Raw genomic sequence first — 55,529 nt, 5'->3', positions numbered from 1 at the left:
ACGCGGCGGGCTTTGGTCAGACCGCCGAGGTTGGAGAGTTTCAGGCAACAGACTTCGGCCCCTCGATCTGCGACGATGCGTTGGGCTACGTGCATGCCGGTCAGGCATTCATCAAGTTTCATCGGCTGAGTGGCAACCCGGCGAACCTGCTGACATTCCTCGTAAGTGCGGCACGGCTGCTCAAGAATGTAATCCAAATCACACGTTGCTCGGGCCACCCTTATGGCATTGTCCACGCGCCAACCCTGATTGGCGTCGGCCATGGCCTTTTCGCCCGGTTTCAAAAGCGGCACAGTGGCGCGGATGCGTTCGATATCGGTGGCCCAGTCAGATCCGACTTTGATCTGGAACTGGCGATAGCCATTGGCCCGGTGGCGGTCGAGTTCGGCGATGGTTTCCTCGCGCGACCTCTGGGGCGCCACCCGGTACATTGGAGCTCCCTCCGTGAGCTTGCCTCCGAGCAGCATCCAGACAGGTTGGGTACTCGCCTTGCCGAGAATGTCCCAACAGGCGGCATCGAAGGGCGCTTTGGCATAGCCGTGGCCTTGCACGGTGTTGTCCAGAATTTGCTCGATCTGCCCCAGTTGCCGCGGGTCCGCACCCAGCAGCTTTGGAGCGACCAGTTTAGCAAGCGCCTCAACCCCTTCTGAGTGGGCCACCATGTAGTTTTCGCCACAAGGCGTGAACTCGCCGCATCCCTGAAGACCTGCGTTGGTATCGATCACAACCACTGAGGCGATTGCTGTTTCGATGGCATTTCCGGCACCCCAACCATAGCTTCCGTCAACGTAGGGCAAGGGTGTTTTGTAAATTCGGATACGGGTGATTTTCATACGCGCACCTCGTTCGGCGCGGTCTGGAGGAGACCCTTACCTTTAGAAAAAAGTCGATTTGTGCTAAGTTCTGCTTGGTTTCGCGCCGTTTCCGCACGTTGGTGCGAGGCCTTATTTTTATAGTTTTTTTGTTTGGAGAGTATTATGAAACGAGCGAATTCCATTTCTGTTGAAGAACTTACCGCCGTCGCCGAAAAGGCGGCGCATGAAGTGCTGGGCAGTCGCATGAAGGAACTCGGCGCCGGTGTCGACATCGGCATTTTCCCCGACATCGGGACTGTGGGCCTAATTTGGCGCGATCCCGTATTTGACCGGTTTGATGCGGTACAGATGTTGGATGCGTCCAAGAAAATTGCGTCGATGATGGGGCCTGTCGCCGAGGGTGCCAGACCGAGCGTGCGCGTTTTTGATGGCGGCGTTACAGCCGGATTTTTCCCGGTGGAGCCGATCATTATGCGAGAGTTGTTTTGACGGATGACACTCTGACCTGTCCATCGTCCCAACCGGACATGGACGGGGCGCAGGTGCTTGGTGTCGTTGAACGCGATGGTGACAGCGCGGAGTTGAGGTACCTCAATGCCACGCTTGCGGTCAGCGATGCGGTGCTGGACGCGACCGGTAATGTTCCTCCCACATTGGTTTACCGGTTCGCGGCCCCCTGCGTGAGCAGCAAATGCACCCATTTTTCCGACGGGGCGTGCCAATTGGCCACCCGCATTGCGCGGTCTTTGGAACCGACGGTCGACGGCCTGCCGCCTTGCGCGGTCCGCAAGACCTGCCGATGGTATCGGCAGGAAGGTGCGCCGGCATGCCATCGGTGCCCGCAGGTTGTGACGCAGGTCAACGATGCACAGGATCCTCTCTATGCCGTCGCGCTTCCTGAACCGGAAGTGGCGCAGGGGTAGGCCCTTGTCGGACAAGTCAGGGAAGCGGGCGGCGCAGGTCATGTTTCGCCCGCTTTTGCTTTTTTCCGATAGGTCAGCGCACTGGCGATCAGAACCGAAAGCGCGTCCTTGCTGATCTCCCGATCCAGCGGGATGTGGAGCGCGCGGCTTCCGTCGTAGGAAAACTCGGGAAAGAGTGCGCGCCAGTCACTGACCAGTGTTGTCTGGCAATGCACAAGCAGGTCGATGCGGTCCGGCGTTTTCTGAGACCAGTTCAGCCGGATTGGCGTGCCGATCCGCTTGGGGGGCGCAAAGCTGGGCTGTCCCCATTTGAGAGCTTCCTCAACTGCGACTCCGGTTTCTGTTGCTGTTGCGTGAATGAGTGCACGCAGGTTGAGCATCGCGCTGCGGGGCTGTTCCGGCAGGGCTGTGATGAGGTCGGAAACATCTGTGGATTCAGTCATGTCGTCTCCGTCGGAGTGAGAACAGGCGGGCTGTCAAAGCCGTTGCGCCACAGGACCAGAGCCAACAATGGGCGACTGTGCGTGTCGGTCGCATGCGGTTGGTTGGCGGCGTGAAAAACCGTGTCACCCGGCGCACAGGTGCGAGCAGGTTTTCCGTGTGCGTGAAAGGTCGCCGATCCGGCGATCACAAGATAGATTTCCTCGCCGGGGTGCTCGTGGAATGGGTAAGGCAATTCGGCAGGCATGTAGACCATCCAAGCCCACATTTGCCGACTGGAGAAGGCGCCGCCGTCACCGATAATGCAGTAGCATCCAAAGCGGGACATAAAATCGTCCCCAATGTCCGTGTCCTTGTAGGTTTCCCGCCACCGTGCATGCGGAGATGCCAATCGCAAGGCGTTCCAAAGTGCAGGTTGCTTCGCGTCTGCCAAGTCGTTTTCTGATGTGAATAGGTCCGCTGCCGGAATGTGGAATGGCGCCACGTCTTGCGGGATAATGTCGGTGGGGAACGCGCAGAAAGACCGCAGGTCCACATGCGCTTCATGTGTCTTTCTGACTTCCTGAAGAAGCGTATCCCACACCTGCCGTGTCACGGTACGACCACGATGTTGCCGGTGTGTTTTTTCTCGATGAAGGCAGCCTGCGCGTCACGCAGCTCTTCCAACGGATAGGTGGCGGCAAGTGCGGGTTTGATATCGCCGGCCTCAATGTAGCGGATCAGGTTTGGAGTGACCTCGAGATCAATGATAGTGGATCCTGTGAAAGTCAGATCGCGCAGATAGAGCGTGCGCAAATCCAGATCGACCATCGGACCGGCGATGGCACCGGAGGTGGTCAAGCGCCCCCCTCTTTCAAGAACATCCACTAGCGTCGGCCAGTTAGGCCCACCAACGACGTCGGCGAGCACTGTGATTTTCTCGTCTCCCAGCGCTTTGCGGATATTGTCCGGCGCGCGCGGCAGGACGATGTCGGCTCCGAGTGCGGCCACGTCGCCGTGTTTGGCTTCGGACGCCAGCGCGACAACGCGGGCGCCACGGCGTTTTGCCAGTTGCACAAGTGCGCCACCCACGCCCCCTGATGCACCCGGAATGAGGACGGTGTCGGCGGCCGTGACCTTGGCCCGTTCAAGCATGCCTTCGGCGGTTGAATAGGAGCAGGAAAAGGTTGCCAGTTCCGCGTCAGAGAGTGCTGATTTGACGGACAGAGCGTTGCGTGCAGGCAGGACGGTGTATTCCGCGTAGCCACCATCCATTTCCGACCCGAAGTAGCCGGTTTTGTTCATGTTCAGCAGATCGTCAGGATCGCGCAGCCAGTTGTCGGTGATGATGCGTTCGCCAATGCGATCTGGACTGATGTCAGCGCCGACAGCAACGATTTCGCCGCAAACGTCTGCGCCTTGGATCCTCGGAAAGGTGATCGGTGCGCCGCCCCATGTGGGGTCATCTTCGTCCGGAGTAGCATCGGTGGCAGCGTCCGTTGCCCCCGAGATGGCTTTGGAGTACCAGCCCACGCGCGTATTCACATCGGTATTGTTGAGACCGCAGGCGCCAACACGCACCAGAACCTGATCTGAAGCCGGAGTCGGGACAGGCCAGTCAGTGCGCCATTCGTACATTTCCAGGTCCCCGTGCCCGGTGAGTATCATGGCGTTCATGGTGGTCGGTATGGTCATCTTGGTCGGTCCTATGTTGGGATCGAAATGGAGGGGCGGTCTTTGTCGCACCTAGTGTGACACCTCCAATCTGTTTTTTGCAAAAGAAGTTGGACGTCGTCTCCTTATTCGGCCGCGCGTGGCTGCGCGTCGGTGCGCGGCAATGTGGACATGGGATCATAGATCGGCTCGGCCAAAACGCGGGCGGTCCGCGTCAGGCCCGCTATCAGGACCGACAGGTTTGTGCCGGGCTGTGCTGCCGCGGGTTTGAGATAGGCGAATGCGAGGATTTTGCCGACGGTATGGCCGTAAGCAACCGACGCGGTCGAGCCAACGACCGTGTCGTCGAGCAAAACGGCTTCGCCACCGTGGCCGTCATGTGCGCCATCTGGCTCGATTTCCAGATAGGCGCAGACCCAAGGCATGGCGTCGCTGTTCAGAGTTTTTTCCTTGCCGAGATAGTCTTTGTCGGTGCGGGCAAACCGCAAAACATCGGCTTCGGCCAGTGTGACTTCATTGGTCAGTTCGCCTGCGCCTTTGAAACCTTTCTCCATGCGCAGGGCGTTCATGGTGAAACTGCCGTAGTCCGTAAGACCATGGGCATCGCCAGCGGCGGAAAGGGCTTCGTAGACCGGGAGCGTTGCCGCGCGTTCCATGTGCAGTTCCCATCCCAGTTCGCCGGCATAGGACATCCGGAAAGCCCACACCGGATGTCCGGCAAGGGTAATTTTTTGGGCGGACAGCCATCGGAAGCTTGCGTTGTCGAGCGGGGCGTCAGTACAGGCGGCCATGATGTCCCGGCTGCGGGGGCCATTCAGGGAAAGGGCGCACCAGTCGTTGGAGCGGTTGATGGTGGTGATGTTGTGGCTGTGTTGATGGGCCGCGATGTGATCGAGCAAGCGTTGTTCGAAGAACGCGGCGCAGACGAGGTAGTACCGCGCGTCCGCAAGTTTCACGACAGTGCATTCCAGTTCGATCCGACCCGCGCGGTTGAGCATATGTGTCAGGGCGATGCCGCCTGTCTTTTGCGGCAGGCGATTGGCACACAGGTAATCGAGAAGCTTCTCGGCATCGGGGCCGGTGACTTCGACCTTGGTGAAAGCCGAGATGTCCATGATGCCGGCGGCCTCGCGCACAGCCTTGCATTCCAAAGCGACCATATCGTGCACCGGTGTACGCCCGAAACCGTAGTGGTCTTCTTGTGCGACGCCGTTGCGCGCGAACCAGCGGGGGCGTTCGTGGCCATAGACTTCTTCGTGCACCGCGCCTTTGGAGTTCAAAGTCTCATAGAGCGGGGAAGGTTTGACCGGTCTGCCTGCAAGCCGGTTGAAATGCGGGAAAGGGATTTCGTGACGGAGGCAGTAGTCTTCCCGTGCCTTGATCACCTGCCAGTCTTTGGTGGCGTAGTCGCCGAAGCGGCGAGGGTCATAGTCGCGCATGGAGATGTCAGCCGAACCGTGCACCATCCAGCGGGCGAGTTCTCGTGTCAGACCGGGGCCCCAGCCGATGCCGATTTGAGTGCCGCAGCAGCACCAGTAATTACGCACACCCGGGGCAGGGCCAACCAGCGGATTGCCGTCCGGCGGGTGGCTGATGGCGCCGTGGACTTCGCGCGTGATTCCGAGTTCGGCGAAAATCGGCATCCGGTTGAGGCTTTCCTCAAGCCACGGCATGACACGGTCATAGTCTGCATCAAACAGCCAGTTTTCGTATTCCCAAGGGCACTCGTCGTGCCAGACCGAATTGGGGTTTTCCTTTTCGTAGATCCCGATAAGGCCGCGTTGTTGTTCCATGCGGATGTAGCCGGACACTTTCTTGTCATCGCGAATGACAGGCAGTTCACGGTCGAGATTGGCAAATTCGGGAACCGGTTCTGTCACAAAGTAGTGGTGCGTCATTGAGGTCATGGGCAGTTGAAGGCCGGACCACTCGCCCATTTGACGCGCATAGGTGCCGCCCGCGTTGACCACATGTTCACAGGTGATGGTGCCGCGCTCGGTTTCCACGATCCATTCACCATTGTGCGCTTGAGTTATTTTGGTGGCTCGGGTGTGGCGGAAGATTTGTACACCCTTTGCACGGGCGCCGGCGGCCATCGACATCGTCACGTTTGTCGGGTCAACGTGACCGTCATCCGGAGTATATAGAGCTCCTTTTACCCCCTCGAGATTATAGAAAGGGTGCTTGGTTGCGACGAAAGCCGGATCGACCAATTCAATGTTGAAGCCAAGGCTGCGGCCCACGGCCAGTGTGTGTCGTAACCAATCCATTTCGTCGTCTGTGTACGCGAGGCGGAACGACCCGCAGCCGTGCCATGTCACGGGTTGGCCCGTTTCCCGCTCCAGCGCACCGGAGTAGAGATCGATGTTGTAATCGACGCATTTGCCAAGCGAGAAGGACGATGTCGAGTGCGTAATCTGACCTGCGGCATGCCAGGTCGATCCGGACGTTAGTTCAGCCTTTTCCAGAAGGACCGTGTCCGCGCCCCAGCCTTCGTGACCCAGATGATAGGCCAGTCCGACACCCATGACGCCGCCGCCAACGATCACAACACGGGCGTGAGAGGGGAGATCTTTTTGTGCCATTTTACGACTCGCTCGGTACAGATGTTTGCTCTTGGCAAGCTATGCAATCATCTGTACCGTCGTCAATCATGAATGACACAGATGTATCAAATACCGTTTTGGAGCGCCTGAGCGGGGAGTGGGACAACCTCACGCCCGAGGCGCAAAAAGCTGCGCGCTATGTGCTTGAAAACCCTAATTCTGTTGGGGTTTCGACCGTGCGCGAAATCGCGGAATTCGCGGAGGTGAAACCCAATACCTTTGTGCGCATGGCGCGGCAGGTTGGCTTTGAGGGGTACGAGGATTTTCGCGAGCCGTTCAAGGAGGCGATTCGCGAGGGGCACGTCGGATTTCCGGATCGGGCGCGCTGGTTGCAGGAAGTGCGTCAGTCCGGAGGGCTGGGCGGGCTTTATGCCGATATGGTCGGCGCGGCGATCCGCAACATAGAAGAAACCTTTGCGGGTGTTTCTGAAGATGCGCTGCGCGAGGCGGCGGAGGCGATCTGGAATTCGCGCACCGTCTACACCCTTGGCGTGGGCGTGAACAATTCCAACGCGCGAAACTTTACCTATTTGGCCTCCACAGGGATGACGCAGTTCAATGCGATCCCGCGCCCGGGCTCTACGGCGGTCGACGATCTGGCCTGGGCGGACAGCCGCGATGTGCTGATTGCCATTACCTGTAAGCCCTATCGGACCGAGGTCGTCGAGGCAGTACAGATTGCCAAAGAACAAGGCATGACCGTGGTGGGGATCTCCGACAGCCTTGCCAGTCCGATCATTCGCGGGGCGGACCACGGGTTTGTGGTCGCAGCAGATACCCCTCAGTTTTTCCCGAGTTCGGTCAGCACCATCGCACTGCTTGAAACCCTGCTCAGTTTTGTGATCGCGGTCGCGACACCGGAGATCGTTGAGCGGGTGGAAAAATTCCACGCCCGCCGGCACCAGCTTGGCATCTACAAGGACGAGGCGACATGACAGAGGCACTGACACGCTCGCTGGAGGCGCGGTATTACACGGCGCCAGAGGTTTACGAGGCAGAGAAGCAAGGCTTGCTGTCCCGAACGTGGCAATTTGCCGGGCATGTCAGCCAAATCCCCGAGGTTGGGGCCTATTTCGCTTTCGAGATTGCCGGGGAGAGCCTTTTTGCCATTCGCGGACGCGATATGGTCGTGCGCGTTTTCTACAATGTGTGCCAGCATCGGGCGCATCAGTTGGTCGAGGGCACCGGCAGCACCCGCGTGGTCGTCTGCCCCTATCACCAGTGGACCTACGAGCTTACCGGCGGGTTGCGGGCTGGCCCGAATATCAAATCCGTACCGGGGTTTGATCGGGCCAAGGTGTGTCTGACCGAAGTACGCTGCGAGGATTTTCTTGGGTTCCTGTTTGTAAACCTCGACAAAGATGCTGCTCCGATGGACGAGTGGTATCCGGGTGTTCGGGCTGAGATTGCGGAATATGTGCCCCATGTGCGCGAACTTGCGCCCGTGGAGTGGGTTGAATGCCCCGAAAACTGCAACTGGAAGGTCTCTGTTGAAAACTATTCGGAGTGTTACCACTGCCCGACCAACCACCCGACTTTTGCCGAAGGGGTGGTTAAGCCGGAAACCTACGATATTCAGCCAGACGCCGGTGGAGGGTACGTCCTGCGTCATGTGACCGAGTGCCAGAGCCTTGAGAAAATGACTTACCCCATCGATATGTCCGTGCCGCATGCAGGGGACTATCAGAGCTGGTTTCTTTGGCCGATGTTTTCGTTCCAGTGTTATCCGGGCAACGTGCTGAATACCTATCACTGGCGGGCTGAGGCGGTGGACCAATGCACGGTCTGGCGCGGTTGGTACACCGTTGAAGGTGAAGAAAGTGACGTCATTCGCAAGTTGGCGGTGCAGGATCGGGAAACCACCGTTGCCGAGGACATCGAATTGGTTGAGTCCGTTCAGCGCGGATTGCAATCACGCGGATATGTTCCCGGTCCGCTGGTGCTGGATCCTGCATGCGGCGTGATGAGCGAACATTCCATCCGGCGGTTGCAGCAATGGATGCGCGAGGCAGTGGATGGGTGAGCGGGACATGATGATGCCGGAAAACTGGCGCGAGGAGCACAAACTGTTCCAGCATCAGGTGACGTTCACCTGTCCTCCGTTTGACTATGATGCTGCGCCAAGTGATTTCCTGCGGATGGCGCCCGACAGTGTCGGGGTGCACGGCTGGATGCTGCATGTGCCGGACTATGTGCACGGGCTGGATCAGCGCAAAGCCAACTTCTCGATGATGGAGGATTTCTGCCACTTGAGTGCGCGAAATGGCGCAGATGTGGCGGCGCAAGTCGGGTCGAATTGGGTGCATGCCAGCGGCCTCGGTGTGGAAGGGGTTCGTGCACATTGCGAAGCCTTGTCAGAACGCTTCGACCTTCATTTTCACATGGCGGGATATGCGATGGTGGAGGCCCTGCGGGCTCTCAATGTCGAGAAAGTTGCGCTGAATGCCGCCTATCATTGGCCAGCTTGGTGGCAGGGTACAGTCCGGTTTCTTGAAGAAGCGGGGTTTGACGTTCTCTGGGCCGGTAATTTTCATGACCAAGGTTGGTTTGACAGCCAAGAAGATGTGAACGACTGCCGTTGGGTGTTTGAAGGCAATCTTGCCGCGAAATCCTTTGATTATGTGGCCGAACAGGCGCCTGAAGCAGATGCTTACCTGATAAACGGCATGTGTAATTTTCGCAGTGGTGCCAATGGATTGCCAGAGCGTCCTCTGCATTTGACAAGGATGCTGGAAGCGCGACTTGGCAAGCCGGTCGTGGGGCATGACACCGCGCTTTATTGGCGCGTTTTCAAGAGCCTCGGGCTGGCGCCGACAATAGCGCGCGGGACTTTGCTGGAGAGCCTAAATGCATAAAATCGTTGCTTTATGGGCTGTGCCCAGATCGACCTCTACCGCGTTTGAGTGGATGATGCGCCAGAGGGGCGATCTGGAGTGTCTGCACGAGCCGTTTGGAGAGGCTTGGTATCAAGGCGAAGAACCACTTTGGCACAGGTACAAGGAAGGCGAGGTTGTGACACCTGGCCTCACGCTTGAAAGTGTCTGGGCTGACATTCAGGCGTTGGCCCAAAATGGCCCCGTCTTTCTCAAGGACTTTCCGCACTACATCAGCCACATGTGGGACTTCGAGTTTCTTGGCCATTTTACCCATGCTTTTCTGATCCGTGATCCGGCAAAGACCATCACTTCGATGGCCGACAAATGGCCGGATTTTCACGAAGGCGAGGTTGGGTTTCCCGAGCAGCGGGCCCTGTTCGATTTGTTGTGGGCGCTCAATGGATCGCCGCCGCCTGTGATCGACAGTGACGATTTGCTTGAAAATCCCGAGGGTATGACCGAGGCGTTCTGTGCAGCCGTCGGGCTCCCATTTAAGCCCGAAGCACTAAGCTGGGAAGCTGGCGGGGATCCTTCTGCACACAGTTGGTGGGATGGTGGGTCTTTCCACTCGAATTTGGCGAAGTCCACCGGACTTGTTGCGCAGCCGCGACGCTATGTGTCGCTCGCGGACCTGCCGGAGCGAGTGCACGCGGTGCACCGTCGCATGAAACCACACTATGACCGAATGTTTGCGCATCGGCTGAGACCTGAGGAAAAGGCATGAAAAGCTACTGGCAGAATTTTATCGACGGTGCGTGGGTCGACGGCGGTGCAGGCCGGATCGCGGTGCAAGATCCCGCCACTTCGGAGCAGATAGCTGAACATGCACTGGCGGATGCTGGGGATGTCGACAAAGCTGTCCAAGCTGCGAGGCGGGTGCATCGGTCTGGCGCCTTGCGCGACTTGCGCCCTGTCGAGCGCGGGCGCATGGTGCAGGCGATGGGGCGGTATCTGCTGGAGAATCTCGACGAGATCGCACCGGTCCTTACGGCGGAGCAGGGCAAGCCGCTCTGGGAAAGCCGGATCGAAATTGAAGGCGCTGCGCGGTACTTCGAATACTATGGAAATCAGGCTGAAACGGTGGAAGGCCGGTCAATTCCGCTGGGCGCCGGCTATTTTGATTTCACCACTTACGAGCCGATGGGCGTTTCGGCACAGATCATTCCCTGGAACTATCCGGTGGAGATGACCGCACGTTCGTTGTCAGCAGCGCTCGCGACGGGAAACGCTTGCGTCATCAAGTCGCCCGAACTGACACCTTTGACGAATGCATGGTTTGCGAAAGCGGCCGAGCATGTCGGACTTCCGAACGGCGCGGTGAACGTGCTTTGCGGCCTAGGGCGCGATGCAGGGGCCGCTTTGGCAGGGCATCCGGACGTGAACCAGATCGTGTTCACCGGCTCTGTTCAGACCGGCATTGCCATTGCCACGGCTGCGGCCGCCAACGTCGTGCCCTGCGTGCTTGAACTTGGCGGCAAGTCAGCGGCGATCGTGCATGAAGACGCGGATCTGGAGGCATTCGAAACCGACATTCGCTGGGGGATTTTCTTCAATGCGGGGCAGGTTTGCTCTGCCATGTCCAGAGTGATCGTGCACGAGAGCCGCCATGATGAACTGGTCGAACGCGCCGCAAAAATCGCGAGCGGCCTGATCGTGCGGCCCGGGGAGGAGAGCCCGGAATTCGGCGCAAATATGGGTGCGATGGTGAGCGAAGGCCAGAGAGACCGCGCCGTGCACATGGTCAGCCGTGCTCAGGAGCAAGGCGCACGCGTGGTGACCGGCGGAAGGGCGCTCAATCGCGCCGGCGCCTTCATGGAGCCTACTGTTTTGAGTGGGGTCACGGGGGACATGGAAATCGCACAGCAAGAGGTGTTTGGTCCGGTTCTTTCGGTCTTGCCGTTTGCCAGCGAAGCCGAAGCCGTCGAGATCGCGAATGGCACCGACTATGGCCTTGTTGGCGGTGTTTTCACGCGCGACACCGATAGGGCGATGCGTGCGGCACGGGATGTTCGCGCGGGGCAGGTGTTTGTGAACGAATGGTACGCCGGCGGAGTCGAGACGCCGTTCGGCGGATATGGAAAATCCGGCTATGGCCGCGAAAAGGGGCGCGAGGCGCTCTGGAATTATGTGCAGACCAAAAATGTGGCGATCAAGCTGGGAGGCGGGGCATGAGTTTTGATGAGGATCTTTTCCTGATTGGGTTGGAACAGCGCAAAGCAACTTTGGGCGCGGAGTACGTGGAGAAAAACCTCGCAGCAGCGGATGATTTTACGCGGCCGTTTCAGGAAGCGATGACCGCCTGGTGCTGGGGCTTTGGCTGGGGCGATGACGTGATCGATGCAAAGACACGGTCGATGATGAACCTCAGTATGATTGGCGCTCTGGGAAAAATGGCGGAGTGGGAGACCCACCTCAAAGGCGCGCTGAACAATGGCGTCTCTGTTGAAGAGGTGCGGGCCATCATTCATGTGGTGGCGATTTATTGCGGTGTGCCGCAAGGCTTGGAGTGTTTCCGCGTGGCGCGTCGCGTGTTCGAGGAACGCGATCTCATTTGATCCGGCTTTGCGGCAGGTCTGTTGCGCATCCACGGTACGTGCTGAACTTGGCGGCGCCTCTGTGATGGGGTACTCCGGAAGAAAGCTCTCTTCTGCGGACCTTATCCATGCATAGCCCACACCCACTGACGCGCGATCTTGTTCTTGTCGGCGGCGGACATGCGCATGCGCTGGTGCTGCGCATGTGGGGCATGAAACCACTTGCTGGCGCGCGTCTTACCCTGATTAATCCCGGGCCGACGGCGCCATACTCCGGCATGCTTCCGGGACACATCGCGGGTCACTACTCGCGCGAAGACCTTGAGATCGATCTGGTCAAGCTTGCCCGTTTCGCAGGAGCGCGGTTGATCATGGCGCCCGCGACCTCCATTGACCCTGTCGCCAAAACCGTCACCGTCATGGGGCGGGGCGAGATCGGGTATGATGTGGCGTCCCTTGACGTTGGTATCCACGGTGATTTGCCGTTTATCGACGGGTTTGCCGAGTATGGTATCGGGGCAAAGCCCCTTGATCGATATGCCAGGAAATGGGCGGCGTTTCTGGAGGCTGTGGAAAACGACCTCGCGCCGGAAGTGGCTGTGATCGGGGGCGGAATAGCCGGCGTGGAGCTGGCATTGGCCATGGGGCATGCGCTCAAAGTGAAAGGCGCGGTGCCGAAGATCACCCTGATTGAGGCGTCGGAAAAGATTACGCCGCAAACGCCGGGCGCGGAGGAACCTTTGCAAAAAGCCATGGCACGAATGGGTGTCAAAGTGCTCACAGATGCAAGCGTTGTCGGTGTCACTCGGGACCGCGTCCTGCTTGCGGATGGGCGACAGGTTGCCAGCCGGTTTTCGGTTGGCGCCGCAGGCGGGTTTGCCCATCCCTGGCTGGCGAATTCGACGCTGCCTCTTACGGACGGCGGCTTTGTACGGGTGTCTCAGACGTTGCAGGCCGAAGGATATGACGATCTGTTTGCCGTTGGTGATTGCGCCGAACTGACGGATACACCGCGCCCCAAGGCTGGTGTCTTTGCCGTGCGTGCTGCGCCGGTGTTGAAGCACAACCTCAAAGCGGCGTTGACCGGGCGGAGGATGCGCTCTTTCAAACCGCAAGAAGACTATCTCAAATTGGTGTCCTTGGGCGGCAAACGTGCTCTGGCAGCCAAGTACGGCAAGACATTTTCTGGGACTGGTCTCAAAGCGCCATTGTGGCGGTGGAAAAACCATATCGACCGGAAGTTCATGCGCAAGTTTGATCGCTTGCCGTCAATGCCCCAACCAAAGGTGCCGCGAGAGATCGCAGACGGACAGCTCGACAAACAGCCTATGTGTGGAGGTTGTGGTTCCAAGGTGGGCGCAGGCACCCTTGCAAAGGCGTTGCAGGGGATGCCGTCGCTGGGGCGCGCGGATGTGCTGTCCGGTCCGGGGGATGACGCGGCGGTGCTGTCCATCGGCGAAAAAGAGCAGGTCATGACGACGGATCACCTGCGCGGATTTAACGAAGACCCGGGCCTGATGGCCCGGATTGTGGCAGTACACGCACTGGGCGATATCTGGGCTATGGGTGCCACTCCGCAGGCCGCACTTTTGTCAATCATCCTGCCGCGCATGGCGGAACCACTTCAAGCTCGAACGATGGCAGAGATTCTGCGGGAAGCCGGCGATGTGCTGAAAGGGGCGGGTGCCGAGATCGTCGGCGGGCATTCGACGATGGGCGCCGAGATGACCATCGGCTTGACCTTGACGGGGCTTCTGGACCGCTCAGCGATCACAATTGCGGGCGCGCAGGTAGGGGACGCCTTGATACTGACGCGGCCTATCGGGTCGGGCACTGTGCTGGCTGCGGAAATGCAAGGCAAGGCGCGTGGGCGTGATGTCGCCGAGATGCTGGCGCGTATGGCCGTACCGCAAAGCGATGCTGCCGGTGTCTTGCAAGATGCGCACGCCATGACCGACGTTACCGGCTTCGGTCTGGCGGGTCACCTGATGGCAATCTGCCGCGCCTCCGGAGTTGCCGCCGAACTCGATTTGGCGTCCGTTCCGACCTATGCAGGTGCCGAGGCGCTCGCGGCTGCCGGTCATCGTAGCACGATCTATCAAAGCAATCTGGATGCGGCGCCGGTTTTCGGGCCAGACAGCGCGAAGGCGGTTTTGCTTCATGATCCACAAACGGCGGGTGGGTTGCTTGCCGCTGTGAATGCCACAGATGCAACAGATCTGGTCACCGAATTGCGGGCGTTGGGACACGATGCAGCTGTGATTGGACGGCTGGTCGCGGGGGACGCCACTATTGTTCTGACGCAATGATGGTGGCTGCCGTGGTGGCCAGCGTTTCTTCGGACAGATCAGGCAAGTCGATCGGCTGCGCTTCAGGCGCCTGCGCGCGCGAAATGCGGGTATAGCGCGGGTCGTAGTGAGTTTCTATGAGTTGGGTTGCCAACGCATGATAATTGCCCTCTGCGGCCAGTGTGCGCCAGTCGGCAACCAGCCCGTGCCCGTGATAGCGCGTCATCTGTTCAAGAACAGCATCCAGCTTGTCGCCGTTTTCTAGCATATCCGGATAGGCGGTCAGAGTGTGTGCGGCGCGGTCTTTCAGGGGGGCTGTGATGCGCAGGTTCGGGGCCTGGATCATGGCTTGCCATAGCGTGGGGGGAATGATCAGGCGGCCGATCTTGGAACTTTCTGCCTCCACATAGACCGGACGCTCGGGGGTGAGTTTGGCCATGCCCATTGCAAGGCGACTTTCAAAGGCTTTCTGGCTTGGTTGCGTATCACCCAAAGGTCCAAAGAGTGACCCGCGATGCTCCGCCATGGCTTCGAGGTCAAGGGTTTGGCCGCCCTGATCTGCGATGTGATGCAGCAGTCTGGTTTTGGCCGTTCCGGTACCGCCGTCAATAACCACAATGGGGCAGGGCATGTCTGAATCATAGAGCGCCTTGGCCACCATGCGGCGATAGCTCTGGTAGCCACCATCAACCGTGTCGGCGCGCCAACCGATTTGCTTGAGAATGATCGCTACGGACCCCGAACGCTGACCTCCGCGCCAGCAATAGACCAACGGTTTCCAGCCACCTTCACGGTCCGCAAGCGATCCTTCGAGATGTGTCGCGACATTGCGGGACACAAGCGCGGCGCCGATCTTGCGAGCTTTGAAAGGATCGTCCTGAACGTAGATGGTGCCAACACGGGCCCGTTCTTCGTTTGAGAGCGCTGGCAAAGAGATTGCGCCCGGGATTTGATCTTCGGCGTACTCGGCTGGAGAGCGGACGTCGATGATCTCGTCGAAGGGCAATGCGGCGAGGTCAGAGAGTTTGGTCAGCGTTACAGGCATGGCGAGCGTCCGGTTGTCAGAGTGGCTCTTGAGTAACGGCAAAAACGCGCGAAAACCAGTAAGATGACCGTGGGGTCATCCCTGCGAGAGAGCAGGTGAGGCCCGGGGCCTGACAGTGAGTCCCGGGCTGTGGACTTTAGAAGGCGTTCATCGTTAGCAGTTCATATTCCGCGACTTGCTCATCGTCCTGATTGGTCAGGGTGACGTGCCAGCGGACCTCGCCGTATTCGTCGTTGCGCTTGGTCTTTTTCTTGACGGTCAGCCGGACTTTGATCGCGTCGCCGGCTGAAACCGGCTTCATGAAGCGCAGACCATCAAGACCGGTGTTGGCCAGAACGGGGCCTTCGTTGGGTTCAACAAACAAACCGGCGGCAAAGGACAGAAGAAGATAGCCGTGCGCCACGCGCCCCGGGAAGAACGGGTTCCGTTTTGCAGCGGCGTCATCCATGTGCGCGTAGAAAGTGTCGCCCGTGAAGTTGGCGAAGTGTTCAATGTCTTCCAGCGTTACCGTGCGCGAGGCGGTGTGCATCGTTTCACCAACAGCGAGTTCGCCAAAACGACGTGTGAACGGGTGCGCTCCCGCATCTGTTTCAGTGCTGCCGGGCACCCATTGACCGGTGACGCCGGTCAGGATGTCGGGGCTGCCCTGAATGGCCGTGCGCTGCATGAAGTGTTTCACGGCGCGAATGCCGCCAAGCTCTTCGCCACCGCCTGCACGACCGGGCCCGCCGTGCACCATGTGCGGCAGGGGCGAGCCGTGGCCGGTGCTTTCTTTCATACTGTCACGGTTGTTAAAATACAGACGTCCGTGGAACGCGCCAGCGCCCATGGCGACTTCGCGGGCAACCTCGGCGTCATGCGTGATGACGGAAGCCACGAGAGACCCTTTGCCGCGGTTGGCCAGCGCAATAGCGTGTTCCAGATCTCGATAGCCCATGACGGTGCTGACAGGGCCGAAAGCCTCGCTGTCATGAACATGTTGAGCGGCGTCGGGATCGCCGCAATGAAACAGCATCGGCGGAACAAAGGCGCCTTTGTCAGCGTCGGCACCCTCGACTGTCAAAGTGTCGGGATCACCAAAGACACGTTCGGCCTCGGACGCCAGAAGCGCGGCTTTTTCCAATACGTCAGCCTTTTGACCACCAGACACCAATGCCCCCATGCGGGTGGTTTCCAGCCTCGGGTCTCCAATGACGGTTTTGGCAAGGCGCGTCGAGAGCGCCTCGATCACGGCTTCGGTTGTGGCCTCGGGCGTGATGATGCGACGGATGGCAGTGCATTTCTGGCCCGCCTTTGTGGTCATCTCGCGGCTGACTTCCTTTATGAATAGGTCAAACTCCGGTGTGCCGGGAACAGCGTCGGGTCCGAGAATGGACGCATTGAGGCTGTCGGCTTCGGCGGTGAAGCGCACCGAGTTGCCGAGGATTTCAGGATTGGAGCGCAGTTTCAGAGCAGTGTCCGCTGAGCCGGTGAATGCAACCGCGTCCTGACATGTGAGATGATCCAGCATGTCTCCCAGACCGCCGGTCACCAGTTGCAGGGCGCCATCCGGCAGGATGTTGCTTTCAACCATGACTTTAACGGCAAGTTCGGTGACATAGCAGGAAGATGTTGCCGGTTTCACGATGGCTGGCACACCAGCCAGAAGGGTCGGAGCGAGTTTTTCAAGCATCCCCCAGACCGGGAAGTTGAATGCGTTGATATGTACCGCGACGCCCTGAAGTGGCGTACAGATATGCTGACCCAGAAAAGTGCCATTGCGCGACAGGTGCTCGATCTCGCCATCCACATAGACCTGACTGTCTGGCATTTCCTTGCGGCCTTTGGATGCAAAAACCAGCATCGTGCCAATGCCGCCGTCGATGTCGATCAGGTGATCGGCCTGTGTCGCGCCGGTATTGAAGGAGAGACTGTACATCGCGTCGCGGTGCTCGCGGAGGTGCAATGCCAGTGCTTTAAGCATTCGGGCGCGATCATGAAACGTCATCTTGCGCAAGGCCGGACCACCAATTTCGCGCGCGTAGTCAAGCATGCCTTGCACGTCGAGGGCGTCGTTGCCTGCTGTGGCGATCACTTCGCCGGTAATCGCAGAAGCGATGGTGCGCGCTCCTTCTGCCGGCGCCACCCAAGCGCCTTTGGCAAAGCTGGAAACGTTTTGAATGGTCATGTCGTGCTCTCCCCTTGACGACTCAGCCGAGTTGCGCATTTATTGACCAACCGGTCGGTCAATGCAAGTGCGCCAAACCGGTGTCGGGAGGATAGCATGGCGACAATGACAGCGCAGGAGCGGGCGGAGCGATCTGCTAAGGCGATGTGGGGACCTGATCGGGCAAGCCAGTTTCTCGGCATGGAAATTGTCGAGGTCGGTGAAGGCCAAGCAACCCTACGGATGACTGTGAAACCTGACTTCTGTAATGGGCATGGCATTTGTCATGGTGGAATGACGTTCACGCTGGCAGACAGCGCCTTTGCTTTTGCCTGCAATAGCCGCAACCAGGCCACGGTCGCCCAGCACAACCAGATCAGTTACCTCGCGCCGGCGCGGGAAGGGGATGAGCTGACGGCGCATGCGCGCGAGATCAACCTGAACGGACGGAGCGGATTGTATGATGTGACGGTGACCAATCAGGATGCCGTCGTGATCGCGGAATTTCGTGGCGCAAGCCGCGCGATCCGTGGTCAGTTGTTTGAGGAATGAAGTCGCAAACTTGGGGAGGATTGCGCCAATGAAAGACCTGTCACCACGGCGCGAGGAACTTGAACCAATCGAGATCGCCTCGGTGGATGAAATCCGCGGATTGCAGTTGGAGCGGCTGAAATGGTCCCTGCGCCACGCCTATGACAATGTGCCAATGTACAAGGAGCGCTTTGACGCCGCAGGCGTTCATCCAGACGATCTTAAAACCCTCGCTGATCTGTCCAAGTTTCCTTTCACCTACAAAGATGATCTGCGCGCGAACTACCCGTTTGGCCTTTTGGCTGTGCCACGCGAAGAGATTATCCGATTGCATGCCAGCTCCGGTACCACCGGCAAGCCCACGGTTGTGGGGTACACTGCAAAAGACATCGACAATTGGTCTGACCTAATGGCGCGCAGCTTGCGGGCGTCGGGGTTGCGCAGGGGCGATTTGATCCACAACGCCTACGGTTATGGACTTTTCACCGGTGGTCTCGGTGCGCACTACGGGATTGAGCGTCTTGGTGCGACGGTCGTTCCGATGTCTGGCGGTCAAACAGAGAAGCAGGTCGGCCTGATCACCGATTTCAAACCCGACGGTATTATGGTGACGCCGTCATATATGCTCAACATTCTGGAAGCGTTCCACAAAGCCGGTCTTGATCCGCGCGACAGTTCCCTTTCAGTCGGAGTGTTCGGTGCGGAACCGTGGACTGACAGCATGCGCAAGGAAGTCGAGAGCGCGTTCGATATGCATGCGGTGGACATCTACGGACTGAGCGAAATCATGGGGCCAGGAGTGGCCAATGAATGTGTGGAAACCAAGGACGGTCCGGTTATTTGGGAAGACCATTTCTATCCCGAGATCATCGACCCGCAGACCGGTGAGGTGCTGGAGGACGGGCAGGAAGGAGAACTGGTCTTTACCACGCTGACCAAAGAAGGCCTGCCGATGATCCGCTATCGTACCCGCGACCTGACCAAGCTGTTGCCGGGCACGGCGCGATCGATGCGCCGGATGGCCAAGATCACCGGTCGCAGCGACGACATGATCATTTTGCGGGGCGTGAACGTTTTCCCAAGTCAGATCGAGGAGCAGGTTTTGGCCACCGGAGGCCTCGCTCCCTACTACCAGATCGAACTTTTTAAGGCGGGGCACATGGACGGTATGAGAATTCACGTCGAGTCTTTGCCAGAAGCTGCCAATAACCTTTCCAAGTCCGCGATAGCTCGCATGTTAAGTAAACGCATTAAAGATATTGTAGGCATTTCCACCGAAATCATCGTGGGAGATTCAGGCGACGTCGAGCGCAGCCAAGGAAAGGCGCGGCGAGTCGTCGACAACCGTGACGTTCAAAGTCGAGACAAGGAGTGAGCTGTGGCGCGTACCATTGCTAAAGATCACGATCAGAAGCGCAGCCATATTCTGGACACTGCGGCCAAGATGTTCGCCTCCGAAGGATACGACCGCGTTTCCATGGCCAAGCTGGCTGAGGCGTGCGGGATTTCCAAGGCCAATATCTATCACTATTACGACAGCAAGGAAGCGATCCTGTTTGACGCGCTGGCGACCTATCTGACAGGTTTGCGTGATCAGGTTTGCGGGCTGGAGTTGCATGATATGGCGCCGGAAGAGGCGCTGTACCGTGTCATCCGCGAAATCCTGATGGCCTATGAAGGGTCGGATGAAATTCACCGGGTCCAATCCAACAACATCACCAACCTGCCGCCCGAGCAGCAGGGTGAGCTGAAGAAGATTCAGCGCGAGTTGGTCGCGTTTGTAAGCGATGTGGTCGAGCGCAACGGACAGGAAGTATTTGTCTTCGATCTCGTAAAGCTGCGCGGCACGACGATGTCGATCTTCGGGATGCTCAACACCTACTACATGTGGCAGCGCGGGGCGTCCCGCGATGACCGCGAGGCGTATGCGCTTTTGGTGACCGACATTGTTCTTGGCGGTGTGCGCGGCCTCTAAGTCGCTAAAACAGAAATGTTTTTCGGGTCAGGCTGAAGGGAAACCTTCGGCCTTTTCTGTTTTTTCCCGCATGTGAGGTGGGGGAAAGACCACGTCGTAGGTCCAGTTGAAAATATAGGCATAGATCACGAAGAAGAGCGACAAGCCGACATCCAGCACGAAGGCATGCCAAAGCGACAGTTCCAGCCACCACATCGCAAACACCGTTCCGGCAATCAGCAGGCCAGCCTCAAACAGAACGGCGTGTGCCGCACGCAGCAGCGGCGTACGCGGCGCAAAATTGCGGACGCGGCGATCCCACAAATCAAAAACCCAGTTGAAGATCAGGTTCCAGAACATCGCCAAAGCACTCATCATCAGACCAAATGCGCCAAACATCTTCAGGTCGAACGTGGAGAAAAACGCCGCGCCGATGACAAGCAGCGTCAAGGCGATGCCTTCGAACAGGATCATGTGGCGAATTCGGTCTGCAAGTGTGCGCATTTAAGGGCTTTCAGATTGTGCCCGCCTTTGTTCGCGACACTTTGACGAAATGGCAAGAGGCGGGTCTGCCAACGACTTGGGATTATCGGGCAATATCCGCCAAAGCAGATTTTCTTTGCTCCATGCTCCAAAATCCTTATTTTGCAGGCATTACAGTAAGTATTGGTGACAAGATGATTAGTAGAACTGTAGCGGCCTTTGCGGTCGCGTCGCTTGGCGTTTTGCCAACAGCATCAAAAGCAGACACAGCGTTCGGATTTGGAATCAGCTTCATTTTTGGAGGCGATGTGGCTGTTGGTGTGAGGGTCTTTTCCGACGACGAAGCCGAAAGGGGCGCGTTTGCCATCGGGCTGGATTATAAGTTGCGAAGCAACAGCTGGCGTCCGAACGCTGGCGTCGCTTACCTTGATGAAGATTTTTACATAGACCTGAGTGTTGGATATGACTTCAACGCGGGAGAAGTGGACTTCGGTGCCGGTCTCGGTCTGACAAACAATGTCAAAAAGACTGCTCCTGTCACGCCAGCGGCGACCCCGACAGTGACGACAACTTCTGATCCGACGCCTGTTACAACGCCGACGCCCACCCCGTCACCTACACCAACTCCTACACCTGATCCAGGGCCGGCTCCGGATGAACCCGGACCGGCGCCTGACGAGCCGGTTTTGTAAGGATGATTACTGGTCGTAGTCCACTACGACCCGATCCGTGACCGGGTAAGACTGGCAACTCAGGATGTAGCCTTTTTCGACTTCGTAGTCTTCGAGCGCGTGGTTGGTTTCCATCTCCACTTCGCCCTCGATCACGCGGCACCGGCAGGTCGAGCAAACGCCCGCTTTGCAGGCGAAGGGCGCGTCCAAGTTTTGTCCTATCGCGGCATCAAGTATCGTGGTGTTGCGGTCGAGTTCCACGGACTGTGTCGCGCCGTCAAGCGTGATGCGGGCCGTGACTGCCTTTGCGGAGGTACCCGAAGATGCCGCTTTGCGTTTGGCCCGTCCAGGCTGGGACGAGGCGAAGAGTTCGAATTTGATTTGCTCGTCTGAAAGGCCGTGGTCCTTCAATGCCTGGGCGATGCCGAGCATCATGGGCTCGGGGCCACAAATAAAAGCGGTGTCAATTGCCGTGATGTCGATCCAGCCAGTGGCAAACAGTTGCGCGCATTTCTCCGCGGTCACCAAGCCGGTAAAAAGGTCGATTTCCTGTGCATCGCTTTCCAGCACATGGATCACGTTGAATCGCCCCATGTGCAGATTCTTGAGATCTTCCAGTTCGTCGCGGAACATAATCGTGTGCACGCCTTTGTTGGCGTAGATCAAGGTGAACGAACTCTGGGGTTCGCGGGCCAGCGTCGTTTTGATCAGGGACAGAACCGGTGTGATGCCGGAGCCGCCGGCAAAGCCGAGATAGTGCTTTTCCGCGGCGGAATTCAGTTCCGTGTAAAAGCCCCCCATGGGTGGCATGGCCTGCACGGTGTCACCGACCTTGAGGTCTTCGTTTGCCCATGTCGAAAAGGCGCCGCCATCCACACGCTTTATGCCGACTTGCAGAACACCGTCATCCTTTCCGGCACAGATCGAATAGGAGCGGCGAAGTTCCTCGCCGTCGAAGTCGCGTTTGAATGTCAGGTACTGGCCTTGGATGAAGTCGAAATGCTCCGCTGCACCATTAACCGGCGCCAGCGTGACCACCACGGCGTCGCGGATGGTTTTGCGGATATCGGTGACTTCGAGGTCGTGAAAGCGCGCCATGTGGGGTCTCTCCTCAGATGCACTTGAAATAGTCAAAGGGTTCAAGGCAGGCGGTACAGCGCCATTGTGCCTTACAGGGGGTGGAGCCGAACTGGCTCAGTTTCTCAACGTGTTGGCTGCCGCAACGCGGGCACTTTTCCGGACCGCCGGCAGGCTGTGGTGGAGCGATGCCGTATTTTTCGAGCTTGGCGCGGCCTTCGGTGGTCATCCAGTCGGTGGTCCACGCAGGGCTGAGTTGGCGACGCAGTTCGAGATGCTCAATGCCGTGGCCGCGCAGGGCGGTTTCGATGTCGAGATTGATGATGCTGGTTGCCGGACACCCCGAGTAGGTCGGCGTGACAGTAACGATCAAGGTGTCGCCCTCGTAGGCTACGTCCCGGATGATGCCGAGGTCGGTGAGGGAAATAACCGGGATCTCGGGATCAGGCACGGTGTTGAGCCAGTTCCAGACAGTTTCGGTGGAGGGCAGGGTCATCATAACTCTCCCGCACGGCGGCACGCCGGGCAGCGCCCAACCGCCCCACCGGGCGGGCGCTTCGCTTCCGCCCGCGGTCGGGCGCCGCCCTTCGTGATTGATCGCGACGACAGCATCGAGTTACCAGCTGGCCCCAGGATAGGCGCGTTGCAGCCATTGCATCTGCGTCAGCAGGTGGCCGAGGTGTTCGGTGTGGGTCTTGCCGGTGCGGCCGCCAAGATGGGCGAAATCGCCTTCGGGGATTTTCAGCGTGGCCTCTGCAAAAACTTTGCCGATCAGCGCGTCATACTCGGCCCGCAGTGTGGCGGGATCGGGCGCAATGCCTGCTGTCGCCATTGCCGCGTCGACGGCGTCGGTGGCAAACATCTCGCCGACGTAGGGCCAGAGCTTGTCGAGGGCGGTCTGCATACGGGCGTGGCTTTCCTCGGTGCCATCTCCAAGGCCAACCACCGTGTCAGCGGAGCGCTCGACGTGGTAGGCGGCTTCCTTGCTGGCTTTTTCGGCGATCTCCGCGACTTGCAGGTCGCTGGATTTGGCGAGACGCGGCAGCAAGATCGATTGGTAGGCGTCAAACAGGAACTGGCGCATGAGCGTCTGGCCAAAATCGCCGTTGGGCAGCTCCACCAGCAGAATGTTGCGGAAGTCCCAGACGTCGCGCAAAAAGGCCAGATCGTCGGCGGTCTTGTCGCCCATTACCTCGGCGGCATAGCCAAGCCAGAGCTGTGTCTGGCCAATTAGGTCTAGGGCGGTGTTTGCCAGCGCGATGTCTTCTTCCAGCACCGGCGCGTGGCCGCACCATTCGGAGACGCGGTGCCCGAGAATAAGGCTGTTGTCGCCCATGCGCAGCAGGAACTGCACAAGCATTTCCTTGTCCACGTTTGCCATCACATGTGCCCCACTTCGTCCGGGATGTCGAAAAAGGTCGGATGGCGGTAGATCTTGGACTCCGAGGGCTCGTAGAGCGGGCCTTTTTCGCTTGGCGAGGACGCGGAAATGTTGTTGGCCTCGACCACCCAGATCGACACGCCTTCGTTGCGGCGGGTGTAGACGTCGCGGGCGTTTTTGATCGCCATTTCAGCATCCGGCGCGTGCAAACTACCGACGTGACGGTGGCTCAGGCCGTGCTGGCCGCGAATGAATATTTCCCAGAGGGGCCATTCTTTGGACATGTTGGGCTTCCTTACAAAATAACGGTGAGCAAAGCTTGGCCGTTATCGACGGCTTCTTTTGTGAACTCACGAAGCTGTTGGTACGTCTCAACAACGAAGTGTTTGTCATCAGGGTCTTTTCGGTCCCAAATCGGCGGATAGACGTCGTTTTGGGCCAAGTCGTCGAAGCTGAAATTCTGAGCGAATTCGTCCTTCGAAATGGCTTGGACTTGCTCCAGAAAGGCTTTCGCTTCATTCGAATTTATCGCCAATGCGGGGCCATAGCCCCAGTCGTCGCCGATTGGGATGCCGCTTCTAAGCGCTGAATACGCGCTTTTGCCAAAGTTTGGCAGCATGTGGTCAAGAGCGGCCCACTCTTTCTCCAATTCCAGAGCATTCTCGCCGTAAAGGTTTTTTCGCAGAAAACTGTTCACCTGCTCCGCAGACAGCTGGTCTTCAGGCACCGCAAAGATTTGCATTGTCATGCTCATTGTAGCGTCCTTATTCCGCAGCTGTCTTGGCGGCGCGTTTTTTTTCTGCGTGGGCCAGCAGGCCATCGCGCACCCATTTGCCGTCGTCCCACGCCTTGTTGCGGGCTTCCATGCGGTCGGTGTTGCAGGGGCCGTTGCCTTTGAGCACGTTGAAGAATTCGGTCCAGTCCGGATCAGAGTAGTCGTAGCCGCCCTTTTCTTCGTTCCACGTCAGGTTCTCGTCAGGGATGGTCAGCCCGAGATACTCTGCCTGTGGCACGGTCTGGTCGACGAACTTCTGGCGCAGCTCGTCATTGGTGTTCATCTTGATTTTCCACGCCATGTTCTGGGTGGAGTGCACGGACTCGGCATCAGAGGGACCGAACATCATCAGAGACGGATACCAGAGGCGGTTGAGCGCATCCTGCGCCATTTTCTTTTGCGCCTCAGTGCCTTGCGCCATCTTCATCATGATGTCGTAGCCCTGACGCTGGTGAAAGCTCTCTTCCTTGCAGATGCGGATCATGGCGCGCGAGTAGGGGCCGTAGGATGTGCGCTGAAGCGGCACTTGGTTCATGATCGCCGCGCCGTCGACCAGCCAGCCGACGGCGCCGATGTCGGCCCAGTTCAGCGTCGGGTAGTTGAAGATGGAGGAGTATTTCATCCGGCCATCCAAAAGCATCTCGGTCAGCTCGTCGCGGCTGACGCCCAGCGTTTCGGCGGCGGCATAGAGGTAGAGACCATGGCCGGCCTCATCCTGGACCTTGGCGAGAAGGATCATCTTGCGCTCCAGCGTGGGCGCGCGGGTGATCCAGTTGCCTTCTGGCAGCTGGCCCACGATTTCGGAATGCGCGTGCTGGCCGATCTGACGGATCAGGGTTTTGCGGTAGCCTTCAGGCATCCAGTCGCACGGCTCGACCTTGATGTCCGCGTCGATTTTCTTCTGAAACTCGGCGAGTTTCTCGGGGTCATCCTTGGACGCCTCGGACTTGATCATCTGTGCATACATTTGGGTCTCCTCCTACTGGGGGACGGGTTTACACCCGCTCCAAAATCAGGGCTGCGCCTTGGCCGACACCGACACACATGGTGCAGAGCGCGTAGCGGCCGCCGGTGCGCTTGAGCTGATAAGCGGCCGTCATCACAAGGCGCGCGCCGGACATTCCGAGCGGGTGGCCAAGAGCGATGGCGCCGCCGTTGGGGTTTACGTGTGCCGCGTCATCTGCCACCCCGAGTTCTCTCAGGGATGCCAGTCCCTGAGCGGCGAAAGCTTCGTTCAATTCTATCACATCCATCTGTTCGATGGTGAGGCCGGCACGATCCAGTGCTTTACGGGTCGCGGGCACCGGGCCAATGCCCATAATCCGCGGTTCGACGCCAGCAGAGGCCATACCGACGATGCGGGCCATCGGAGCGAGCCCGTTCTTTGAGGCGGCGTTTTCGCTGGCGATCAGAAGCGCGGCTGCGCCGTCGTTTACGCCGGAAGCATTGCCCGCCGTGACCGTCAGGTCCGGACCATTCACACCGCGGAGTTTGGCCAACTTGTCGATGCCAGTGCCGGGGCGGGGATGTTCATCGGTTGTGACAACAATGTCATCGCCTTTGCGCTGCGGGATGGTCACAGGGGTGATTTCATCTGCGAGCAGGCCTGCTTCCTGCGCAGCGGCCCAGCGGGCCTGGCTGCGAGCAGCAAAAGCATCTTGGTCTTCGCGGTTGATGTTGTAGTCAGCGGCAACGTTGTCGGCGGTTTGCGGCATGCTGTCCACGCCATACTGGGCCTTCATCTTCTTATTGATGAAGCGCCAGCCGATGGTGGTATCAAAGACTTCCGCCGCGCGGGAGAAAGCGGTGGTGGCTTTGCCCATAACAAAGGGCGCCCGGCTCATGCTTTCCACCCCGCCAGCGATGAGCATGTCCTGATCGCCTGCGCGGATTGCCCGAGACGCCATGCCGACCGCATCCAGTCCCGAGGCACATAGGCGGTTGATGGTGGCACCCGGAACATCGGTGGGCAAGCCTGCGAGCAGAGCCGCCATACGCGCCACATTGCGATTGTCCTCTCCGGCCTGATTTGCCGATCCGTAAATCACATCATCCAAGCTGGACCAGTCGACCTGTGGATTGCGCGTCATGAGCGCGGCAATCGGCAGCGCAGCGAGATCATCCGTTCTCACGGAAGAGAGCGCACCGCCATAGCGACCGATCGGTGTCCGGGTCGCGTCACAGATGAAAGCTTGGGTCATATTTCCTCCTCAGGGTCGATCTGCGGTCCTGTTCGCGTAACTGACCGTGATTCGGAGGTAGTCGCGCACCTGATTCGATGCAAGAATTAAGTTACGTAACACCGGAAATTTTTGGATCGCTCGTAACGTAATATTCTGCATGTGCATAATCGGACCAAGAAATCAGGTCGTTAGCATCGGGTAGAATGGCACGGTGCGACAGGCCTAGAGCTATGTGATTTTGGCTTGTACGCAGAAAGCTGGTTCAGGTTTTTTTGTTTGCTGTCGCAGCAAGATGCCAAGATTCAGGTCGCGGATTTGAGATCACTTTTTGCGCTCAGGCAAAAAAGCGTTTCGCGAAATCAAAAACTTGGTTCATGATCTGGATCAAGAATTAGGGCCAAATCTTACGTTACGAACTAGTCTTAACATCGGACTAAAAATTTTATGCAAGGTCTAAGAGACGTGAGGGCAGCAAGTCCGCATTCGCCGGCACGGCGGTCGTTCCTAAAGGGACAGTTTGAGCACACCGACGTGATGCGTCCGCCGGGCGCGATAGATGTGTCTGCCTTTACCGAGACCTGTACGCACTGCGGAGACTGCGCCGCCGCGTGCCCTCAAGCGATTATCACTGGCGACGAGGACGGCTTCCCAATTGTGGATTTGTCCAGCCGTGAATGTACTTTCTGCGGGACCTGTGCCGACGTCTGTGACGCCGGTGCGATTTTGCCCGCAACCGGGTGGGACTGGCGCGCCACGGTGGGCGATAGCTGCCTTTCTATGCAAGCAATCGCCTGCCGGGCCTGCGAAGACCACTGCGACGAGCGCGCGATCCGGTTCCAGTTGAAAACCGGAGGTCGCTCGGAACCTCTTATCAACATTGAAAGCTGCACAGGCTGCGGGGCCTGTGCTTCATCGTGCCCTGCCGGGGCAATCAGCTTTGAGCAACCCTTGCAGGTAGATCAGGGCAATCATGATCTCCCCGCCGCCAGCAACCATCAGCCAGCGAGTATCGAGAATGAACATATGCGGATGCCTGGTTCACGCGTCACCGGATAAGGTCGACGCGGTGAAAGCCGCCATAGAAGCCACAGAAGGTGGCGAAGTCCATGCCGTCGAAGACGGGCGCATGGTTGTGACCATTGAAGATGTCGAGGGCAAGCTGGCCTCCGAACAGATCATGGACATGCACAATATTCCCGGCGTGATCTCCGTCACGCTCACCTATCACCATTTCGAACCCAGCGGCGCGGATGCGACCGCATCGCAACCGCTCTAAAGGAGGACTAGCTTATGACTCTGCCAACGTCTCGTCGTACTTTTCTGAAGGCCACCGCCGCCGCCGCGACGGCTTCGGCCGCCGGCATCACGATGCCACAGGACGCCAAAGCGCAGGCCGGCACGCCCGACATCCGCTGGGACAAAGCGCCTTGCCGCTTCTGCGGTACGGGCTGTTCGGTTCTGGTGGGCACCAAGGAAGGACGTGTTGTCGCAACGCAAGGCGACCCCAAAGCGCCGGTGAACCGTGGCCTCAACTGCATCAAAGGCTACTTCCTGTCCAAGATCATGTACGGCGAAGATCGCCTGACCGCGCCAATGCTGCGCAAGTCGAACGGCGTCTATGACAAGAACGGCGAATTCACCCCGGTGAGCTGGGACGAGGCTTTCGACGTGATGGCGTTGAAATTCAAGGAAGCACTCAAGGAAAAAGGCCCGACCGGCATCGGCATGTTCGGCTCCGGCCAATGGACGGTCTGGGAAGGCTACGCCGCTGCCAAGCTGATGAAAGCGGGCTTCCTGTCCAACAACATCGACCCCAACGCGCGTCACTGTATGGCGTCGGCCGTGGTCGGTTTCATGCGCGCCTTCGGCATCGACGAACCGATGGGGTGCTATGACGATCTGGAGCATGCGGATACCTTTGTGCTGTGGGGCTCCAACATGGCCGAGATGCACCCCATCCTGTGGTCGCGCCTCACCGACACGCGCCTGACCAAGCCGGGTGCACAGGTGCACGTTCTTTCGACCTTTGAGCACCGTTCGTTCGAACTGGCCGACAACGGCATGATCTTTACGCCGCAAACTGACCTCGCGATCCTGAACTTCATCGCGAACTACATCATCCAGACTGATGCGGTGAACTGGGACTTCGTGAACAAACATGTGAACTTCACCAAAGCCACGACCGATATCGGTTATGGCCTGCGTGACGAGCACCCGCTTCAGCAGGCTGCGGCCAACCCGAACAACGGCAAATTGGAAAGCATCGATTTCGAAGCTTTCAAAGAGCATGTGAGCGAGTACACCGTCGAGAAGGTCAGTGAGCTTTCCGGTGTTCCTGAAAGCCAGCTTTTGCGCCTTGCGCAGCAATATGCCGATCCGAACCGCAAGGTGATGTCGCTTTGGACGATGGGTTTCAACCAGCACACACGTGGGTCCTGGGTGAACGGCCTGATGTACAACGTCCACCTGCTGGTCGGCAAAATCTCCGAGCCGGGTAACTCGCCGTTCTCGTTGACCGGTCAGCCTTCGGCATGTGGTACGGCCCGCGAGGTTGGTACCTTTGCGCACCGGCTGCCGGCCGACATGGTGGTTGGCAATGATGAGCACCGCGCCATTTCCGAAAAGAAATGGAAAATTCCGTCGGGTATCCTGAATGCCAAAGTCGGTTCGCACGCGGTCCAGCAGAACCGCGATCTGAAGGACAGCAAAATCAACGCCTACTGGGTGCAGTGCAACAACAACATGCAGGCCGCCCCGAATATCAACGAAGAAGGTTACCCGGGTTACCGTAACCCCGACAACTTCATTGTTGTTTCGGATCCCTATCCGACTGTCACTGCTCTGGCTGCCGACCTGATCCTTCCGACCGCGATGTGGGTGGAAAAAGAGGGTGCGTATGGCAACGCGGAGCGCCGGACCCAATTCTGGCGCCAGCAGGTCGATGCACCGGGTCAGGCAAAATCGGATTTGTGGCAGCTGATGGAATTCTCCAAACGCTTCACCACCGACGAAGTGTGGCCGGCGGAAATTCTGGATGCCAATCCGGAATTCAAAGGCAAGTCGCTGTTTGAAGTGCTCTACGCCAACGGTCAGGTGGACAAGTTCCCGCTCAGCGAAACGGCGGAAGGCTTTGCCAACGACGAATCCGAGCATTTCGGTTTCTATGTCCAGAAAGGTCTCTTTGAAGAATACGCTACCTTCGGTCGCGGCAAGGCGCACGATCTGGCGGACTTTGATGTCTATCACAACGCCCGTGGCTTGCGGTGGCCGGTCGTGGACGGTCAGGAGACTCTCTACCGTTTCCGCGAGGGTTATGACCCCTATGTTCCGGAAGGCGAAGGTGTCCGCTTCTATGGTAACAAGGACGGCAAGGCGAAGATCATCTTCGCGCCTTACGAGCCGCCTGCAGAAAGCCCGGATGAGGAATATCCTCTGTGGCTGGTCACTGGTCGTGTGCTTGAGCATTGGCACTCCGGTTCGATGACACGCCGCGTGCCCGAGTTGCACCGGTCCTTCCCATATGCAGTGGTGTTCATGCACCCGGATGATGCGAAGGAAAAAGGCTTGCGCCGTGGTCAGGAGATCGTGATTTCCACCCGTCGGGGCGAGATGCACAGTCGTGTGGAAACCCGCGGCCGCAACAAGATGCCACGCGGTGTCGTGTTTGTGCCGTGGTTCGACGAAGGCCAGCTGATCAACAAGCTGACACTCGATGCGACTTGCCCGCTCTCCAAAGAGACGGACTTCAAGAAATGTGCCTGCACGGTTGAGCGCGCGTAACGCGCTCGGCCTTTAGGCTCAGCCAGAAAGCCAAGCCAATGTCCGCCAAACCGGCACAGAAAATGGACCCGGCCCGCCGTCGCTTCCTTCAGGATGCGGCGCGCGGGACTGCGGGCTGTGCTGTGGCGGGCATGGGGTTGATGTGGATGGTTCAGGATGCGCGCGCGCTGCCTGACCGTGCCATTCGGCCACCGGGTGCTTTGCCCGAAAATGACTTCCTCGCGTCCTGCATCCGGTGCGGATTGTGCGTGCGAGATTGCCCCTATGATACGCTGGTTCTTGCCGAGCTTGGTGTAGATGGCGCTGCGACTGGCACGCCGTTTTTCACTGCGCGCGACATACCTTGCGAGATGTGTGATGACATTCCGTGTGTCGCGGCCTGTCCGACAGGCGCTCTGGACAAAGGCCTGACCGACATTGATGACGCCCGCATGGGGCTTGCGGTTTTGATCGATCAGGAAACCTGCCTCAATGCGCTGGGGTTGCGCTGCGACGTCTGCTATCGTGTCTGCCCTTTGATTGATGAGGCGATCACTCTGGAGCGACGCCACAACGAGCGGTCGGGCCACCACGCGATTTTCATGCCCACCGTGCATTCTGACAAATGTACGGGCTGCGGCAAATGCGAGAAATCCTGTGTCCTTCCGGATGAGGCGGCGATCAAGGTGCTGCCGATCCGTGTCGCCCGTGCGCCAAGCGCCGAGCACTACAAACTGGGGTGGGAGGAGAACAACCCGCTGGTAGACGAAATTATCGATCTGCCGGACCGTTTGCCGGGAAGCGGCACCGACAACCTTGCTGCTCCGGGCGGGTTTGAAGCTGAAGGAGCGTTTCAGCCCACGTTCAAACTGCCGACCGCAGAGGGGGCAGGGCAATGAGCGTGAAAACCCATCTGCCGGTCGGGCACGAAGCGATCCGTGACAAGGGGCTGATCCGCGCGCACAAATACCTGATCCTGCGCCGCCTGTCGCAAACCTTCTTTTTATCGCTGTTCTTGCTTGGGCCGTGGTTTGGCATCTGGTGGGTCAAAGGAAATTTGAGCGGCTCTCTGACCTTTGAGGTTCTGCCCCTGACAGATCCCTTTATCCTTTTGCAGGGCATGGTTGCGGGACACTGGCCGGAAATGACCGCGCTGATTGGTGCGCTAATTGTTGCGGCTGTTTATGCGCTGATCGGCGGCCGGATGTATTGTAGCTGGGTATGTCCGATAAATGCTGTGACCGACACGGCCGCCTGGGCGCATCGCCGCCTCGACCTGCCCAAGGGTTGGCAGCCTAAGAAAAACACCCGCTATTTCGTGATGGCCATGGTTTTGGTGGTGTCCGCGCTGTCCGGCGCCGTGGCCTGGGAACTGGTGAACCCGATTTCCATGCTCCATCGCGGCCTGATTTTCGGCGTGGGTTTCGCGTGGACTTTCGTGGTGGCGGTTTTCCTCTTTGACCTTTTTGTCGCCCGCCGTGGATGGTGCAGTCACATCTGTCCGGTCGGTGCTTTCTATGGGTTGCTGGGCAACAGGTCGCTGTTGCGGGTCAGCGCCGAGAAACGCGCGGCCTGTGACGATTGTATGGATTGTTTCGCGGTGTGTCCGGAGATCCATGTGATCACTCCGGCCCTGCGCGGGAAAGACGAAGACACCCCGCTAATCCTGTCACCGGATTGCACCAATTGCGGCCGATGCATCGATGTGTGCTCGGTCGATGTGTTCCATTTTACCAACCGTTTCGACGACACGCCCGCGCCGGGGCGTGTGCGGGCGAGACCCAAACAAACAAGAAAGATCGGCGAAGCCGCCTAAGCCAGAATCGGAGAGAGAGTCATGAAAAAACAGAACATTATCAGCCTGCTGGCTGCCTTTGTTGTCGTGATCAGCGGCACATTTGTGGTTGCCCAACAGTCGGGCGGTGTTTCCGCATTGCGGCCCGGTGAAATCGATGAGGTGAACTATATCGACGAAGTCCAGAAGCAGGATACGTCGGGCCGGTTCAGCCGCAACTATCGTCAGCAGCCGCCGCTCATCCCGCATTCCATCGCGCAGTATCAGATCGATTTGAATGCAAACCAATGCCTACAGTGTCACGACTGGACAAACGCGGGCGACCGTGGGGCGCCGACATTGTCGATGACCCATTACCTTGACCGTGAAGGCAATCAGCTTGACGCGGTCGCCGGCACCCGCTGGTTCTGTAACCAGTGCCACGTGCCTCAGGCAAATTCGCCTGCGCTGGTCGACAACGACTTCACTCCGTCTTCCAACTGACGGTCCAAAGGAGGATTTGACTAATGTCTGATCAAGACAACAACACCGGCAAAAAGCCGGGTTTCATCCGGAGGGTCTGGACCGCCCTTTGGTCGCCGACGTCGGCCTGGTCTCTTGGTACCCTGCTGGTGGGTGGCTTCGTGGCGGGCATCCTGTTCTGGGGTAGCTTCCACTGGGCTTTGGAGCTTACCAACACCGAGAAGTTCTGTATCTCGTGCCATTCGATGGAGCGGAACTTCGTCGAGTATCAGGACACGGTGCACTACAATAACCACTCGGGTGTGCGTGCGACTTGTCCGGACTGCCACGTTCCCAAAGAATGGCAGCACAAGATCAAGGCCAAGATCATGGCGTCAAAAGACGTCTATCACCATCTTGTCGGTACCATTAATACCGAGGAGAAATACCAAGCGCATCGCTTGCACATGGCCAGCCTGAGTTGGGCCAAGATGAAGCAGAGCGATAGTCGTGAATGCCGCAACTGCCACAAATTCGAATATATGGACTTCACCATTCAGGAGAACCGCGCGGCGGCGTCGCACCAGACAGCAATCGACGAAGGCAAGACCTGCATTGATTGTCACCAGGGCATCGCGCACAAACTGCCGGAAAATTATCTGGACAAGTACCGCGAGGTCGTGGACGAACTGGCTGCAAATGGCGACATCCCGCTGCCTGAAGGCAAGGACGTGGCCACAGCCAAGTCGGAGTTGCGTGATCATCTGAGCACCAACTGACGCAGGCTCTCATTTCTGGCGAAAGGCGTTCCGGTCAATCCGGAGCGCCTTTTTTCGTGCGGTTCGGCTTTTTACTTCAAGCTTGAAATTTCATGCTTGAAGGAATTGTGCTTGGCGGCTACCCATTGTCGCGAGGAGAGAGACATGGATTCGTCGCAGGACGCCGCCTTGCACCCAGATGCCGCGCTGTCGCGCACGCGTCTCGTGCTCTGGCAAAAATTGCAAAAATCAGCGTCAGTGATCGAAGATGAACTGCGTCGGCGGTTGCGTCGTGACTGCGACAGTACCCTCCCAAGGTTTGATGTGATGGCCGAACTGTCGGCCGCACCTGAGGGACTGCGGATGAGCGAAATCTCAGACCGCTTGCGGGTTTCAGCGGGAAACGTCACCGGCATCGTCGACAAACTGGCGGAGGAGGGTCTGGCGGAACGAGTGGCAGTGCCTGACGACCGGAGGGCGTCGCGGGTTGTGTTGACGGAGAAAGGGCAGGGAGCCTTTGCCGTCCTGGCGCGGATCTATGAAAGCTGGATCAACGAAATGCTGGGTAATCTGAATCTGGATGACGTCGAAGGCATGATCTTGCGCCTGGACAGGCTGATTGATGCACTCGACACAGATGAGTTCGGCGCTTTGGCGCAACGGGGGGAATGAAAAATGGCTGCTTATGATCCGGCTTCGGACGGCGCGAAAATGTCTTACGCTGATGCCATGTCGTATGGCGACTACCTGCGCCTAGATGGCATTCTGAGCCAGCAACATCCGCAAAGCACGGCGCATGACGAAATGCTGTTTATCATTCAGCATCAGACCAGTGAGTTGTGGATGAAGCTCGCCCTGCACGAACTGAGCGCTGCGCGGGAGGCTCTTATCGCCGGAGATCTCACGCATATGTTCAAGATGCTGGCCCGCGTTAGCAGAATTTTCGAACAGTTGAATTCTGCCTGGGATGTGCTGCGGACGATGACGCCCGCCGACTATACGACATTTCGCGAGGCGCTCGGCCCGTCCTCGGGTTTCCAGAGCCATCAATACAGGCTGATCGAATACGTTCTGGGAAACCGAAATCCGAACATGCTCAAACCTCATGCGCATCGACCGGATATGGTTGCAGCATTGGAGGCGGAACTGGCACGCCCGAGCTTTTACGACGAAGTGATCCGATTTCTGTTCGTGTCTCTCGACGGCGATGACAGCGCGCTTCCACCTCCCCAATTGATGAGCCCGCATTCGGCTGTTCCCGCAGTGCAGTCCCGCTGGAAGAAGGTATACGAGGATGTAGACACCCATTGGCGTCTGTACGAGCTGGGCGAGAAACTCGTGGACCTAGAAGACTATTTCCGCCGATGGCGGTTTAACCACGTCACCACGGTTGAACGGGTGATCGGCTTCAAACGGGGCACCGGCGGAACGTCGGGCGTCCAGTACCTGCGCAGGATGCTGGATGTGGAACTCTTCCCCGAACTTTGGCACCTGCGCGGAGACTTGTGAGCATGGGCGTTTCCCTTCCCCGTAAAGAGCTTTTTGATGTGCCGGAGGGTGTGATCTATCTGGACGGAAATTCACTTGGCGTATTGCCAAAAGGCGCTGTTGAACGTGCACAAAAAACCATTGCCGAGGAATGGGGCACACAACTGATCAAAGCCTGGAATACTGCTGGCTGGATGGCCCTGCCGCAAGTTGTCGGTGACACTTTGGCAGGCTTGCTGGGGGCTCCGGCAGGATCCGTTGCGACGGGCGACACTTTGTCGATCAAGGTCTACCAGGCCTTGGCGGCGGCTTTGAAGATGCGTCCCGACCGCAAGGTGATCCTGAGCGACAACGGCAATTTCCCATCCGACCTCTATATGGCGGAAGGGCTGATCAAAACGCTGGATCAGGGATATGAGTTGCGCACGCCCGCGCCTGAGGACGTGGCCGAAGCCATAACCGAAGATGTTGCTGTGGTGATGCTGACGCAAGTCGACTACCGTACCGGTCGGATGCACGATATGTCTGCGATCACCAAACGCGCCCATGATATGGGCGCCGTCATGATCTGGGATCTCGCGCATTCGGCTGGGGCTGTGCCGGTCGACCTTGCCGCCAGCGGCGCCGAGTTTGCGGTGGGCTGTACCTACAAATACCTGAACGGCGGCCCGGGCGCGCCAGCCTTTATTTACGTGCGCCCCGATATTGTCGAAGCCATCGAACCTGCGCTGTCGGGGTGGTTGGGACACGATGCTCCTTTTGCCATGGAACTCAACTACCGCCCCGCTTCTGCAACAGAAAGGATGCGGGTCGGTACGCCGCCGATTTTGCAGCTATCGGTTTTGCAAGAAGCTTTGAAAGCATGGGACGGGGTGGACATGGTCGATTTGCGCGCGGCCTCCCAGCGTTTGTCCGAGTTGTTCATTGCCGAAGTCGAAGCGCGCTGCCCCCAGTTGACGCTCGCAAGCCCCCGTGATCCTGCCGAACGGGGTTCGCAAGTGAGTTTCGCTTTTGAGCATGGCTACGCGGCAATGCAGGCAGTGATTGACCGGGGCGTGATTGGCGATTTCAGGGCGCCAGACATAATGCGGTTTGGTTTCACTCCGCTGTACCTTGATGATGCGGACGTGGTCGCAGCTGCGGAAATTATCGAAAATGTGATGCGTGACGAACTTTGGCGGGACCCGAAATATCAGGTCAAAAGCCGCGTTACATAACGCGCATTTCACGCGGAGCGAAGTACTTCAGCGGTGTTAGCGCGTTTCCGAGGGGCGGCCACCATAACCATGTGCCGCCCAAAGGATGCAACGTAGCGCCTGCGCCAAGTTTGAAACGGGCAAGCCCCGGGGCTTTGTCTGTATCGATGTGCCCGAGATCGAGCGATGAGACGCCTTTTGTCGTCAGCCATTGCATCGCTTCCCACAGCAACAGGTTGTGCGCGCTTGCGGCACGCCCGGCTTCGGTCGTGTGGCTGATGTGATAGGTGGCGCTTTCGCCGTGACGCAAGATCAGCATCGCTGCCACAGGCTCCCTGCCATCAAACGCTGTGAAGAGTTTTGCATCGCCACGATTTGCTTGGGCGTAGGCCAGTGTCAGCGCCTCTGGCCAGGCCGCGTATCCGCGTGTCTGTTGTTGTTTTCTGTCCATCTCCAACAGCCATTGATCCGGTTTTTCCGGAAGGTTTTGGCGGGTGACACGCAGATTCTGTTGTTCTGCATTCACAAGGCGATTGCGCCACTTCTGGTGCATCGTCGCGCGCAGGTCGCCCGTCAGATCAAGTTTCGCGATGTAAATTGGGGTCATGAAAGGGACGGCCCCGAGTTCAGACAACCATGGTGATGGATGGTCTGGTGTAATGACAAGCAGTTGGCGGTGCAGGTCGGCGGTTCTGACCAAGCCCTTCAGGGTTTCGCGGTGAACCTTCGCGCGGGGCAGCATCGCGACCGGCAGGCCGCGAAATTTTCGGCGCAAGACAAGCGTGCCATCGGCGAGGCGACCGGTGTGGGCTCCGACAAGAGCGAGTGCGTTGCCGTACTCGGCACTTTGGTTGAGAGGCGTACAAACGCGGATAGGGGACACATCAAACATGACGTGTATTAACGCATCGGAAACCTAAATCATGGTTAATGGAATCATGAAAAATTCTGAGCAATCTTCCGTATACGGTCTCACGGCCAAAGGGCCTAAAGTCACGCTCGCCGCCGCTGTTCTGGTGGCCGCGATCGTGTCAGTGCCGGTGTTTCTTATTTTGTCTGTCTTCGAATGGATCTGGCTCTAAGCGGTCAGCAAGATCTCAGAGCCAGAAGAACCTTTCAGATTTCGCGCTCTGCCCACTTGACCTCCCCGAACGGCTGAAATACATCAACCGGACCGTGAGCGGGTATGGTGAAATGGTATCATAAGAGCCTTCCAAGCTTAAGGTGCGGGTTCGATTCCCGCTACCCGCTCCATGGTTTCCCTAAAAGCATGAAGATCATCCGCTAAAGGCGTTATTTTGCGCGTGATTTGGATAGGTTGTCCTCGGCTGCTTTGCACTGATTGCTTGACCCTGAACGATAGCGTTGCCACTAACAGGATAACGAAATTCAGGGGGCTTTTAATGGCCGATCAACCGCAGCCGACGCACAGCGAGCAGGAACGCGAGAAAAGCAAAAATATGGGTGCCCTGCGAGGTTTGGCTCCGTTTATGCGGCCTTATCGCCTGCAGATCGTGCTGGCACTTCTGGCTTTGACGCTGACGGCGACAGTCTCTCTGGCGTTGCCGATGGCTGTTCGGCGCGTGGTAGACAACTTTGGCACCGAATCTGATGCGCTGCTGGACAAGTATTTCCTCGCCGCTCTCGGGTTTGCTGCGTTGCTCGCTGTGGGCACTGCGCTGCGCTATCTGCTGGTAACACGCTTGGGTGAACTTGTTGTCGCCGACATCCGAAAGGCGGTGTTTAACCGAATGATCGGAATGAGCCCCACGTTCTTTGAAGGGGTTATGACTGGCGAGGTTCTCAGCCGGATCACGACGGACACCACGGTCATTCAATCTGTGATCGGCTCGTCGGTTTCAATCGCCCTTCGCAATATGCTGCTTTTCCTGGGTGGTTTGGTTTTGATGCTACTGACCTCAACCAAGCTTACGATGATGGTTCTACTGGTGGTGCCTTTGGTTATTGTGCCGATCGCGGTGCTAGGTCGCAGACTGCGGGTCCTGAGCCGGGAAAATCAGGATTGGATCGCGGAAAGCTCCGGCAATGCGTCAGAGGCTTTGCTGTCGGTGCAGACCGTGCAAGCCTTCACGCATGAGGCGCAGTCCAAAAGCGCTTTTGGTCGTGTGACGGACCTGAGCCTTCGGGCGGCAATGCGACGCATCAATACCCGTGCGCTGCTGACCATGATCGTGATCTTTCTGATTTTCACCGGCGTTGTTGTTGTGCTCTGGATGGGCGCCCGCGATGTGCGCGCGGGGGGCATGAGCGTGGGTGTGCTGGTGCAATTCGTGATCTATTCGGTGATGGTGGCGGGAGCTGTTGGCGCACTCAGCGAAATCTGGAGCGAGTTGCAACGAGCCGCTGGCGCAACCGAACGACTGGTCGAATTGCTCAATGCAGTAGACCGCGTGACTGACCCTGTCTCCGTTGCTCAATTGCCCTCGCCGGTGAAGGGCGAGATTACTTTTGACAGTGTTTCGTTCCACTATCCCTCGCGCCCCAACCAATCGGCGCTGGATGCCGTGGACCTGACAATACAGCCCGGTGAAACCGTTGCTCTGGTCGGTCCGTCCGGCGCAGGGAAAACAACTGTAATCCAGATGATTCAGCGGTTTTACGACCCGATTTCGGGTTCTGTGAAACTGGATGGCGTGGCTCTGGAAACCATGCGACGGGAAGACTTCCGCAAACACTTGGCTCTTGTCCCGCAAGATCCTGTTATCTTTGCCAACAGTGCGCGTGAAAACATCCGTTTTGGCCGTCCTGAGGCCTCTGACGCGGAGGTCGAGGCCGCGGCAAAGGCAGCTGCAGCGCATGAATTTATCGAGAAGCTGCCTGAAGGCTACAACAGTCCCCTGGGAGAGCGTGGCGTTATGCTGTCGGGTGGACAGAAGCAACGCATCGCAATCGCACGCGCCATTTTGCGCGACGCCCCGGTGCTATTGCTGGATGAAGCGACCTCGGCGCTGGACGCAGAAAGCGAACGGTTGGTGCAGGCTGCCGTGGATGAGTTGGCGCAGGATCGCACGACGATCATTGTTGCGCACCGTTTGGCTACCGTCAAAAAAGCCGACCGCATTATCGTCATGGAAGAAGGCCGCATTGTCGCGCAGGGCAAGCATGACGCATTGGTGGCGGAGGGTGGATTGTACGCGAAACTTGCGAAACTACAGTTCACCGCCGGAGCGGATTGAACGAAAACGCAAAATACGAAAAACTTGACCCGTCCGCGTGGTCCTTCCCCTTTATTTGACGTAACGTTTGGGTCAAGTTGACCTTAGGTTTTGTCTGGCCAAAGGCAGGCAGCATTGTGTTGTTTGCCCCGAACCCGCAAGAAACATGGGGCGCGGGCACACCAACGATCAGATGGGGGGAGAGACATCCATGACTTTTGAAACGGCAGCCGACCTAAAGGCGATCGAGGCACAGATGCCTTATGCAGACCGCGATCTGCCCAAAACGGTTTTCGAAATGCTGTCGCAGACCGCAGCCAAATTCCCGGAGCGTCCGGCAGCCAGCTATCAGCTGCTGTCCGGTCCCAAGGACAAGGCGGAAACCCTGAGCTGGAAAGAACTGCTGGAACAGTCCGTTCAGGCGGCCAATCTGTTCCGCGATCTTGGCGTGAACGAGGGCGACACAATCGCCTATGTTCTTCCCAACGCATCGGAAACGCTGACAACCCTGCTTGGTGGTATGATCGCGGGGATCGCAAACCCGATCAACCCGCTGCTGGAACCTGAGCAGATCGGCGCGATCCTGCGCGAAACCGACGCTAAGGTGGTTGTGACTCTCAAGCCGTTCCCCAAGACCGACATTGCCCAGAAAGTGGCAGAGGCCGTGCGCCACGCCCCGCATGTGCATACGGTTCTCGAGGTGGATCTGAACCGGTACCTCACGCCGCCAAAATCCTGGATTGTGCCCCTGATCCGTCCCAAGGTCGAAGGTCCCTTGCATGCGGACTATCTGGACTACACAAAAGAGACCCGCAAACAGAACAAGACTCTGGACTTTGCGGACAGCGGTAAGGACCGTGTCGCCGCCTATTTCCACACTGGTGGTACGACTGGTATGCCGAAAGTGGCTCAACACCTTTATTCCGGCATGATCTACAATGGCTGGCTGGGGCATGAACTGCTCTTCTCGGAGCAGGACAACATCATGTGTCCGCTGCCACTTTTCCACGTATTTGCTGTTCACGTCATTATGCAGGCTGCCATCAAGTCCGGCGCGCATGTTGTGTTCCCGACCCCGCAGGGGTACCGCGGGGACGGTGTGTTCGACAATTTCTGGAAACTGATCGAACGCTGGAAGATTTCCTTCATTATCACTGTGCCGACGGCTGTTTCCGCGCTGATGCAGCGTCCTGTGGATGCCGATATCTCCACCGTGAAAACGGCTTTCTCCGGTTCCGCGCCGATGCCGCTCGAACTGTTCAAACGCTTCGAAAGCACCTGTGGTGTGGACATTGTCGAAGGCTACGGCCTGACGGAGGCGACCTGCCTTGTGTCGTGTAACCCGCCGACAGGTAACAAGAAAGTCGGATCTGTCGGGATTCCGTTCCCCTACACTGACGTGCGTATCTTCAACAATACGCCAGACGGCCCCGTCGAATGCGCCACAGATGAAGTGGGCGAAATCTGCATTTCCAACCCGGGCGTCTATGCCGGCAACACCTACACCGAGGCCGACAAGAATGTGGACCTCTATCACCATGAAAAGTACCTTCGTACGGGTGACCTTGGTCGCATCGACGACGAAGGCTATCTCTGGATCACTGGTCGTGCCAAGGACCTGATCATCCGTGGTGGTCACAACATCGACCCTGCTGAAATCGAAGAGGCGTTGTTGGCGCACCACGACGTCGCCTTCGCAGGCGCCATTGGTCAGCCCGATGCCCACGCAGGCGAAGTGCCTTGTGCCTATGTCGAGCTGGTTGAGGGGGCGTCTGTCACTCAGGCAGAGCTGATGAACCACGCCAAGGTGCACGTACACGAGCGCGCGGCACATCCGAAATTCATCGAGATCATGCCAGAACTGCCGAAAACGGCCGTTGGCAAAATCTTCAAGCCGGACCTTCGTAAATCCGCGATTACCCGCATCTACAACGCGGCTCTGGAAAAAGAAGGCGTGCCGGTGCGTGTGACATCGGTACTGGACGACAAGAAACGGGGTCTGGTGGCGCAGCTGACCAACAACGGCGACGCAACCGACGAAGAAGTCTCCAAGGTTCTGGGGAGCTTCGTTCGTCCGTGGGAATGGGCCGATCAGGCCGCGAAGGAAAACGCATAAATCTTCGCTGCGACCAAAATCGCACATAACCGAAAATAATCGAAGGGCGCGGCAGCTGGCTGCGCCCTTCTTTGTTGTTCTCCGAAAAAGCGACGCCTACTGTGCAATCCAAGCAGAATTGACGTTTCGTAGGGAGGACACCGTGACCTATATTCTCGCGATTGATCAGGGCACCACATCGAGCCGGGCCATTGTATTTGATGGCGATATACGCCCTGTGGCGAGTGCGCAGCTTGAGTTTGAACAACATTTCCCACAGTCCGGATGGGTCGAGCATGATCCGGCCGATATCTGGGTGACGACAGTTGAAACTTGCTCCGGTGCGCTTGCGCGCGCCAAACTGGCTGCACGGGATATCGCGGCGATCGGCATAACGAACCAACGCGAAACCACGTTGGTTTGGGATAAGGTCACCGGTGAGCCTGTCTACAAAGCCATCGTCTGGCAGGACCGCCGGACCGCGGAAACTTGCGAAAACCTCAAAGCGGACGGGCATGCTGATCTGGTGCAGGCCAAAACCGGGCTTTTACTCGATCCCTATTTCTCCGGTACCAAGATCAAATGGATTCTAGACAACGTCGACGGCGCGCGGTCACGCGCTGAGGCGGGAGAACTGCTCTTTGGCACCGTGGACAGCTACCTGATCTGGAAGCTGACGGGGGGACGGGTCCACGCCACCGACGCCACCAACGCCGCGCGTACACTGATCTATGACATCCATGCAGGGGAGTGGAGTGCGGAGATTTGCGCGCTTCTTGGCATCCCGATGGCAATGCTTCCAGAGGTCAAGGACTGCGCAGCGGACTTTGGCGAAACCGACGCAGATCTGTTTGGCGTTGCCATTCCGATCCGTGGCGTGGCAGGAGACCAGCAGGCGGCCACAATCGGGCAGGCCTGTTTTTCGCCCGGCATGCTGAAGTCGACTTATGGCACTGGCTGTTTCGCATTGCTCAACACCGGCGAAACGCCAGTGACCTCTCAGAACCGGCTTTTGACCACCATCGCGTATCAACTCGATGGCAAGCCGACCTACGCGCTTGAAGGGGCGATTTTTATTGCTGGTGCCGTGGTGCAGTGGCTGCGAGATGGGCTGGGGATCATCCGCGATGCGGCGGAAACAGAGCCGCTGGCGGAAAAATCGGACGAAGGTCAGGAACTCATTCTTGTACCTGCATTTACCGGTCTTGGCGCCCCGTACTGGAACCCGAATGCACGCGGCGCTGTGTTTGGGTTGTCACGCAACTCTGGTCCCGCAGAGATGTCCAAGGCCGCGCTGGAGAGCGTTGGTTTCCAAACACGGGATCTGCTTGAAGCCATGCATGCGGATTTTGAGTTCGGTGGCGATACCGTTCTGCGCGTTGATGGCGGCATGACCGCATCAAGCTGGGCTATGCAGTTCCTGTCAGACATTCTCGGCGCGGCGGTTGATCGTCCCGTCGTTGCGGAAAGCACGGCAAAAGGGGCGGCGTGGCTGGCTGGAATGCAAATAGGCGTCTATCCGGGCATGGACGAGTTTGCAGCAAGCTGGGAGAAGGACACCCAGTTTGTGCCTGCGCGCGGCGAGGCCTGGCGTGAGCGGCGGTATGCGGGGTGGAAAAAAGCCATCGCTGCCACACTGTCGATGACCGACTAACTTTAAATAAGGCTGCGCCTGTAACGGTGCAGCCCGGTTACATCCGGTTCAGACGTCCATCCAGATGGTCACGGGCCCATCGTTCACCAGTGCGACCTTCATGTCCGCGCCAAAGCGCCCTGTCTCGACAGGGACGCGTTGAGCGGCAAGCTGGTCGGAGAAATACTCATAAAGCCGTTTGCCGTCCTCCGGCGCTGCGGCAGTCGAGAATCCCGGACGATTTCCAGACCGTGTATCGGCAGCCAAGGTGAACTGGCTCACCACCAAAGCACTGCCTCCGACGTCTGCAACCGAGCGGTTCATTTTACCGGCGTCGTCGTGAAATATCCGGCATTTGGCAACTTTTGCCGCCAGTTTCTCAGCATTTGTTTCGGTATCGCCCTGCATCGCGCAGACCAGCACCAGAAGCCCCGGCCCACATTGCCCCACGACCTCTTGGTCGACAGTTACGGAGGCCTGAGAAACGCGTTGCAGCAAGGCGCGCATCAGCTTGCCCTGCGCATGCCCATAACGCGCGCCCGTGCACGTGGATCGCTGTCAAACAAAGCGGCCAATTGCTCGGTCATCGCGCCTGCAAGTTGTTCTACGTCGGTGATGGTGACCGCGCGATCATAATAGCGCGTCACGTCATGGCCGATACCGATAGCCAGAAGTTCCACCTGCTTTCGCTTCTCGACCATTGCGATGACATCACGCAGGTGTTTTTCGAGGTAGTTTGCAGGGTTCACGGACAGCGTACTGTCATCCACGGGTGCACCATCGGAAATCACCATCAGGATCTTGCGCTGCTCGGGGCGCGCGATCATCCGGCGGTGGGCCCATTCCAGCGCCTCTCCGTCGATATTTTCCTTAAGCAAACCTTCTTTCATCATCAGGCCGAGATTGGGACGGACCCGACGCCAAGGCGCATCTGCCTGCTTGTAGATGATGTGACGAAGGTCGTTCAGACGGCCCGGTTGCTGAGGGCGCCCTTCGTTCAGCCACTTCTCCCGCGCAAGGCCGCCTTTCCATGCACGTGTCGTGAAGCCGAGGATTTCGACCTTCACATTGCAGCGTTCCAGTGTGCGAGCCAAAACATCGGCACAGATCGCGGCGATCGAGATCGGCCGGCCGCGCATCGAACCGGAGTTGTCCAACAGCAGGGTCACAACAGTGTCTCGGAATTCGGTGTCTTTTTCGATCTTGAAACTCAGTGGCGTTGTCGGGTTTGCAACAACACGCGCCAGACGCCCTGCGTCCAGAATACCTTCCTCCCGATCGAACTCCCAACTGCGGTTCTGCTGGGCTTGCAGGCGACGTTGCAACTTGTTGGCAAGGCGGCTTACCGCACCTTTCAGCGGCTCAAGCTGTTGGTCGAGATAGGCTCGCAACCGTTCAAGCTCCGCCGGCTCGGCAAGTTCCTCAGCAGCGATTTCCTCGTCGTGTTCGCCGTCATAAACCAAGTAGTCTGGGTCGGCGTCAGACACAGGGGGCGGCGGCGGCGGATCAAGAGGCGCTTCGCCGTCTGGCATTTCCGCTTCGTCCGACATCTCGTCTTCGGCCATGTCATCCATCGTGACCTGGGCTTCGGACATGTCCTGCTGTTCTTCCTGCGCCTGCTCGGGGCTGGCTTCGGCGTCTTCTTCTTCAGAATCGTCCTGACCCTGGCTATCGGGATCTTCCTGTTCCTCGGCCTGTTCTTCTGCGTCGTCTTCCTGATCGTCAATTTCGTCAGGGTCGTCGCCAAGCTGATCGCCATAACCGAGATCCTCGATGATCTGGCGGGCGAATTTCGCAAAACTTTGCTGGTCACTCAGCAATTCCTGGATGTCTTCGAGATGCTCTCCGGCGCTCTGCTCGATATAGCCGCGCCACAGGTTCATGACGTTTGCGGCAGAGCGGGGAAGATCCCGTCCTGTCGCCAGATGACGGATGAGGTACCCGGCTGCAACAGCCAGAGGCGCTTCCTCAGTTGATGTCATCTCGCCATAGCCGCGCCCATTGGCTTCATGGCTGATCTTCACATCGATGTTGGATGCGGTACCGGGCATGTCGCGAGCGCCCATGGCTTCGCATCGAGCGGTTTCCATGGCTTCGTACAGATCACGTGCAATGCCCTGACCGGGCGCATAGCGCATGTGGGTGTTGATGTCGTGGTACTTGCGTTGCATCGCAAGTGCATCTGCCGTTCCACGGGCCAGCAAAACTTCGTCACGGCTCATGCGACGGGTCACTTGAGGCAGGCGCATGGAGTCGCCCGAGACACCCGATGGATCCACCGTGTAGGTGATCGACAGTTCGGGGTCATCCGCCATCACTTTGGTGGCTTCGGCCAGCGCCTTTTTGAACGGATCAGCGGGGTTGTCGGACTTGGTGCTCATGGGATTTGTAAATCACGGGATGCGTCCCCTGTGCAAGGCGTGAATCCGCTGCGTCATAGCAGTATCACGACAGATTTTGCCCGACGTTGGAAAGCGAGGGGCGGGGAGAGCCGCGAACGCTCCATCCCCGCCTCGGGCGATGCACTCATACTGGGGAAAACACATGACCTTCATTGCCCGTGAGGAGAGCGTCGGACAAGTCAGCCAAAGGCGCAACTGCCACAAATAACAGGCTCACGCAGAGGTGAAGCCCTACAGGACCAAGTCCCGGCAGCTCTTGATGTGTGTTTCGATCATTTGCGTCGCCCGTTCTGCGCGTCGGTCATCAAAGCTGTAGGCGGCATCAGCCAGCAGGCTTGCAATCTGGGACCACCCGCGGGCGCGCCACTGTGTAGACAGCTTTGGTCCATCGTCAGGGACAGCGTCGGGCAAGATCGCTTCCAGCATCAAATCAAACGTGTCCACCAGTTCGGCGTTGGTTTCGGCCTCTGGGCTGCGGGTCGCGCGCTGATGGGTGGTCAGTGCGGACATGCGTCCCGAGCAGGTTGCGAAGACCTCGGCCTGTTCATGTGGCCAAACGGGAAGGGCGACTGCGGCGCCAGTTGCACAAAGCAGGGCCGCGCCGCAGATATTCGGGAGGGCTGCTCTTGTCATGTAACAACTTTATGACGCTTTTTGCGCTGGTCAATACTGTATATACAAAAGATAGCAAAAACATATCTAAAATATATCGCCATTGCGTGCTCTGGCGCAGGTGGTGGGGCAAATTGTTCAAGAGATCGCCAGCCTCGAGAACCCAGCGGGCCTGGCCTGAGGGCCAGTTTCGCAAGAAAGTCCACGTGCACATGCCGCGCATCGATCACAGGACAAACCATGGCCGCACCATCAAGCGCGCAGTTGGGGTCGGGAGCTGAACATACGATTGCGCAACAAAAAAAGCCGCTCCGAAACCGGAGCGGCTCAAATCTTTCAGGAGACCTGTGATTAGCCTAGCGCAGCGTTTGCAGCGCTCTCAGGCAGTTCTTCGTCAAAACAACGTTGGTAGAACTCGGCCACTGTCTGGCGCTCCAGTTCGTCACATTTGTTGAGGAAGCTGAGGCGGAAGGCGTAGCCAACATCGCGGAAAATCTCTGCGTTGGCGGCCCAGTTGATCACGGTCCGCGGGCTCATCACGGTCGATAGGTCGCCGTTCATAAACGCGGTGCGGGTCAGGTCCGCAACTGTCACCATCTGGGCGACGGTCTTGCGACCTTCGGCTGTGTTGTAATGCGGCGCCTTGGACAGGACGATGGCGCTTTCCGCGTCGTGGCTGAGGTAGTTCAGCGTAGACACCAGCGACCAGCGGTCCATTTGCGCTTGGTTGATCTGCTGGGTTCCGTGATACAGACCGGTCGTGTCCCCCAGACCAACGGTGTTGGCTGTCGCGAAGAGGCGGAAGTAAGGGTTGGGTGTGATCACTTCGTTCTGGTCCAGAAGCGTCAGCTTGCCGTCATGTTCCAGAACCCGCTGGATAACGAACATTACATCTGCACGGCCAGCATCGTATTCATCAAAGACGATCGCGGTCGGGTTGCGCAGCGCCCATGGCAATATGCCTTCGTGGAATTCGGTGACTTGTTTGCCGTCGCGCAGTTTGATGGCGTCTTTACCAATCAGGTCGATCCGGCTGATGTGGCTGTCGAGGTTTACGCGCACCGTTGGCCAGTTCAACCGCGCGGCAACCTGCTCGATGTGGGTGGATTTACCGGTGCCGTGGTAGCCCTGGATCATCACACGGCGGTTGTAGCCAAAGCCGGCCAGAATCGCCATCGTGGTCTCAGGATCGAACTTATATGTCGGATCAATTTCCGGCACGCGCTCGCTGCGCTCTGCAAAGCCCTTGATCTTCATATTGCTGTCGATGCCAAAGACCTCGCGTACGTCGATGTCTTCGGTGGGTTTTGCGTTTGCTTCAAGCATACCGTCGGCCATTTGCGTCGTCCTTCTACAGGCCCGCGAAATGGCGGGCCGAAATCCACTGGGCATTGGTGCAACAAACGCGGGATGACCGCAAGGGAAACCGCGCAAAGGAACGCGGGGTTTTTTGGTCGCAGAAATTCCGTGAAAGCCCCTGTGTCTGGGTGTGACGCAAAGTGGGTATATCGCCGTAAGTTAACATTCAGTCGATAAAAATTGATATTTGAGAAAAAATCGATAAAAATAACTGTATGGGAGGACAAGATGAAACAATTCAAGAAAATTGCTATCGGAATGCTCTGTGGACTTGGGTTTTCAGGGGTCGCAAGCATGGGGTCTGCAGCTTCATGCCTTGAGATCGTGCTGACAGGTGTCCAGGGAGGACCGCCGGTCTTTCAGGGACAGGCTGGCGCAGGCACTTTGGTGAAATACGGCAGCGAGGAGAACGGCTGTTCAGACGTCTTGCTTCAATTTGATGCAGGGCGAGGCACAACTCAGCAGTTGTCCAAGATCGGTGTGCCAGTCGGCAAATTGAACGCTGTGTTTTTCACGCACATTCACTCAGATCACAGCGAAGGCCTCATGGATATGATGCAGCTTCGTTGGCACTTCAATTCGGCAGGACCAAAGATTGATATGGTTTGTTCCGAAGACATCACTGCACCCCAGGGCCATACGATGAGTTGTCGTGAGTACGGGCAAAACCTCGGAGCGGCATTGATCGCATCAGGCGAAATGGCTCAGCGCCTGTCGGAAAATCCCAAGCGTCTGGCCGGCGGGCCTTCTGATTTGATCAACACGATGACCTTTGCAGGAAAAGACGATGCTCAGATCGTTTGGGAGTCCGGAGACGTTCAGGTGTCCGCGATCAAGTCCCGCCACGTGGCAGGTCACGCCTCGTACCGGGTCGATACACCTGCCGGTAGCGTCGTAATAGGCGGAGATGCCGGCAATGACACGCCAGCGCCACCGCGCGAAACTTCGACGTCAGCACAGGTCGAAGCGTTGTCAAACGGAGCAGACGTGGTTGTCCATTCGGTCATCCACCCAATCATGGGGCCGGATGGCGAGTCAGGCTTTCCGCCGCCGATCTATTACCGGCAGTCAACGGCAACCGATCTGGGCGGGTTGTCCAAGCGGGCAGGGGTCAAGCACTTGATGCTCACCCATCACATCCCGCCGCTCGGTGCACCAAAGCAAGGGCCCTATCCTGTCAAAAAGGGTGGCCTGACGGCTGAAGATTACATCGAAGCGGTGCGCGCCAGCGGTTACGACGGCGATGTCATCATTGGACCTGACCTGACCAAGCTCCGGCTCGTGGCTCAGTAATCAGCTACATATTCGGGCCGCACGTCCGCAAGAGAACTGCAGTAATTCTCACGCGGGCGTGCGGCTCTTTGATTTGAGATTGCATAAATGTCGCGCCATGGTTTCCCAAAAGGAGCCTGTAATGAACCGTAGACATTTCCTGCTTGGACTAACCGCGCTTGCAACTCTCCCAAAATCCGTTCTGGCGGCGACCTTTGAAGTCACGCGTACCGACGCAGAGTGGAAAGCCATGCTGACGCCGTTGCAATTCAAGGTAATGCGCAAGGAAGGCACAGAGCGGGCAGGGTCCTCGCCGTTGGACAAGAACTACGAAAAGGGCATCTACCATTGTCGCGGGTGTGACCTGAAACTCTATAGTTCCAAACACAAATATGACAGCGGCACCGGTTGGCCGAGTTTTTATAAATCGCTGCCAAATGCGATTGGCACCAAGGACGACCGGAAGTTGCTCAGAGTGCGCACGGAATGTCACTGCCGGCGCTGTGGCAGCCATTTGGGGCACATTTTCAATGATGGTCCAAAGCCAACAGGCAAGCGACACTGCCTGAATGGCGTGTCGCTTGTTTTCAAGGAAGCTTAAGCCGCGACGCGGTTACTACCCGGCAGGGAGTAGCGATACCCCAAACCATATAGCGTTTCGATACTCTCGAACTCGGGGTCGAGTTTGCGCAGTTTCATCCGCAGTCGTTTGATCTGGCTGTCGATGCTTCGGTCGGTCACCCCGAGATCTGTACCGTAGGCCGCTTCCAGAATTTGTGCGCGGTCAAGAACCGCTCCTGGGCGATCGGCCAGGGTCCAGAGCACGTTGAACTCGGTGGCGGTCAGGCTAAGAGTCTGGCCGTTCCAGCGTGTTTCGTAACTCTCGCGGTCCATCATAAGTGGCCCCCGGAGCAGGCGGGCAGCAGCATTTGGTCCTTGCGCTGTTGTACGTCCACGACGCAGCAGAGCCCGAACACGTTCAAGCATCACCCGGGTGGCATAGGGTTTGCGGACATAATCATCAGCGCCCATGTGCAAGCCAACCGCTTCTTCCGTGTCCGAACGGGCATCGCTCAACAACATGACAGGTAGGTCGCTGTTGGAGCGCAGGCGGCGCAGCAAATCCATGCCGTCAAGCCCGGGTAGGCGGGTGTTGGTAATAAGCAGCGTGTTCAACGGATCAGACAAGTCACGCATTGCGGTTTCTGCATCCAGAAACCCGCGTACGCGATGCCCGTCACTTTCCAGCAACCGGACAAGGGCGTTCAGGCTGGGCCGGTCTCCGTCAATCAGTATGATTTGGCCCATTAGTAACCTCCGTGTCCGAGGTGGGCGACGTGGCCGGTTGTGGCAGCAAGGTAAACATCCTGGTGTGCACGCGTGAACACAACGTCACGGTGAGACGGATCCAGCGAGGCTGAATTTCGTTGGAAAAGTCCACCAAATGCGGACCCCAGTGTGGACAGCAAAGCCTTAAATTTCATGGCGTTTCCTCCGAACAAGTGGCGCAAAAACCGCGCCGTTCCTCATGGTCGGATGAACCTCTGTTCAGAATGCCCTCCGACATTCCGCATGTAATCGCGTTAACGATTTTGTCCTTTTTTGGATCGGACAGCTTTTTTGGAGAACATGACAAAAAAGGGCGCCGAAGCGCCCCAGGTGTCAGATCATACGCCGCTCGTCTCCTGGCGAGTGACCTGTCCAGCGTTTGAAAGCAGACGCAAAACTGCTCACGTCGGAATAGCCAAGCAGAAAGGCGATTTCCGTCTGACTCATGGCTCCGTCCTTCAGGTAGCGCTCAGCAAGCGCGCGGCGCAGGTTGGACAGAACTTTTTGATAGGTCGTGCCGGCTTCGCCAAGGCGGCGGGCGAGGGTGCGGCTGCTCATGCCCAGGTCGCGCGATACGACTTCGATGTTGGCCTGACCCGTAGACAGAAGATCGACGATCTTGCCTTCGACCTGCACTCGAATATCGGAGCGAGACGTTGGTGTGCGTTCAAGCACCATGTCGCAGTGCTGGCGTAAAATCTGATAGAGCGCGCTGTCGGCGGTTGACAGCGGGAGATCAAGGTCCGGTTTTGAGAACACCAATTCGTTAGACGGTTGATCGAAAGCGACGGGACACTGAAAGTACTGGGTGAAGGCTTCTTTGTTCTTGGCGCGGTGGTGGGCAAACGAGATGCGTGACGGTGTCAGTTCGCGGGGCAGAAGGTGCCGAAGACCGGCCACCAGTTGCACCAATTGCGCCTCGACAATAAAGCCTGCATCCACCGACCTTGGCAGGTTCATGTTCCAACGATAAATGCCGTCGCTTTCCAGCTGGCTCATATCGACGATCACCGCTTCGGTTATCGTGCGCTGGTATCGGTTGAGGTTATCCAACATGTCCCGGACGGTCGGAGAACTGCGGCCAAGGTATCCGATCACGCCGAGTCGTTTCAGTCGACGTTCCTGTGCCCATTTGAAGTGAACAAGATCGTCGCCACTCAACGCGGCGGCGCGGTTGAAGATTTCAGCGCTCGCACCCATCGGAGCCATCGCTTCCGGTACGGAAACTTCCTCAAGCGTGATACCCGTTCCGCCCATGAGCTGTTTTTCGGTGTATCCGACCGAAATCATATACTCGACGAAGTCACGGGTTATTGCGGCGAGGTGAAGATACTTCTGCTCTTTCATGCAGGTACTTCACCGTAAAATTGTGCGCTTTTCAAGATGTTCGATAGAGGTTTTCGCATGTACGCAGTTGTGCCACCAGGAGTGAGCAATGGATTGCCCGCTCGGGGCAGGACACGCCCAAAAACACTTCCTATTTTTGCTTTTTCTGACCAAGGGCCTGCTCAACGGCCCGTGTAACGGCGTCTCTTGTCCCATCATCGATGCCTTGTAGGTCGACAACAAGCATGTCTCCGCCTTTGTGAGACTGGATCGATTGCTTGTTCCTGGGTTTTCGGATGACCCTGTAGGGGGTGATTTCTCTGGAAATTCCCTTGAAGCGCTGTGGCTCCAGCGGCTCCGCTTGAATCAGGTCGCGGGCATGTGCGTAGGTTTCATAGCTCATCACGATGCCGCCCGGTTCCGCGATGCTCTCAAGGCGCGCTGCCAGATTGGCTTCGGCGCCGATGATCGTGTAGTCCATCCGCATGTCGGATCCGAAGTTACCGACGTTACAGTAACCAGTGTTCAACCCCATACGGGCGCGGAACGGGTGCTCCAGCCCGTTGTTGCGCCAGACCGCTTCCAGTTCTTCCAGCCGGTCCTGCATCGCCAGCGCCATGCGCACACAGGCCCGCGCATCTTCGGCTGGCCCCTTGGTGCTTGGATCACCGAAAAAGGCCACGATCGCGTCTCCGATGAACTTGTCGATCGTTGCGCCGTGCTCCTCGGCGATCCGGCTCATTTCGGTGAAGTACTCGTTCAACAACTTCGTCAGTTCTTCAGGCTGCATACGCTCTGTCGTGGCAGTGAAATCCTTGATGTCCGAAAAGAACACCGTGAGTTTCTTGCGCTCTGTAGAGATCGCCACATCGCGCTCGCCTGCGAAGATCGATTTGTAAACCTGAGGCTCCAGATACTTGGAAAGCTTCGCGGAAACATCCGCCAAAAAGGTATTGTTGGCGGCCAGCTCGTCGTTAATCGTGGCAAACCTTCGGGCGGTCCGGAACTGCAACAGGGCGAACAGCAACCCGCCACCACCGGCAACGACCAGATACGTCAGCATCCAGCGGAACGCCCAGAGGTTTTGGGCAATGGGCTGATGGACAGTTACGATCTGCACGCCGCGTACGTCACCTTCGTCCCAGTCTATCTTGGTGCTTTCGGGGTGCGTGTTGTGACATTCGACGCAGGCTTCGGTCATGCGGATGGGGGTGGCCATTGTGACCGAGTGATCCAGAAATGTCCCGCCTTCCTCATGCATAATCTCGCCCATGCCGGGATTGGCGCGGAACCTCTCCAGCGCATTTGCTTCAAAGGACGTCAGCTCATGCTGTTCTCGGTTTTTGAACGGGTAGTCCGACACAAACCGATAGGTGACAGCGGCGTTGGCGGCGGCAAGCTCCGCACCGAGTTCAAGTGACAGGGTCGCCGGGATCGGAACGGCGCCCGGCTCGTTTCTATAGTTGTGGACAACCTGCGTTTCGCCGTCATGGTGCAGGATACGATCGACCACATTCTCTGAATAATACCCACGCACGGCCGACAGAACCGCGTTCATGCTGCGGCTTTGTCGTTCCATGGCGCGATGGCTCAATTCGTCCATGTCCTGCCAAAGCGCGAGTGGAAGTCCCAAGAGCGCGAGACACACCAAAGCAAGCACCCAAGAAGGGTGTTTCATGAAGAATTTTGTAATGCGTTCCATCCCGCTGGTCCCGCCGATTGTCTGCTAGAGAAAAGGCACACTCAGCGAGGCATGGCAAGCGCTGGCACAAAGTCAGCCTTACTTAAAGTTGCGGCTGTCCTTGATCTGATCCCAAGCCCAAACAACTTCCTGCAACTGTTCTTCCTGACTGCGGTCACCGCCGTTCATATCAGGGTGCAGAACCTTGATGAGCTTTTTGTAAGCCTTGCGGACTTCGGCTTTGGTCCAGCTGTCCTTGGCCTCGAGAATTTCTATCGCGCGGCGCTCGGTGGGCGGCAGGCGCTTGGCAGCACCGCCGTTTTTGCCAGGGTTCTGCGTTGCGTTTCCACCCAATACCTGATGCGGGTCTTCGATGCCGAGACGCGCCCAGGCGCGAGCTTCGGGATCGGTGAACTTTTTGGTTTCGCGTTCCCAAACCTTGTCTGCAGAGTTTTGCGCGTTCAACTCGGCTTCGGTCTTGCCGTCGAAGAAGCTCCATTTGAGGTTGTATTCACGCACGTGTTCCTTGCAGAACCATTTGAATTCGTCGAGTACATCCGGCGCGCGTGGCGCTCGGTATTTCCCGGGTTCATCACATCCCTCGTGTTCGCAAACGCGTGTTGATGTCTCGGACGCACCGGACATGCCACGGCGACCGCGCGGATTTTTCTTCTTTGCCGATTTCACCGACATATCGAAACCAAAGGGATCTGGCTTGGTCATTTAAACACCTTCTCGACTCGGAGCAGAGATTTTAGCGTAACCGGCGGAAGATTGAAGGGGCAGAACGCAATAAATTTTGTATGACACAAGAAATTCATCTTGGGTCCTTTACAGCTTGCCATAGTTGATAAGCGGAGCCTCGCCGAAGTGGCTGCGGGGCTAGAAAATCAGCTTTGGTCCGTCGTTTCCGCGCGCTTCTTGAGCGCTTCGGAAATGTCGGTGACATCCGCACCGTCTTCGTTTGCGGTTTCTTGGGTCAGGGAGTCGACGGCGCGATCCGGCGTCACCTCTTCGTCGGACTTCAGCGGCGGTTCGTCCTGCTTTGCCGAAGTCGACGTCGCAGCCGAGGGTGCCGGAAGTTCCGCTGCCTTCGGATGTTCCAGTTCCTTGGGTTGGAAGGCGCTCGGATCGTCAGCGCGAGGACGACGGAACACCATAACGCTCCGGTATTTAGTGGCTGTGGAGGTCAGACCGCTGCGCTCTTCGCTCGGCAGTGTTTCTGTCCGAATGAACTCCCAGCCATCCGCAGCGAGTTCGTTCATTTTGGCTTCCAACGCGTTGGCAAACTTGCCTTCCGCGCCCTTCACGCCGCGTGCTTTCTGGCCTTTTGTGGGGGCAGGGACCACTTTGTATTCGTAGATCATTGTATCAATCGCTTTCACCGACGCGGCAGAATATGCGCACCCGTCGTGTTTACCCTTTCGCTCGGCTGCGCCTCAAGCCTTTTTCGGTACACCCATGACACGTCCGACCCGCTCAGGTGTCGGCAGAATTGAATGTGCTTGGTGCAAGGCCGCCACGTTGGCAAAGATTTCGTCAGGCATCGGGGCAACGCGAGGACCGCTTTGGTCAATGTGCAACCCGATCCCTTCTCCGGTGGCAGAAAGCCATCCGTCTTCGTGCCAAAGCTCCTGATAAAAATGCAGTCGCTTCTCGTCGTAGTCCAAAAGGTGGAAAGTCGCGCGCACCTTGTCTCCCAAATGCAGTTCTCTCAGGTAACAAAGATGGAATTCTGCCGAGAAAGTCGTGTTGCCCGTGCGTTCTCTGTATTCAGGGCCAAACCCGAGTTCGGTCCAGATTTGATCAACCCCGCGGTCAAAGAGCACGTTGTAGAACGCCATGTTCAAGTGGCCGTTGAAATCAAGCCATTGCTCCTCGACTTCCATCCAGCTGGATGTGAACGGCGCGTCAAATGTCATGTCGGTCTCCTCCTAGTTGAAAGGGTTATGCCTGCGTGTGCGGGAACGGAGCAACCGGCATTTAAGGATGCGACGCGACGACGCCTTCCTCGCAATTAACAAAGCGCCGGTGCTGTTTCCGACACCGACGCTTTGCAGACGTTTTACCGACGTTTTGCAGACCTGAAAAACTAGCCGTTCAGCTTCTTTGCAACCAGCTCGTTTACTGCCTTCGGGTTGGCCTTCCCACCCGTCGCCTTCATCACCTGTCCGACAAACCAGCCTGCCAGCTTCGGGTTCACCTGAGCCTTTTCAACCTGCGCGGGGTTTGCAGCGATGATTTCGTCCAGAGCCGCTTCGATGGCACCGGTGTCGGTAACCTGTTTCATGCCGCGCTCTTCAACGATCTTGGCGGGATCACCACCTTCGGTGTAGACGATCTCGAACAGGTCTTTGGCGATTTTGCCAGAGATGGCATCGCTCGCAATCAGGTCAAGAATGCCGCCCAACTGTGCGGGCGAGATCGGGCTTGCGGTTATGGCGTGCTCATCCTTTTTCAGACGACCAAACAGTTCGTTGATCACCCAGTTTGCCGCCAGTTTGCCATTTCGGCCGTCTGCGACAGCCTCGAAAAAGTCAGCATTCTCTTTTTCGGCGGTTAGTACCGACGCGTCATATTCAGACAGGCCGAAGTCGCTGATAAAACGATTCTTTTTCTGGTCCGGAAGCTCCGGCAGGTTAGCGGCAATATCGTCAACCCAACCCTGTTCGATCTCCAGAGGAAGAAGGTCGGGATCCGGGAAATAGCGGTAGTCGTGCGCCTCTTCTTTGGAACGCATCGAGCGGGTTTCGTTGCGATCCGGATCATAGAGACGGGTTTCCTGGTCCACTTCTCCGCCTGCCTCGACGATTTTGATCTGGCGC

57 protein-coding genes and 1 tRNA gene (2 of these 58 cut by a window edge) are annotated in these 55,529 nt (G+C 57.8%); 30 read left to right on the top strand and 28 right to left on the bottom strand.

Features of this window, described 5'->3' with window-relative positions; translation table 11 throughout:
• Positions 1-833 carry the 5' portion of a mandelate racemase/muconate lactonizing enzyme family protein gene (locus BXY66_RS10855; protein WP_132860121.1) on the bottom strand. The gene continues 280 nt to the left of window position 1, outside the view, so the window shows 833 of its 1,113 coding nt (coding positions 1-833); the start codon lies at positions 831-833; its stop codon lies beyond the left edge, outside the window.
• A gap of 144 nt (positions 834-977) precedes the next feature.
• On the opposite strand from BXY66_RS10855, the gene BXY66_RS10850 reads away from it, so the two are divergent.
• Together BXY66_RS10850 and BXY66_RS10845 are read left to right on the top strand one after the other, a co-directional pair.
• Complete coding sequence (locus tag BXY66_RS10850) at positions 978-1,304, top strand: hypothetical protein (protein ID WP_132860120.1); 327 nt, start codon at positions 978-980, stop codon at positions 1,302-1,304.
• Positions 1,301-1,738 carry a hypothetical protein gene (locus tag BXY66_RS10845; RefSeq protein ID WP_132860119.1) on the top strand — a complete coding sequence of 146 codons (438 nt, stop codon included), beginning with the start codon at positions 1,301-1,303 and terminating at the stop codon, positions 1,736-1,738. Before BXY66_RS10850 ends, BXY66_RS10845 begins: the two co-directional genes overlap by 4 nt.
• A gap of 38 nt (positions 1,739-1,776) precedes the next feature.
• Here the strand turns inward: BXY66_RS10845 and BXY66_RS10840 are convergent, their stop codons facing one another.
• The 4 genes from BXY66_RS10840 to BXY66_RS10825 all read right to left on the bottom strand — a co-directional run bounded on the left by BXY66_RS10840 (position 1,777) and on the right by BXY66_RS10825 (position 6,417).
• Positions 1,777-2,181: a DUF1801 domain-containing protein gene (locus BXY66_RS10840; protein ID WP_132860118.1), complete on the bottom strand. Its 405-nt coding sequence runs from the start codon at positions 2,179-2,181 to the stop codon at positions 1,777-1,779.
• The gene (locus BXY66_RS10835; protein WP_132860117.1) at positions 2,178-2,774 is read right to left on the bottom strand and encodes a dimethylsulfonioproprionate lyase family protein; all 597 of its coding nucleotides are present in this window, start codon (positions 2,772-2,774) and stop codon (positions 2,178-2,180) included. The genes BXY66_RS10840 and BXY66_RS10835 overlap by 4 nt, the downstream gene beginning before the upstream one ends.
• Entirely contained in the window at positions 2,771-3,853 is a 1,083-nt protein-coding gene (locus BXY66_RS10830; protein WP_243694347.1) for an alcohol dehydrogenase family protein, read from the bottom strand. Before BXY66_RS10830 ends, BXY66_RS10835 begins: the two co-directional genes overlap by 4 nt.
• Before the next feature lie 104 nt (positions 3,854-3,957).
• The gene (locus BXY66_RS10825) at positions 3,958-6,417 is read right to left on the bottom strand and encodes an FAD-dependent oxidoreductase (protein WP_132860116.1); all 2,460 of its coding nucleotides are present in this window, start codon (positions 6,415-6,417) and stop codon (positions 3,958-3,960) included.
• A gap of 68 nt (positions 6,418-6,485) precedes the next feature.
• Between BXY66_RS10825 and BXY66_RS10820 the strand changes: the two genes are divergently transcribed.
• The 7 genes from BXY66_RS10820 to selD all read left to right on the top strand — a co-directional run bounded on the left by BXY66_RS10820 (position 6,486) and on the right by selD (position 14,157).
• Complete coding sequence (locus BXY66_RS10820) at positions 6,486-7,373, top strand: MurR/RpiR family transcriptional regulator (RefSeq protein ID WP_132860425.1); 888 nt, start codon at positions 6,486-6,488, stop codon at positions 7,371-7,373.
• Positions 7,370-8,461 (top strand): aromatic ring-hydroxylating oxygenase subunit alpha, encoded by a 1,092-nt coding sequence (locus BXY66_RS10815; RefSeq protein ID WP_132860115.1) that lies wholly within the window; start codon positions 7,370-7,372, stop codon positions 8,459-8,461. The genes BXY66_RS10820 and BXY66_RS10815 overlap by 4 nt, the downstream gene beginning before the upstream one ends.
• Complete coding sequence (locus BXY66_RS10810; RefSeq protein WP_243694346.1) at positions 8,454-9,293, top strand: aspartate racemase/maleate isomerase family protein; 840 nt, start codon at positions 8,454-8,456, stop codon at positions 9,291-9,293. Before BXY66_RS10815 ends, BXY66_RS10810 begins: the two co-directional genes overlap by 8 nt.
• Positions 9,286-10,038, top strand: a complete 753-nt coding sequence (locus tag BXY66_RS10805) for a sulfotransferase-like domain-containing protein (RefSeq protein ID WP_132860114.1) — start codon at positions 9,286-9,288, stop codon at positions 10,036-10,038. The genes BXY66_RS10810 and BXY66_RS10805 overlap by 8 nt, the downstream gene beginning before the upstream one ends.
• Complete coding sequence (locus tag BXY66_RS10800) at positions 10,035-11,486, top strand: aldehyde dehydrogenase family protein (RefSeq protein WP_132860113.1); 1,452 nt, start codon at positions 10,035-10,037, stop codon at positions 11,484-11,486. Before BXY66_RS10805 ends, BXY66_RS10800 begins: the two co-directional genes overlap by 4 nt.
• Complete coding sequence (locus BXY66_RS10795; protein WP_132860112.1) at positions 11,483-11,869, top strand: carboxymuconolactone decarboxylase family protein; 387 nt, start codon at positions 11,483-11,485, stop codon at positions 11,867-11,869. The genes BXY66_RS10800 and BXY66_RS10795 overlap by 4 nt, the downstream gene beginning before the upstream one ends.
• A gap of 107 nt (positions 11,870-11,976) precedes the next feature.
• Positions 11,977-14,157 (top strand): selenide, water dikinase SelD, encoded by a 2,181-nt coding sequence (selD, locus tag BXY66_RS10790; protein WP_132860111.1) that lies wholly within the window; start codon positions 11,977-11,979, stop codon positions 14,155-14,157.
• On the opposite strand, the gene mnmH is transcribed toward selD, so the two are convergent.
• Both mnmH and paaZ read right to left on the bottom strand, forming a co-directional pair.
• Positions 14,138-15,181 (bottom strand): tRNA 2-selenouridine(34) synthase MnmH, encoded by a 1,044-nt coding sequence (gene mnmH, locus BXY66_RS10785; protein ID WP_132860110.1) that lies wholly within the window; start codon positions 15,179-15,181, stop codon positions 14,138-14,140. The two genes, selD and mnmH, sit on opposite strands and share 20 nt — an antisense overlap.
• Before the next feature lie 136 nt (positions 15,182-15,317).
• Positions 15,318-17,348, bottom strand: coding sequence for a phenylacetic acid degradation bifunctional protein PaaZ (gene paaZ / locus BXY66_RS10780; protein WP_132860109.1), 2,031 nt, complete (start codon positions 17,346-17,348; stop codon positions 15,318-15,320).
• Between the two features lie 105 nt (positions 17,349-17,453).
• Between paaZ and paaI the strand changes: the two genes are divergently transcribed.
• Genes paaI through BXY66_RS10765 form a run of 3 tightly spaced genes read left to right on the top strand, consistent with a single transcriptional unit; the run spans position 17,454 to position 19,833 of the window.
• Positions 17,454-17,879, top strand: coding sequence for a hydroxyphenylacetyl-CoA thioesterase PaaI (gene paaI, locus BXY66_RS10775; RefSeq protein ID WP_132860423.1), 426 nt, complete (start codon positions 17,454-17,456; stop codon positions 17,877-17,879).
• A gap of 28 nt (positions 17,880-17,907) precedes the next feature.
• Positions 17,908-19,233, top strand: coding sequence for a phenylacetate--CoA ligase PaaK (paaK, locus tag BXY66_RS10770; protein ID WP_132860108.1), 1,326 nt, complete (start codon positions 17,908-17,910; stop codon positions 19,231-19,233).
• A 3-nt stretch (positions 19,234-19,236) separates the two neighbouring features.
• Entirely contained in the window at positions 19,237-19,833 is a 597-nt protein-coding gene (locus BXY66_RS10765; protein WP_132860107.1) for a TetR/AcrR family transcriptional regulator, read from the top strand.
• 27 nt (positions 19,834-19,860) lie between these two features.
• On the opposite strand, the gene BXY66_RS10760 is transcribed toward BXY66_RS10765, so the two are convergent.
• Complete coding sequence (locus BXY66_RS10760; RefSeq protein WP_132860106.1) at positions 19,861-20,316, bottom strand: PACE efflux transporter; 456 nt, start codon at positions 20,314-20,316, stop codon at positions 19,861-19,863.
• Positions 20,317-20,438: 122 nt separating this feature from the next.
• On the opposite strand from BXY66_RS10760, the gene BXY66_RS10755 reads away from it, so the two are divergent.
• Positions 20,439-20,987: a hypothetical protein gene (locus BXY66_RS10755; protein ID WP_165929061.1), complete on the top strand. Its 549-nt coding sequence runs from the start codon at positions 20,439-20,441 to the stop codon at positions 20,985-20,987.
• A gap of 6 nt (positions 20,988-20,993) precedes the next feature.
• Here BXY66_RS10755 and BXY66_RS10750 read toward each other — a convergent pair whose 3' ends face one another.
• The 7 genes from BXY66_RS10750 to pcaF all read right to left on the bottom strand — a co-directional run bounded on the left by BXY66_RS10750 (position 20,994) and on the right by pcaF (position 26,400).
• Positions 20,994-22,064, bottom strand: a complete 1,071-nt coding sequence (locus tag BXY66_RS10750; RefSeq protein ID WP_132860104.1) for a 2Fe-2S iron-sulfur cluster-binding protein — start codon at positions 22,062-22,064, stop codon at positions 20,994-20,996.
• A gap of 13 nt (positions 22,065-22,077) precedes the next feature.
• Positions 22,078-22,539, bottom strand: a complete 462-nt coding sequence (gene paaD, locus BXY66_RS10745) for a 1,2-phenylacetyl-CoA epoxidase subunit PaaD (protein ID WP_132860103.1) — start codon at positions 22,537-22,539, stop codon at positions 22,078-22,080.
• 120 nt (positions 22,540-22,659) lie between these two features.
• Positions 22,660-23,424, bottom strand: coding sequence for a 1,2-phenylacetyl-CoA epoxidase subunit PaaC (gene paaC / locus BXY66_RS10740; RefSeq protein ID WP_132860102.1), 765 nt, complete (start codon positions 23,422-23,424; stop codon positions 22,660-22,662).
• Entirely contained in the window at positions 23,424-23,708 is a 285-nt protein-coding gene (gene paaB / locus BXY66_RS10735) for a 1,2-phenylacetyl-CoA epoxidase subunit PaaB (protein WP_132860101.1), read from the bottom strand. Before paaB ends, paaC begins: the two co-directional genes overlap by 1 nt.
• A gap of 11 nt (positions 23,709-23,719) precedes the next feature.
• A complete protein-coding gene (locus BXY66_RS10730; RefSeq protein ID WP_165929150.1) occupies positions 23,720-24,178 on the bottom strand; it encodes a YfbM family protein in 459 nt (152 codons plus the stop codon).
• Positions 24,179-24,188: 10 nt separating this feature from the next.
• Entirely contained in the window at positions 24,189-25,166 is a 978-nt protein-coding gene (gene paaA, locus BXY66_RS10725) for a 1,2-phenylacetyl-CoA epoxidase subunit PaaA (protein ID WP_132860099.1), read from the bottom strand.
• Between the two features lie 28 nt (positions 25,167-25,194).
• The gene (gene pcaF / locus BXY66_RS10720) at positions 25,195-26,400 is read right to left on the bottom strand and encodes a 3-oxoadipyl-CoA thiolase (RefSeq protein ID WP_132860098.1); all 1,206 of its coding nucleotides are present in this window, start codon (positions 26,398-26,400) and stop codon (positions 25,195-25,197) included.
• A 426-nt stretch (positions 26,401-26,826) separates the two neighbouring features.
• Between pcaF and napF the strand changes: the two genes are divergently transcribed.
• The 10 genes from napF (at position 26,827) to kynU (ending at position 35,840) form a co-directional block, all read left to right on the top strand.
• Complete coding sequence (napF, locus tag BXY66_RS10715) at positions 26,827-27,438, top strand: ferredoxin-type protein NapF (RefSeq protein ID WP_132860097.1); 612 nt, start codon at positions 26,827-26,829, stop codon at positions 27,436-27,438.
• Between the two features lie 10 nt (positions 27,439-27,448).
• Positions 27,449-27,658, top strand: coding sequence for a chaperone NapD (locus BXY66_RS10710; protein ID WP_243694345.1), 210 nt, complete (start codon positions 27,449-27,451; stop codon positions 27,656-27,658).
• 14 nt (positions 27,659-27,672) lie between these two features.
• The gene (napA, locus tag BXY66_RS10705; protein ID WP_132860095.1) at positions 27,673-30,162 is read left to right on the top strand and encodes a nitrate reductase catalytic subunit NapA; all 2,490 of its coding nucleotides are present in this window, start codon (positions 27,673-27,675) and stop codon (positions 30,160-30,162) included.
• A gap of 38 nt (positions 30,163-30,200) precedes the next feature.
• The gene (napG, locus tag BXY66_RS10700; protein WP_132860094.1) at positions 30,201-31,040 is read left to right on the top strand and encodes a ferredoxin-type protein NapG; all 840 of its coding nucleotides are present in this window, start codon (positions 30,201-30,203) and stop codon (positions 31,038-31,040) included.
• Complete coding sequence (napH, locus tag BXY66_RS10695) at positions 31,037-31,957, top strand: quinol dehydrogenase ferredoxin subunit NapH (RefSeq protein ID WP_132860093.1); 921 nt, start codon at positions 31,037-31,039, stop codon at positions 31,955-31,957. The genes napG and napH overlap by 4 nt, the downstream gene beginning before the upstream one ends.
• Positions 31,958-31,978: 21 nt before the next feature.
• Positions 31,979-32,419 carry a nitrate reductase cytochrome c-type subunit gene (locus BXY66_RS10690; protein ID WP_132860092.1) on the top strand — a complete coding sequence of 147 codons (441 nt, stop codon included), beginning with the start codon at positions 31,979-31,981 and terminating at the stop codon, positions 32,417-32,419.
• A gap of 23 nt (positions 32,420-32,442) precedes the next feature.
• Entirely contained in the window at positions 32,443-33,156 is a 714-nt protein-coding gene (locus tag BXY66_RS10685; RefSeq protein WP_132860091.1) for a NapC/NirT family cytochrome c, read from the top strand.
• Between the two features lie 144 nt (positions 33,157-33,300).
• A complete protein-coding gene (locus tag BXY66_RS10680; protein ID WP_132860090.1) occupies positions 33,301-33,807 on the top strand; it encodes a MarR family winged helix-turn-helix transcriptional regulator in 507 nt (168 codons plus the stop codon).
• 3 nt (positions 33,808-33,810) lie between these two features.
• Positions 33,811-34,644 carry a tryptophan 2,3-dioxygenase gene (locus BXY66_RS10675; RefSeq protein ID WP_132860089.1) on the top strand — a complete coding sequence of 278 codons (834 nt, stop codon included), beginning with the start codon at positions 33,811-33,813 and terminating at the stop codon, positions 34,642-34,644.
• A gap of 2 nt (positions 34,645-34,646) precedes the next feature.
• Entirely contained in the window at positions 34,647-35,840 is a 1,194-nt protein-coding gene (gene kynU, locus BXY66_RS10670; RefSeq protein ID WP_132860088.1) for a kynureninase, read from the top strand.
• Here the strand turns inward: kynU and BXY66_RS10665 are convergent.
• Positions 35,833-36,711 (bottom strand): GNAT family N-acetyltransferase, encoded by an 879-nt coding sequence (locus BXY66_RS10665; RefSeq protein ID WP_132860087.1) that lies wholly within the window; start codon positions 36,709-36,711, stop codon positions 35,833-35,835. The two genes, kynU and BXY66_RS10665, sit on opposite strands and share 8 nt — an antisense overlap.
• A 46-nt stretch (positions 36,712-36,757) precedes the next feature.
• Between BXY66_RS10665 and BXY66_RS20475 the strand changes: the two genes are divergently transcribed.
• The 5 genes from BXY66_RS20475 (at position 36,758) to glpK (ending at position 42,744) form a co-directional block, all read left to right on the top strand.
• On the top strand, positions 36,758-36,901 hold the full coding sequence (locus BXY66_RS20475) for a hypothetical protein (RefSeq protein WP_165929149.1): 144 nt from the start codon (positions 36,758-36,760) through the stop codon (positions 36,899-36,901).
• A gap of 98 nt (positions 36,902-36,999) precedes the next feature.
• A tRNA-Gly gene (locus tag BXY66_RS10660) sits at positions 37,000-37,073 on the top strand.
• 149 nt (positions 37,074-37,222) lie between these two features.
• Positions 37,223-39,016, top strand: a complete 1,794-nt coding sequence (locus BXY66_RS10655) for an ABC transporter transmembrane domain-containing protein (protein ID WP_132860086.1) — start codon at positions 37,223-37,225, stop codon at positions 39,014-39,016.
• A 190-nt stretch (positions 39,017-39,206) separates the two neighbouring features.
• Complete coding sequence (locus BXY66_RS10650) at positions 39,207-41,111, top strand: acyl-CoA synthetase (protein WP_132860085.1); 1,905 nt, start codon at positions 39,207-39,209, stop codon at positions 41,109-41,111.
• A 142-nt stretch (positions 41,112-41,253) separates the two neighbouring features.
• Complete coding sequence (glpK, locus tag BXY66_RS10645) at positions 41,254-42,744, top strand: glycerol kinase GlpK (RefSeq protein ID WP_132860084.1); 1,491 nt, start codon at positions 41,254-41,256, stop codon at positions 42,742-42,744.
• A gap of 48 nt (positions 42,745-42,792) precedes the next feature.
• Here glpK and dtd read toward each other — a convergent pair whose 3' ends face one another.
• The 4 genes from dtd to cobS all read right to left on the bottom strand — a co-directional run bounded on the left by dtd (position 42,793) and on the right by cobS (position 47,075).
• Complete coding sequence (gene dtd / locus BXY66_RS10640; protein ID WP_132860083.1) at positions 42,793-43,230, bottom strand: D-aminoacyl-tRNA deacylase; 438 nt, start codon at positions 43,228-43,230, stop codon at positions 42,793-42,795.
• The gene (gene cobT, locus BXY66_RS10635; RefSeq protein ID WP_132860082.1) at positions 43,230-45,104 is read right to left on the bottom strand and encodes a cobaltochelatase subunit CobT; all 1,875 of its coding nucleotides are present in this window, start codon (positions 45,102-45,104) and stop codon (positions 43,230-43,232) included. The genes dtd and cobT overlap by 1 nt, the downstream gene beginning before the upstream one ends.
• A gap of 252 nt (positions 45,105-45,356) precedes the next feature.
• On the bottom strand, positions 45,357-45,758 hold the full coding sequence (locus BXY66_RS10630; RefSeq protein ID WP_132860081.1) for a hypothetical protein: 402 nt from the start codon (positions 45,756-45,758) through the stop codon (positions 45,357-45,359).
• A gap of 330 nt (positions 45,759-46,088) precedes the next feature.
• Positions 46,089-47,075 carry a cobaltochelatase subunit CobS gene (cobS, locus tag BXY66_RS10625; protein WP_132860080.1) on the bottom strand — a complete coding sequence of 329 codons (987 nt, stop codon included), beginning with the start codon at positions 47,073-47,075 and terminating at the stop codon, positions 46,089-46,091.
• A 249-nt stretch (positions 47,076-47,324) separates the two neighbouring features.
• Here cobS and BXY66_RS10620 point away from each other — a divergent pair, with 249 nt between their 5' ends.
• Together BXY66_RS10620 and msrB are read left to right on the top strand one after the other, a co-directional pair.
• Positions 47,325-48,389: an MBL fold metallo-hydrolase gene (locus BXY66_RS10620; protein WP_132860079.1), complete on the top strand. Its 1,065-nt coding sequence runs from the start codon at positions 47,325-47,327 to the stop codon at positions 48,387-48,389.
• 121 nt (positions 48,390-48,510) lie between these two features.
• On the top strand, positions 48,511-48,969 hold the full coding sequence (gene msrB / locus BXY66_RS10615; RefSeq protein WP_132860078.1) for a peptide-methionine (R)-S-oxide reductase MsrB: 459 nt from the start codon (positions 48,511-48,513) through the stop codon (positions 48,967-48,969).
• Here msrB and BXY66_RS10610 read toward each other — a convergent pair.
• The 8 genes from BXY66_RS10610 to gatB all read right to left on the bottom strand — a co-directional run.
• On the bottom strand, positions 48,966-49,676 hold the full coding sequence (locus BXY66_RS10610; protein ID WP_132860077.1) for a response regulator transcription factor: 711 nt from the start codon (positions 49,674-49,676) through the stop codon (positions 48,966-48,968). The two genes, msrB and BXY66_RS10610, sit on opposite strands and share 4 nt — an antisense overlap.
• The gene (locus BXY66_RS20470) at positions 49,676-49,852 is read right to left on the bottom strand and encodes a hypothetical protein (RefSeq protein WP_165929148.1); all 177 of its coding nucleotides are present in this window, start codon (positions 49,850-49,852) and stop codon (positions 49,676-49,678) included. Before BXY66_RS20470 ends, BXY66_RS10610 begins: the two co-directional genes overlap by 1 nt.
• 178 nt (positions 49,853-50,030) lie before the next feature.
• Positions 50,031-51,044, bottom strand: a complete 1,014-nt coding sequence (locus BXY66_RS10605) for an AraC family transcriptional regulator (RefSeq protein ID WP_132860076.1) — start codon at positions 51,042-51,044, stop codon at positions 50,031-50,033.
• A gap of 130 nt (positions 51,045-51,174) precedes the next feature.
• Positions 51,175-52,725, bottom strand: a complete 1,551-nt coding sequence (locus tag BXY66_RS10600) for an adenylate/guanylate cyclase domain-containing protein (RefSeq protein ID WP_207911303.1) — start codon at positions 52,723-52,725, stop codon at positions 51,175-51,177.
• Between the two features lie 78 nt (positions 52,726-52,803).
• Positions 52,804-53,427: a J domain-containing protein gene (locus BXY66_RS10595; RefSeq protein ID WP_132860075.1), complete on the bottom strand. Its 624-nt coding sequence runs from the start codon at positions 53,425-53,427 to the stop codon at positions 52,804-52,806.
• Positions 53,428-53,594: 167 nt separating this feature from the next.
• Positions 53,595-54,089 carry a DUF4177 domain-containing protein gene (locus BXY66_RS10590; protein ID WP_243694344.1) on the bottom strand — a complete coding sequence of 165 codons (495 nt, stop codon included), beginning with the start codon at positions 54,087-54,089 and terminating at the stop codon, positions 53,595-53,597.
• Positions 54,090-54,143: 54 nt separating this feature from the next.
• Positions 54,144-54,626 (bottom strand): thioesterase family protein, encoded by a 483-nt coding sequence (locus BXY66_RS10585; protein ID WP_132860073.1) that lies wholly within the window; start codon positions 54,624-54,626, stop codon positions 54,144-54,146.
• Between the two features lie 170 nt (positions 54,627-54,796).
• On the bottom strand, positions 54,797-55,529 hold the 3' portion of the coding sequence (gene gatB, locus BXY66_RS10580; protein WP_132860072.1) for an Asp-tRNA(Asn)/Glu-tRNA(Gln) amidotransferase subunit GatB. Its footprint extends 779 nt past the window's final position; 733 of the gene's 1,512 nt are visible here — the last part of the coding sequence; the start codon falls outside the window, past its right edge — the gene reads right to left on this strand; it ends in the stop codon at positions 54,797-54,799.

The organism is Shimia isoporae (genome assembly GCF_004346865.1).
In the GTDB taxonomy this organism is placed as follows: domain Bacteria; phylum Pseudomonadota; class Alphaproteobacteria; order Rhodobacterales; family Rhodobacteraceae; genus Shimia; species Shimia isoporae.
This window is presented reverse-complemented; position numbering and strand designations above follow the sequence as displayed.

Bases quoted from the DNA above. Each gene is read 5' to 3' on its own strand.
- BXY66_RS10595 (WP_132860075.1), bottom strand. From the start codon at position 53,427: ATGACCAAGCCAGATCCCTTTGGTTTCGATATGTCGGTGAAATCGGCA.
- BXY66_RS10685 (WP_132860091.1), top strand. From the start codon at position 32,443: ATGTCTGATCAAGACAACAACACCGGCAAAAAGCCGGGTTTCATCCGG.
- BXY66_RS10620 (WP_132860079.1), top strand. From the start codon at position 47,325: ATGAAACAATTCAAGAAAATTGCTATCGGAATGCTCTGTGGACTTGGG.
- msrB (WP_132860078.1), top strand. From the start codon at position 48,511: ATGAACCGTAGACATTTCCTGCTTGGACTAACCGCGCTTGCAACTCTC.
- BXY66_RS20475 (WP_165929149.1), top strand. From the start codon at position 36,758: ATGAAAAATTCTGAGCAATCTTCCGTATACGGTCTCACGGCCAAAGGG.
- BXY66_RS10650 (WP_132860085.1), top strand. From the start codon at position 39,207: ATGACTTTTGAAACGGCAGCCGACCTAAAGGCGATCGAGGCACAGATG.
- BXY66_RS10805 (WP_132860114.1), top strand. From the start codon at position 9,286: ATGCATAAAATCGTTGCTTTATGGGCTGTGCCCAGATCGACCTCTACC.
- BXY66_RS20470 (WP_165929148.1), bottom strand. From the start codon at position 49,852: ATGAAATTTAAGGCTTTGCTGTCCACACTGGGGTCCGCATTTGGTGGA.
- BXY66_RS10820 (WP_132860425.1), top strand. From the start codon at position 6,486: ATGAATGACACAGATGTATCAAATACCGTTTTGGAGCGCCTGAGCGGG.
- BXY66_RS10850 (WP_132860120.1), top strand. From the start codon at position 978: ATGAAACGAGCGAATTCCATTTCTGTTGAAGAACTTACCGCCGTCGCC.
- pcaF (WP_132860098.1), bottom strand. From the start codon at position 26,400: ATGACCCAAGCTTTCATCTGTGACGCGACCCGGACACCGATCGGTCGC.
- BXY66_RS10730 (WP_165929150.1), bottom strand. From the start codon at position 24,178: ATGAGCATGACAATGCAAATCTTTGCGGTGCCTGAAGACCAGCTGTCT.
- napH (WP_132860093.1), top strand. From the start codon at position 31,037: ATGAGCGTGAAAACCCATCTGCCGGTCGGGCACGAAGCGATCCGTGAC.
- paaD (WP_132860103.1), bottom strand. From the start codon at position 22,539: ATGACCCTGCCCTCCACCGAAACTGTCTGGAACTGGCTCAACACCGTG.
- BXY66_RS10830 (WP_243694347.1), bottom strand. From the start codon at position 3,853: ATGACCATACCGACCACCATGAACGCCATGATACTCACCGGGCACGGG.
- BXY66_RS10795 (WP_132860112.1), top strand. From the start codon at position 11,483: ATGAGTTTTGATGAGGATCTTTTCCTGATTGGGTTGGAACAGCGCAAA.
- napG (WP_132860094.1), top strand. From the start codon at position 30,201: ATGTCCGCCAAACCGGCACAGAAAATGGACCCGGCCCGCCGTCGCTTC.
- BXY66_RS10630 (WP_132860081.1), bottom strand. From the start codon at position 45,758: ATGACAAGAGCAGCCCTCCCGAATATCTGCGGCGCGGCCCTGCTTTGT.
- BXY66_RS10760 (WP_132860106.1), bottom strand. From the start codon at position 20,316: ATGCGCACACTTGCAGACCGAATTCGCCACATGATCCTGTTCGAAGGC.
- BXY66_RS10680 (WP_132860090.1), top strand. From the start codon at position 33,301: ATGGATTCGTCGCAGGACGCCGCCTTGCACCCAGATGCCGCGCTGTCG.
- BXY66_RS10675 (WP_132860089.1), top strand. From the start codon at position 33,811: ATGGCTGCTTATGATCCGGCTTCGGACGGCGCGAAAATGTCTTACGCT.
- kynU (WP_132860088.1), top strand. From the start codon at position 34,647: ATGGGCGTTTCCCTTCCCCGTAAAGAGCTTTTTGATGTGCCGGAGGGT.
- BXY66_RS10600 (WP_207911303.1), bottom strand. From the start codon at position 52,725: ATGGAACGCATTACAAAATTCTTCATGAAACACCCTTCTTGGGTGCTT.
- BXY66_RS10755 (WP_165929061.1), top strand. From the start codon at position 20,439: ATGCTCCAAAATCCTTATTTTGCAGGCATTACAGTAAGTATTGGTGAC.
- napF (WP_132860097.1), top strand. From the start codon at position 26,827: ATGCAAGGTCTAAGAGACGTGAGGGCAGCAAGTCCGCATTCGCCGGCA.
- cobT (WP_132860082.1), bottom strand. From the start codon at position 45,104: ATGAGCACCAAGTCCGACAACCCCGCTGATCCGTTCAAAAAGGCGCTG.
- BXY66_RS10655 (WP_132860086.1), top strand. From the start codon at position 37,223: ATGGCCGATCAACCGCAGCCGACGCACAGCGAGCAGGAACGCGAGAAA.
- BXY66_RS10605 (WP_132860076.1), bottom strand. From the start codon at position 51,044: ATGAAAGAGCAGAAGTATCTTCACCTCGCCGCAATAACCCGTGACTTC.
- BXY66_RS10750 (WP_132860104.1), bottom strand. From the start codon at position 22,064: ATGGCGCGCTTTCACGACCTCGAAGTCACCGATATCCGCAAAACCATC.
- napA (WP_132860095.1), top strand. From the start codon at position 27,673: ATGACTCTGCCAACGTCTCGTCGTACTTTTCTGAAGGCCACCGCCGCC.
- selD (WP_132860111.1), top strand. From the start codon at position 11,977: ATGCATAGCCCACACCCACTGACGCGCGATCTTGTTCTTGTCGGCGGC.
- mnmH (WP_132860110.1), bottom strand. From the start codon at position 15,181: ATGCCTGTAACGCTGACCAAACTCTCTGACCTCGCCGCATTGCCCTTC.
- BXY66_RS10585 (WP_132860073.1), bottom strand. From the start codon at position 54,626: ATGACATTTGACGCGCCGTTCACATCCAGCTGGATGGAAGTCGAGGAG.
- paaB (WP_132860101.1), bottom strand. From the start codon at position 23,708: ATGTCCAAAGAATGGCCCCTCTGGGAAATATTCATTCGCGGCCAGCAC.
- BXY66_RS10690 (WP_132860092.1), top strand. From the start codon at position 31,979: ATGAAAAAACAGAACATTATCAGCCTGCTGGCTGCCTTTGTTGTCGTG.
- paaK (WP_132860108.1), top strand. From the start codon at position 17,908: ATGAAAGACCTGTCACCACGGCGCGAGGAACTTGAACCAATCGAGATC.
- BXY66_RS10840 (WP_132860118.1), bottom strand. From the start codon at position 2,181: ATGACTGAATCCACAGATGTTTCCGACCTCATCACAGCCCTGCCGGAA.
- dtd (WP_132860083.1), bottom strand. From the start codon at position 43,230: ATGCGCGCCTTGCTGCAACGCGTTTCTCAGGCCTCCGTAACTGTCGAC.
- BXY66_RS10610 (WP_132860077.1), bottom strand. From the start codon at position 49,676: ATGGGCCAAATCATACTGATTGACGGAGACCGGCCCAGCCTGAACGCC.
- paaI (WP_132860423.1), top strand. From the start codon at position 17,454: ATGACAGCGCAGGAGCGGGCGGAGCGATCTGCTAAGGCGATGTGGGGA.
- paaA (WP_132860099.1), bottom strand. From the start codon at position 25,166: ATGTATGCACAGATGATCAAGTCCGAGGCGTCCAAGGATGACCCCGAG.
- cobS (WP_132860080.1), bottom strand. From the start codon at position 47,075: ATGGCCGACGGTATGCTTGAAGCAAACGCAAAACCCACCGAAGACATC.
- BXY66_RS10815 (WP_132860115.1), top strand. From the start codon at position 7,370: ATGACAGAGGCACTGACACGCTCGCTGGAGGCGCGGTATTACACGGCG.
- BXY66_RS10800 (WP_132860113.1), top strand. From the start codon at position 10,035: ATGAAAAGCTACTGGCAGAATTTTATCGACGGTGCGTGGGTCGACGGC.
- BXY66_RS10665 (WP_132860087.1), bottom strand. From the start codon at position 36,711: ATGTTTGATGTGTCCCCTATCCGCGTTTGTACGCCTCTCAACCAAAGT.
- BXY66_RS10810 (WP_243694346.1), top strand. From the start codon at position 8,454: ATGGGTGAGCGGGACATGATGATGCCGGAAAACTGGCGCGAGGAGCAC.
- paaZ (WP_132860109.1), bottom strand. From the start codon at position 17,348: ATGACCATTCAAAACGTTTCCAGCTTTGCCAAAGGCGCTTGGGTGGCG.
- paaC (WP_132860102.1), bottom strand. From the start codon at position 23,424: ATGGCAAACGTGGACAAGGAAATGCTTGTGCAGTTCCTGCTGCGCATG.
- BXY66_RS10825 (WP_132860116.1), bottom strand. From the start codon at position 6,417: ATGGCACAAAAAGATCTCCCCTCTCACGCCCGTGTTGTGATCGTTGGC.